The 55,194-nt window shown below is 68.4% G+C and carries 56 protein-coding genes and 2 pseudogenes (1 of these 58 only partly in view); 29 read left to right on the top strand and 29 right to left on the bottom strand.

Features of this window, described 5'->3' with window-relative positions; translation table 11 throughout:
- The 3 genes from ACWEQQ_RS31360 to ACWEQQ_RS31350 form a co-directional block, all read left to right on the top strand.
- On the top strand, positions 1–1,228 hold the 3' portion of the coding sequence (locus tag ACWEQQ_RS31360) for a GMC family oxidoreductase N-terminal domain-containing protein (RefSeq protein ID WP_452350775.1). The gene continues 1,139 nt to the left of window position 1, outside the view; the window shows 1,228 of its 2,367 coding nt (coding positions 1,140–2,367); the start codon falls outside the window, past its left edge; the stop codon is at positions 1,226–1,228.
- Positions 1,229–1,335: 107 nt separating this feature from the next.
- The gene (locus tag ACWEQQ_RS31355) at positions 1,336–1,557 is read left to right on the top strand and encodes a hypothetical protein (RefSeq protein WP_357005732.1); all 222 of its coding nucleotides are present in this window, start codon (positions 1,336–1,338) and stop codon (positions 1,555–1,557) included.
- A 5-nt stretch (positions 1,558–1,562) separates the two neighbouring features.
- A complete protein-coding gene (locus ACWEQQ_RS31350; protein WP_452350774.1) occupies positions 1,563–2,786 on the top strand; it encodes a hypothetical protein in 1,224 nt (407 codons plus the stop codon).
- An 86-nt stretch (positions 2,787–2,872) separates the two neighbouring features.
- Here the strand turns inward: ACWEQQ_RS31350 and ACWEQQ_RS31345 are convergent, their stop codons facing one another.
- The 4 genes from ACWEQQ_RS31345 to ACWEQQ_RS31330 all read right to left on the bottom strand — a co-directional run bounded on the left by ACWEQQ_RS31345 (position 2,873) and on the right by ACWEQQ_RS31330 (position 8,297).
- Positions 2,873–3,751 (bottom strand): NAD(P)-dependent oxidoreductase, encoded by an 879-nt coding sequence (locus tag ACWEQQ_RS31345; protein ID WP_452350773.1) that lies wholly within the window; start codon positions 3,749–3,751, stop codon positions 2,873–2,875.
- Between the two features lie 254 nt (positions 3,752–4,005).
- Complete coding sequence (locus ACWEQQ_RS31340) at positions 4,006–5,457, bottom strand: FAD-dependent oxidoreductase (RefSeq protein ID WP_452350772.1); 1,452 nt, start codon at positions 5,455–5,457, stop codon at positions 4,006–4,008.
- Positions 5,458–5,614: 157 nt separating this feature from the next.
- On the bottom strand, positions 5,615–7,132 hold the full coding sequence (locus ACWEQQ_RS31335; protein ID WP_452350771.1) for an FAD-dependent monooxygenase: 1,518 nt from the start codon (positions 7,130–7,132) through the stop codon (positions 5,615–5,617).
- Positions 7,133–7,196: 64 nt separating this feature from the next.
- Positions 7,197–8,297, bottom strand: a complete 1,101-nt coding sequence (locus ACWEQQ_RS31330) for a phospholipid scramblase-related protein (protein WP_452350770.1) — start codon at positions 8,295–8,297, stop codon at positions 7,197–7,199.
- 179 nt (positions 8,298–8,476) lie between these two features.
- Here ACWEQQ_RS31330 and ACWEQQ_RS31325 point away from each other — a divergent pair, with 179 nt between their 5' ends.
- The 3 genes from ACWEQQ_RS31325 (at position 8,477) to ACWEQQ_RS31315 (ending at position 11,769) form a co-directional block, all read left to right on the top strand.
- Positions 8,477–9,694, top strand: a complete 1,218-nt coding sequence (locus tag ACWEQQ_RS31325; protein ID WP_452350769.1) for a hypothetical protein — start codon at positions 8,477–8,479, stop codon at positions 9,692–9,694.
- Between the two features lie 169 nt (positions 9,695–9,863).
- The gene (locus ACWEQQ_RS31320) at positions 9,864–11,213 is read left to right on the top strand and encodes a M20/M25/M40 family metallo-hydrolase (protein ID WP_452350768.1); all 1,350 of its coding nucleotides are present in this window, start codon (positions 9,864–9,866) and stop codon (positions 11,211–11,213) included.
- A gap of 19 nt (positions 11,214–11,232) precedes the next feature.
- On the top strand, positions 11,233–11,769 hold the full coding sequence (locus ACWEQQ_RS31315) for a YbhB/YbcL family Raf kinase inhibitor-like protein (RefSeq protein ID WP_452350767.1): 537 nt from the start codon (positions 11,233–11,235) through the stop codon (positions 11,767–11,769).
- A gap of 274 nt (positions 11,770–12,043) precedes the next feature.
- On the opposite strand, the gene ACWEQQ_RS31310 is transcribed toward ACWEQQ_RS31315, so the two are convergent.
- The 4 genes from ACWEQQ_RS31310 to ACWEQQ_RS31295 form a co-directional block, all read right to left on the bottom strand.
- Positions 12,044–12,268 (bottom strand): hypothetical protein, encoded by a 225-nt coding sequence (locus ACWEQQ_RS31310; RefSeq protein WP_452350766.1) that lies wholly within the window; start codon positions 12,266–12,268, stop codon positions 12,044–12,046.
- 97 nt (positions 12,269–12,365) lie between these two features.
- A complete protein-coding gene (locus ACWEQQ_RS31305; protein ID WP_452350765.1) occupies positions 12,366–13,286 on the bottom strand; it encodes an aminoglycoside phosphotransferase family protein in 921 nt (306 codons plus the stop codon).
- Between the two features lie 304 nt (positions 13,287–13,590).
- Positions 13,591–14,556, bottom strand: a complete 966-nt coding sequence (locus ACWEQQ_RS31300) for a formylglycine-generating enzyme family protein (RefSeq protein WP_452350764.1) — start codon at positions 14,554–14,556, stop codon at positions 13,591–13,593.
- 71 nt (positions 14,557–14,627) lie between these two features.
- On the bottom strand, positions 14,628–16,613 hold the full coding sequence (locus ACWEQQ_RS31295) for a sulfatase-like hydrolase/transferase (RefSeq protein WP_452350763.1): 1,986 nt from the start codon (positions 16,611–16,613) through the stop codon (positions 14,628–14,630).
- Between the two features lie 103 nt (positions 16,614–16,716).
- Between ACWEQQ_RS31295 and ACWEQQ_RS31290 the strand changes: the two genes are divergently transcribed.
- Entirely contained in the window at positions 16,717–17,736 is a 1,020-nt protein-coding gene (locus ACWEQQ_RS31290) for a LacI family DNA-binding transcriptional regulator (RefSeq protein ID WP_452350762.1), read from the top strand.
- Positions 17,737–18,240: 504 nt separating this feature from the next.
- Positions 18,241–18,654 carry a hypothetical protein gene (locus tag ACWEQQ_RS31285; protein ID WP_452350761.1) on the top strand — a complete coding sequence of 138 codons (414 nt, stop codon included), beginning with the start codon at positions 18,241–18,243 and terminating at the stop codon, positions 18,652–18,654.
- A gap of 949 nt (positions 18,655–19,603) precedes the next feature.
- Here the strand turns inward: ACWEQQ_RS31285 and ACWEQQ_RS31280 are convergent.
- Positions 19,604–20,602, bottom strand: coding sequence for a hypothetical protein (locus ACWEQQ_RS31280; RefSeq protein ID WP_452350760.1), 999 nt, complete (start codon positions 20,600–20,602; stop codon positions 19,604–19,606).
- A 125-nt stretch (positions 20,603–20,727) separates the two neighbouring features.
- Here ACWEQQ_RS31280 and ACWEQQ_RS31275 point away from each other — a divergent pair, with 125 nt between their 5' ends.
- Entirely contained in the window at positions 20,728–21,027 is a 300-nt protein-coding gene (locus ACWEQQ_RS31275; RefSeq protein WP_354959690.1) for a PadR family transcriptional regulator, read from the top strand.
- A complete protein-coding gene (locus ACWEQQ_RS31270) occupies positions 21,024–21,797 on the top strand; it encodes a hypothetical protein (protein WP_452350759.1) in 774 nt (257 codons plus the stop codon). Before ACWEQQ_RS31275 ends, ACWEQQ_RS31270 begins: the two co-directional genes overlap by 4 nt.
- 83 nt (positions 21,798–21,880) lie before the next feature.
- On the opposite strand, the gene ACWEQQ_RS31265 is transcribed toward ACWEQQ_RS31270, so the two are convergent.
- From ACWEQQ_RS31265 to ACWEQQ_RS31240, 6 genes are all read right to left on the bottom strand, one after another.
- Positions 21,881–22,021, bottom strand: coding sequence for a hypothetical protein (locus ACWEQQ_RS31265; protein ID WP_452343527.1), 141 nt, complete (start codon positions 22,019–22,021; stop codon positions 21,881–21,883).
- Positions 22,022–22,150: 129 nt separating this feature from the next.
- On the bottom strand, positions 22,151–22,681 hold the full coding sequence (locus tag ACWEQQ_RS31260; protein WP_452346514.1) for a hypothetical protein: 531 nt from the start codon (positions 22,679–22,681) through the stop codon (positions 22,151–22,153).
- 641 nt (positions 22,682–23,322) lie between these two features.
- On the bottom strand, positions 23,323–23,703 hold the full coding sequence (gene gcvH, locus ACWEQQ_RS31255) for a glycine cleavage system protein GcvH (protein WP_452350758.1): 381 nt from the start codon (positions 23,701–23,703) through the stop codon (positions 23,323–23,325).
- Positions 23,704–23,771: 68 nt separating this feature from the next.
- Positions 23,772–23,963 carry a hypothetical protein gene (locus ACWEQQ_RS31250; RefSeq protein ID WP_452350757.1) on the bottom strand — a complete coding sequence of 64 codons (192 nt, stop codon included), beginning with the start codon at positions 23,961–23,963 and terminating at the stop codon, positions 23,772–23,774.
- A 167-nt stretch (positions 23,964–24,130) separates the two neighbouring features.
- Positions 24,131–24,451 carry a hypothetical protein gene (locus ACWEQQ_RS31245; protein ID WP_452350756.1) on the bottom strand — a complete coding sequence of 107 codons (321 nt, stop codon included), beginning with the start codon at positions 24,449–24,451 and terminating at the stop codon, positions 24,131–24,133.
- 133 nt (positions 24,452–24,584) lie between these two features.
- Entirely contained in the window at positions 24,585–24,779 is a 195-nt protein-coding gene (locus tag ACWEQQ_RS31240; RefSeq protein ID WP_452346510.1) for a hypothetical protein, read from the bottom strand.
- A gap of 453 nt (positions 24,780–25,232) precedes the next feature.
- On the opposite strand from ACWEQQ_RS31240, the gene ACWEQQ_RS31235 reads away from it, so the two are divergent.
- From ACWEQQ_RS31235 to ACWEQQ_RS31225, 3 genes are read left to right on the top strand one after another with little or no spacing between them, the layout of a single operon-like run.
- Positions 25,233–25,568 (top strand): ArsR/SmtB family transcription factor, encoded by a 336-nt coding sequence (locus ACWEQQ_RS31235; RefSeq protein ID WP_364611996.1) that lies wholly within the window; start codon positions 25,233–25,235, stop codon positions 25,566–25,568.
- Positions 25,565–26,068, top strand: coding sequence for a pyridoxamine 5'-phosphate oxidase family protein (locus ACWEQQ_RS31230; protein ID WP_452350755.1), 504 nt, complete (start codon positions 25,565–25,567; stop codon positions 26,066–26,068). Before ACWEQQ_RS31235 ends, ACWEQQ_RS31230 begins: the two co-directional genes overlap by 4 nt.
- A 34-nt stretch (positions 26,069–26,102) precedes the next feature.
- Positions 26,103–26,546 (top strand): SRPBCC family protein, encoded by a 444-nt coding sequence (locus ACWEQQ_RS31225; RefSeq protein WP_452350754.1) that lies wholly within the window; start codon positions 26,103–26,105, stop codon positions 26,544–26,546.
- A gap of 326 nt (positions 26,547–26,872) precedes the next feature.
- Here ACWEQQ_RS31225 and ACWEQQ_RS31220 read toward each other — a convergent pair.
- Positions 26,873–27,229, bottom strand: a pseudogene (locus ACWEQQ_RS31220) (transposase family protein); the annotation flags it as partial.
- 234 nt (positions 27,230–27,463) lie between these two features.
- On the opposite strand from ACWEQQ_RS31220, the gene ACWEQQ_RS31215 reads away from it, so the two are divergent.
- On the top strand, positions 27,464–28,069 hold the full coding sequence (locus ACWEQQ_RS31215; protein WP_452339988.1) for a hypothetical protein: 606 nt from the start codon (positions 27,464–27,466) through the stop codon (positions 28,067–28,069).
- 584 nt (positions 28,070–28,653) lie between these two features.
- The gene (locus ACWEQQ_RS31210; RefSeq protein WP_452350854.1) at positions 28,654–29,643 is read left to right on the top strand and encodes an IS110 family transposase; all 990 of its coding nucleotides are present in this window, start codon (positions 28,654–28,656) and stop codon (positions 29,641–29,643) included.
- Between the two features lie 875 nt (positions 29,644–30,518).
- Here the strand turns inward: ACWEQQ_RS31210 and ACWEQQ_RS31205 are convergent.
- Positions 30,519–30,644, bottom strand: coding sequence for a hypothetical protein (locus ACWEQQ_RS31205; RefSeq protein WP_452350859.1), 126 nt, complete (start codon positions 30,642–30,644; stop codon positions 30,519–30,521).
- On the opposite strand from ACWEQQ_RS31205, the pseudogene ACWEQQ_RS31200 reads away from it, so the two are divergent.
- Positions 30,594–30,807: pseudogene (locus ACWEQQ_RS31200) on the top strand (hypothetical protein); the annotation flags it as partial. The gene ACWEQQ_RS31205 and the pseudogene ACWEQQ_RS31200 overlap by 51 nt on opposite strands.
- Positions 30,808–30,881: 74 nt before the next feature.
- On the opposite strand, the gene ACWEQQ_RS31195 reads toward ACWEQQ_RS31200, so the two are convergent.
- Positions 30,882–31,433, bottom strand: coding sequence for a TetR/AcrR family transcriptional regulator (locus ACWEQQ_RS31195; RefSeq protein ID WP_452350753.1), 552 nt, complete (start codon positions 31,431–31,433; stop codon positions 30,882–30,884).
- Positions 31,434–31,566: 133 nt separating this feature from the next.
- On the opposite strand from ACWEQQ_RS31195, the gene ACWEQQ_RS31190 reads away from it, so the two are divergent.
- Entirely contained in the window at positions 31,567–32,874 is a 1,308-nt protein-coding gene (locus ACWEQQ_RS31190) for a phthiocerol/phthiodiolone dimycocerosyl transferase family protein (protein ID WP_452350752.1), read from the top strand.
- Positions 32,875–32,975: 101 nt separating this feature from the next.
- On the opposite strand, the gene ACWEQQ_RS31185 is transcribed toward ACWEQQ_RS31190, so the two are convergent.
- The 4 genes from ACWEQQ_RS31185 to ACWEQQ_RS31170 form a co-directional block, all read right to left on the bottom strand.
- Positions 32,976–34,805, bottom strand: a complete 1,830-nt coding sequence (locus ACWEQQ_RS31185; protein ID WP_452350751.1) for an AMP-dependent synthetase/ligase — start codon at positions 34,803–34,805, stop codon at positions 32,976–32,978.
- Positions 34,806–34,992: 187 nt separating this feature from the next.
- Positions 34,993–35,661 carry a GTP cyclohydrolase gene (locus ACWEQQ_RS31180; protein WP_452350750.1) on the bottom strand — a complete coding sequence of 223 codons (669 nt, stop codon included), beginning with the start codon at positions 35,659–35,661 and terminating at the stop codon, positions 34,993–34,995.
- Positions 35,662–35,738: 77 nt separating this feature from the next.
- On the bottom strand, positions 35,739–36,584 hold the full coding sequence (locus ACWEQQ_RS31175) for a GTP cyclohydrolase II (protein WP_452350749.1): 846 nt from the start codon (positions 36,582–36,584) through the stop codon (positions 35,739–35,741).
- Positions 36,585–36,703: 119 nt separating this feature from the next.
- Positions 36,704–38,233 (bottom strand): carbohydrate kinase family protein, encoded by a 1,530-nt coding sequence (locus tag ACWEQQ_RS31170; protein WP_452350748.1) that lies wholly within the window; start codon positions 38,231–38,233, stop codon positions 36,704–36,706.
- Between the two features lie 442 nt (positions 38,234–38,675).
- Here ACWEQQ_RS31170 and ACWEQQ_RS31165 point away from each other — a divergent pair, with 442 nt between their 5' ends.
- The 3 genes from ACWEQQ_RS31165 (at position 38,676) to ACWEQQ_RS31155 (ending at position 39,914) form a co-directional block, all read left to right on the top strand.
- Complete coding sequence (locus ACWEQQ_RS31165; protein WP_452350747.1) at positions 38,676–38,969, top strand: hypothetical protein; 294 nt, start codon at positions 38,676–38,678, stop codon at positions 38,967–38,969.
- Positions 38,966–39,250, top strand: a complete 285-nt coding sequence (locus tag ACWEQQ_RS31160) for a hypothetical protein (protein WP_379380806.1) — start codon at positions 38,966–38,968, stop codon at positions 39,248–39,250. Before ACWEQQ_RS31165 ends, ACWEQQ_RS31160 begins: the two co-directional genes overlap by 4 nt.
- A 250-nt stretch (positions 39,251–39,500) precedes the next feature.
- The gene (locus tag ACWEQQ_RS31155) at positions 39,501–39,914 is read left to right on the top strand and encodes a hypothetical protein (RefSeq protein WP_452350746.1); all 414 of its coding nucleotides are present in this window, start codon (positions 39,501–39,503) and stop codon (positions 39,912–39,914) included.
- Between the two features lie 94 nt (positions 39,915–40,008).
- On the opposite strand, the gene ACWEQQ_RS31150 is transcribed toward ACWEQQ_RS31155, so the two are convergent.
- From ACWEQQ_RS31150 to ACWEQQ_RS31140, 3 genes are read right to left on the bottom strand one after another with little or no spacing between them, the layout of a single operon-like run.
- Entirely contained in the window at positions 40,009–41,088 is a 1,080-nt protein-coding gene (locus tag ACWEQQ_RS31150; protein ID WP_452350853.1) for a quinone-dependent dihydroorotate dehydrogenase, read from the bottom strand.
- Positions 41,089–41,106: 18 nt separating this feature from the next.
- Positions 41,107–41,373 carry a DUF5703 family protein gene (locus ACWEQQ_RS31145; RefSeq protein WP_040857817.1) on the bottom strand — a complete coding sequence of 89 codons (267 nt, stop codon included), beginning with the start codon at positions 41,371–41,373 and terminating at the stop codon, positions 41,107–41,109.
- Positions 41,373–42,398, bottom strand: coding sequence for a hypothetical protein (locus ACWEQQ_RS31140; RefSeq protein WP_452350745.1), 1,026 nt, complete (start codon positions 42,396–42,398; stop codon positions 41,373–41,375). The genes ACWEQQ_RS31145 and ACWEQQ_RS31140 overlap by 1 nt, the downstream gene beginning before the upstream one ends.
- 196 nt (positions 42,399–42,594) lie before the next feature.
- On the opposite strand from ACWEQQ_RS31140, the gene ACWEQQ_RS31135 reads away from it, so the two are divergent.
- From ACWEQQ_RS31135 to ACWEQQ_RS31120, 4 genes are all read left to right on the top strand, one after another.
- On the top strand, positions 42,595–42,972 hold the full coding sequence (locus tag ACWEQQ_RS31135) for a hypothetical protein (protein WP_452339977.1): 378 nt from the start codon (positions 42,595–42,597) through the stop codon (positions 42,970–42,972).
- A gap of 105 nt (positions 42,973–43,077) precedes the next feature.
- On the top strand, positions 43,078–43,614 hold the full coding sequence (locus ACWEQQ_RS31130; protein WP_452350744.1) for a hypothetical protein: 537 nt from the start codon (positions 43,078–43,080) through the stop codon (positions 43,612–43,614).
- The gene (locus tag ACWEQQ_RS31125) at positions 43,614–45,716 is read left to right on the top strand and encodes an MMPL family transporter (protein WP_452350743.1); all 2,103 of its coding nucleotides are present in this window, start codon (positions 43,614–43,616) and stop codon (positions 45,714–45,716) included. Before ACWEQQ_RS31130 ends, ACWEQQ_RS31125 begins: the two co-directional genes overlap by 1 nt.
- Positions 45,713–46,063 carry a YrdB family protein gene (locus ACWEQQ_RS31120; RefSeq protein WP_452350742.1) on the top strand — a complete coding sequence of 117 codons (351 nt, stop codon included), beginning with the start codon at positions 45,713–45,715 and terminating at the stop codon, positions 46,061–46,063. Before ACWEQQ_RS31125 ends, ACWEQQ_RS31120 begins: the two co-directional genes overlap by 4 nt.
- Positions 46,064–46,123: 60 nt before the next feature.
- Here the strand turns inward: ACWEQQ_RS31120 and ACWEQQ_RS31115 are convergent, their stop codons facing one another.
- The 4 genes from ACWEQQ_RS31115 to ACWEQQ_RS31100 all read right to left on the bottom strand — a co-directional run bounded on the left by ACWEQQ_RS31115 (position 46,124) and on the right by ACWEQQ_RS31100 (position 50,326).
- Positions 46,124–46,966 (bottom strand): heme ABC transporter ATP-binding protein, encoded by an 843-nt coding sequence (locus ACWEQQ_RS31115; protein WP_452350741.1) that lies wholly within the window; start codon positions 46,964–46,966, stop codon positions 46,124–46,126.
- The gene (locus tag ACWEQQ_RS31110; protein WP_379446321.1) at positions 46,963–47,982 is read right to left on the bottom strand and encodes a FecCD family ABC transporter permease; all 1,020 of its coding nucleotides are present in this window, start codon (positions 47,980–47,982) and stop codon (positions 46,963–46,965) included. The genes ACWEQQ_RS31115 and ACWEQQ_RS31110 overlap by 4 nt, the downstream gene beginning before the upstream one ends.
- Positions 47,983–48,308: 326 nt before the next feature.
- The gene (locus ACWEQQ_RS31105) at positions 48,309–49,346 is read right to left on the bottom strand and encodes a heme/hemin ABC transporter substrate-binding protein (RefSeq protein WP_452350740.1); all 1,038 of its coding nucleotides are present in this window, start codon (positions 49,344–49,346) and stop codon (positions 48,309–48,311) included.
- 20 nt (positions 49,347–49,366) lie between these two features.
- Positions 49,367–50,326 (bottom strand): aldo/keto reductase, encoded by a 960-nt coding sequence (locus ACWEQQ_RS31100; RefSeq protein WP_354832450.1) that lies wholly within the window; start codon positions 50,324–50,326, stop codon positions 49,367–49,369.
- Between the two features lie 127 nt (positions 50,327–50,453).
- Here ACWEQQ_RS31100 and ACWEQQ_RS31095 point away from each other — a divergent pair, with 127 nt between their 5' ends.
- The 5 genes from ACWEQQ_RS31095 to mshC all read left to right on the top strand — a co-directional run bounded on the left by ACWEQQ_RS31095 (position 50,454) and on the right by mshC (position 55,091).
- Positions 50,454–51,551 (top strand): undecaprenyl-diphosphate phosphatase, encoded by a 1,098-nt coding sequence (locus ACWEQQ_RS31095; RefSeq protein WP_452350739.1) that lies wholly within the window; start codon positions 50,454–50,456, stop codon positions 51,549–51,551.
- A gap of 16 nt (positions 51,552–51,567) precedes the next feature.
- Entirely contained in the window at positions 51,568–52,302 is a 735-nt protein-coding gene (locus tag ACWEQQ_RS31090) for a histidine phosphatase family protein (RefSeq protein WP_364610307.1), read from the top strand.
- A gap of 26 nt (positions 52,303–52,328) precedes the next feature.
- Entirely contained in the window at positions 52,329–52,913 is a 585-nt protein-coding gene (locus ACWEQQ_RS31085; RefSeq protein ID WP_452339970.1) for a DUF3090 domain-containing protein, read from the top strand.
- A complete protein-coding gene (locus ACWEQQ_RS31080; protein ID WP_452350738.1) occupies positions 52,897–53,694 on the top strand; it encodes an SCO1664 family protein in 798 nt (265 codons plus the stop codon). Before ACWEQQ_RS31085 ends, ACWEQQ_RS31080 begins: the two co-directional genes overlap by 17 nt.
- Positions 53,695–53,852: 158 nt before the next feature.
- Entirely contained in the window at positions 53,853–55,091 is a 1,239-nt protein-coding gene (mshC, locus tag ACWEQQ_RS31075; RefSeq protein ID WP_452350737.1) for a cysteine--1-D-myo-inosityl 2-amino-2-deoxy-alpha-D-glucopyranoside ligase, read from the top strand.
- Positions 55,092–55,194: the final 103 nt, after the last annotated feature.

Here is a 55,194-nt window from a genome sequence, read left to right as displayed (position 1 = left end):
CGGGACGACCGCCATCAATTCCGGCACCGCCTTCCGCACCCCGGACGCGGTGCTGCGGGAATGGCTGGACCTGGGCTTCCCCGGCGACTTCACCCCCGAGGCGTTCGCGCCCTACCTGGACGAGGTCGCCGCCGAACTGGGTATCGGCCCCGCCGATCCCCGCTATCTGGGCCGGGTCGCGCAGATCATCGGCGCGGGCGCGGACGCCCTGGGCGCGGCGCACGGGCCGCTGCCGCGCAATGCGGTGGGCTGCGACGGGCAGGGCCAGTGCGTGCACGGCTGCCCGACCGAGGCCAAACGCTCGAGCAATGTCAGCTGGGTGCCGCGGGCGTTGAAGGGCGGTGCGCAGCTGTTCACGAATCTGACCGTCACCCGAATCCTGTTGTCGGGCAGCCGCGCCACCGGTGTGCTCGCCGAGGGCCAGGACGCGCACGGCGCGCCGCGGACGGTGGAGATCCGCGCTCGCGCGGTGGTGATCGCGGCCGGCACCCTCATGACGCCGCTGCTGCTGCGGCGCAACGGCCTGACCCTGCCCGCGCTGGGACGCCACCTGTCGGTGCATCCGTCCCTGGGTGCGGTGGCCATGATGCCGACGCCCGGAACGCCGTGGTCGGGGATCCCGCAGGGCTATCAGGTGGAAGCACTGGGCGATCCGCTGGTCACCTTCGAAGGCGTGGCCATCCCACCGCAGTTCGCGGCCGGCACACTGCCGTTCCACGGTGCGCGGCTCACCGAATGGATGAACCGCTGGACCCACACCGAGCAGTTCGGCGCGATGGTGCGTGATACCGGCACCGGCAGCGTGCATCACGGTCCGGGCGGGCGGACCCTGATCCGCTATCACCTGACCCCGCGCGTCCAGGCCGCGTTGCAGCACGCCTGCGCGAGCCTGGCCGAGCTGTTCCTGCGCGGCGGGGCGGAGGCGGTGGCGTTGCCGATCGCGGGGACCCCGCCGATCCGCACCCTCGATCAGGCCCGCACGGTCGCCGAGATCCGGTTGAGTCCGCGGCAATTCCGCATGATGGGCCCGCACCCGCTGGGCACCGCCCGGATGGGCCCCGATGCCCGGACAGCGGTGGTGGATTTCGGCCATCGGGTATTCGGCACGAATGGTCTGTATGTCGCCGACGGTTCGGTCGTCCCGACGTCGCTGGGGGTCAATCCGCAGGTCACCATCATGGCCTTCGCGCTCCGCGCCGCCGATCTGATTGCAGCCGACCTCAATTGACCGGATTCGCCCCGTCACCCCTCTGGCGCACCACCTGTGATCTTGGTAGAGATTGGTGTAAGCACAAAGGGGTGATCCGGATCATTCCGGAGGATGGGGACGAATCAATGGGTGCCAGAGCCGAACTGGAACGGGAACTGGGTGGGTCGCTGGCCGCGCTGGATCTGCTGACCGAGGCCGAGACCGCCGATCTGCTGGCGATCTTCCAGCAGGCACAGCGCACCGAGAACATCGCCATGGTCGAGGCCGTCGACAAGACCGTCGGCGCGCTGCCGTGGCCGTTGCGCACGGCCGCCAAGAAGATCATGTTCGGCAACAAGCTCGGGTAGGGGCGATGAGCGACCTGGTCACCCGCGCGCAGATCACCCTGCTGTCGCGGACGCTGCACGTCTCCGAGGACAAGCTCGCCCATCTCGAGAAGCTCGGCGCCGCCAACCTGCACGAACTGCAGGAACGCATGGCGCAGGTGATGTTCGCCGAGCACAATGCGATCTTCTCGCGGTTGTCGCTGCTGGTGCCGATCATCCCGCTGAGCATCTCGCTGCCGCTGGTGCAGAAGCTGGTGCCGCCGGTGATGGCCGGTCGCGCCGCCGGTGCGATCGGGGTGGATCACCCCCGGAAGGCCGCGGAGGCGGTCGGCATGCTCGATCCGGGCTATGCGGCCGAGGCCGCGCCCTACATGGATCCGCACAGCGTCGGGCAGCTGGCCGATATCGCGCCGGCCGGGCCGGTCATGCGGATCATCAACGAGCTGCTGCGGCGCGGGGACTACATCACGGCGGGGCCGTTCCTGGCCTATGCGACACCGGATCTGGTGCACGCGGTCGAGCGCGACGTGCACGACGACGAGGGCCTGATCCGGTCGGCGTCGTACTCGTTCTCCGGTGAGAACATCAGCGTGATCATCCGGCACCTGCTGACCGGCGAGGCGCGGCGGGTTCCGAAGCTGGCCCGCACCATCCTGCAGGGCGCCAAGGAGTTGCGGCTGGCGGCGCTGTCGGTGTTCGCGCGCTGCGACACCGATGTGATCGTGGCGATCGGCGACATCCTCTTCGATGTGGGGTCAGCCGACGAGATCGCCGATCTGATCGAGGCCTTCATTTCCGCCGGGGCGGTCCCGGAGACGCTGCGCTTCGCCGGACAGCTGAGCCCCGCGGCGCTGGACCTGCTCGCGGCCAATCCGATTCTGGCCGAACCGGAGTCCATCGACGCCGTCGCGGGCGCGGCCGACGGCAGCAGCGAGGCCGCGGTCTGGCGGGGTCTGCTGGAGCTGGCCGAGCGCACCGAGCCGGGCATCGCGCGCCGGATCGGCGGGGCCATCTCGCATTTCGACACGGCGACGCTGACCGGGCTCCCGGGGCTGGCGGCGACCGCGCACCTGTGGCCGCCGCTGCTGAAGGTCCTCGCCACCGCCGAGCCGGATGCACAGTCACGGATCGGGGAACTGTGGTCGCCGCTGCCGGCCTTGGAGCGCAACGAGATCGAGCAGCGCATCGCCGATCTCGGCCTGGGCGAGCAGTTGACGACACTGATCGCAACATTGCAGCTCACGCAATAGTGTCGCCGACGCTGCGGCCCCGGCGACATTCGAGTCGGTTGGGCCGCAGCGGCTTTCGTACTCACGGATGGCGCGGTCACGGTCCGTCAGTGCCCGCGCAGGGCCTCGATGCTGCGTTCGAACGCGGCCGCACCATGTCCATCGGTGACCTGACGGTCCACCAGCGAGGCGATCCCGTCGAGCGGTTCGGCGGTGATTCCGGCATCGAATGCGGCTTGACGCAACGTGTCCAGGGCGGTTTTGGTGAAGACCAGGTCCTGGAAGACGTCGCTGGTGTAGTCGCCGGTGTCGATGATGCGGCCGTAGGCGGGCAGCGTCTGGGACATGGCCGTCACCCACGCCGCCGCGCGAGTCGCGAACTCCGAGGCCGCGACTCCGGCCGAGCCGACCAGGGCCGCGCCCTGGAAGAACCCGCCGAACATGGCGTACATGGTCGACAGCAGCGCGAAATCCCACAGCGCGGCCAGGCCGGCATCGGTGCCGAAATATTCGGCCGAGCCCAGTAATTCGAGGGTGGGGCGGTGAGCGTCGAAGATCGTCTGCGACCCGCTGTAGAGAATGCTCGAACCCTCCGCCCCGATCATGCCCGGGACCGCCATGATCCCGCCGTCGAGGAAATCGATGCCGTGCCCGGCCGCCCAGGCCGCCAGTTCCCGCGACTGTTCCGGTGAGGTGCTGGTCAGATTGAGCCACTGTTTGCCGCGGAGCTCGGCCGCGATCGGATCGAAGGTCTCGTGCACGGACGCGTGATCGAGCAGCACGGTGACGACCAGCCCACCGCCGCCCACCGCCTCCCCGGCAGTCCGAGCGGAAACCGCGCCCGCGGCAACCAGTTCGGCATCCTTCCCGGACGTCCGATTCCACACCGTCGTCGCCACGCCGGCCTTCAGGAACGCTGCCGCCAGCGCTCGCCCCATCGCACCGAGGCCGAGTACGGTCACCGGGCTGTGCTGGATGTTCGTCATTACAGGACAACTCCTTGTCGCTCGTTGGCGAGTGGTTCCGGCGCGCGCTGAATTCGAGGCTGCCGGTTACGGAGTCGTCTCACAAGTACGCACAAATAGCTCAGCTACTTACGAAAAGGTTTGTCTCCAGGAGAGTCGGCCACCAGCACGAGTTTTCCGCGCAGGTGCCCGTTCTCGCCGAGGCGATGTGCGTCCGCCGCCTCGCCGAGAGGGAGGTTCGAGCAACCTGCCAGTCCTGCCTCCCGGAGCTCGGCCTACGCGCTCCCGCCTCGCTCGGCTGCGCGCCGCCCGGCGACGCGGCCGAAAGCGAGGGCGTCGGCGATGTGGAAACCGCCGTCCTTGCACCAGGAATAGGTGGAGCTGACATTGCCCGCCGCGTAGAGGCCGGGGATGACCGCGCCGAAAGGATCCAGGACTTCGGCGTTCTCGTTGCGGCGGGGGCCGCCGTTGCTCCAGGCCAGGATGGGGGCGGCGGTGAAGGCGTAGTAGGGCGGCTCGGACAGGGGTGCGAGAGTCTTTGCGGGGCGGCCGAACTGGTCGTCCTTCCCGGCGGCGCAGGCGGCGTTGTAGCGGTCGACGGTCTGCTGCAGGACGTCGGCGTCCACGCGCAGGATGGCGGCGAGTTCGATGAGGGTATCGGCGCGGTGGATCCAGCCCTTGCCGATCTCGGCGCTGTTGTCGGCGCTCCAGTCGTAGCCTTCGATCAGACTGGCCCAGCCGACGGCGAGCCGCTCGCGCCCGGGCACGATCGGGCCTGCGCGGCGGGCGGATTCGTCGAAGACGATGTGCATCGGGGTGGTGGGGAACAGCTGGTAGCTGCCGTTGATGCGGGCATGGCCGTGGCCCAGGGCCACCCGTTCGTTGCAGTAGCGGCGACCGTCGAGGCCGAGGTAGACGAAGCTGTTGGTGTTGGGGAACGCGGTGTAGAACCCGGCTTCGTAACCGGGAGCACGCAATCCGGGCAGGGTCATCATGTTGGACATGTGCCACAGGTCGGCTCCGGCCTTGACCGCCATGCGCAGGCCGTCGCCGGTGGCGGCGGGCGTACCCCAGACCACCGGGTCGGTCAGGCGCAGGTGATCGCGCACCATCTCCGGGTTCGCCTCGAATCCGCCGGTGGCCAGCACGACTCCGCGGTCGGCGCGGATCCGCAGGGCGGTCCCGTCCGGTGCGGTGGCCAGGACGCCGAGCACCGTGCCGTCGCCGGTGATCAATTCGCGTGCGGGCGTCTGCAACCGGACCTCGATACCGCGGGCGCGGACCGCCCCCGACAGGGCCGCCCACAGCAGTCCGTCACCCATGCGGCCCTCGACGCCGATCCAGCCGCACATGACATCGCTGCCGTCGAGGTCGGGGAATTCGGGCGGCGCGGGCACCGCCAAACCGACCGGGATGCCGAGGCTTTCCATCCACTCGCTGTTGCGGGCGGTCTCCTGCGCCCACACCCGCACCACCGGTTCCGGGATCGGCCGCCCGGCGCTGAGGCTGCGCAGGTAGACCGCCGCGCGCTCGGGATCCCGGTTGTCGAACCACACCGCGCCCGACACCCGGGTGCTGCCACCGGCCCGGTCACCGGATTCCTTGTCCAGCACCAGCACTCGCGCCCCGGCATCGTGGGCCGCGACGGCGGCCGCGCAGCCCGCCCCGCCGAATCCCACGACCACCACATCGGCCTCGACATCCCACGCCACTCCCGAGTCGGCCACGACCGCACCGTCCTTCCATCTCGTCCACCGCGAACGGTCCCAGCCCGCCGCGCCGACCGAAAACGCTTGTCTCACTCACCGGATACCACCGGAACTGCCGGCCTCGGCCGCGGTGGCGGGGTGAGCTGCTCACCGCGGGCCGGTGCCGCCGGGCCGGTCACGCCGGATTGCCGAACCAGGTGGTCAATGCCTGTTCGAGCCCATGTGGCTCGGTGGAGGTCCAGGCGACGATGCCGTCGGGGCGGATCAGCAGCGACAGCGGCTCGCGCGGCTGAGCGGGCTTGGCGGTGAGGATCCGGATGCGATCCGCCCACGGCTCGACCCGGGCGCGCAAGGCGGGGGAGTCGCTCGGATCCAGCAGCAGGCCACGGCCGTCGGCGAAGTGACCGGACACGCTCGTACCGTCGGACAGCTCGAAATCGGGTGTGGCCGCACCGATCAGCGGGTCGCCACTGCCCAGGTCGTAGCGGTGCAGCACGCCGGAGAGCTTCTTCACCACCTGCGTGGTGGCCGCCGGGGTGTCGAGCAGGTCGGTGGTGACCGCCCGCAGCGCGCGACTGCGCGGATCGGTGCGCATGAGCGCGATCTGCGCGCGCGTCCAGTCCAGCACCCAGGCGCCGATCGGGTGGCGTTCGCGAGTGTAGGTGTCCAGCAATGCCTCCGGGGATCGGCCGCGGATCACGGCGGCCAGCTTCCAGCCCAGGTTGACCGCATCGCCGATACCCAGGTTCAGGCCCTGGCCGCCGAACGGGGAGTGCACGTGGGCGGCGTCGCCGGCCAGCAGGATCCGGCCGCTGCGGTAGTCGGGGACCTGACGGGTGTTGTCGGTGAAGCGGGTGGCCGAAACCACCGTGGAGATCTGCACTTTCACGCCGGTGACGCGTTCGAAGCTGTCCTCGAGCTCCCGGGCGGTGACCGGGTTGGTGCGGTCGGCGGGCGGGCCGTCGAGTTCCACGGTGAGGATGCGGCCTGGTTGGGGGCCGTTGACGAAGATGCCGGTGGGGGTGGTGTGCCAGCCCAGGGGCAGGTTTTCCGCGCCGGTCATCTCGACCAGGGCCTGGCGGCCGGTGATTTCGGGGTCCAGGCCGGGGAATTCGAATCCGGCCAGTTTGCGCACGGTGCTGCGGCCGCCGTCGCAGCCGACCAGCCAGCCGGCGCGCACGGTGTGCCCGCCGCAGTCGACGGTGACACCGACGCCGTCGTCGTCGAATCCGGTCAGCTCGACCCCACGCCGCACCGGTACTCCGAGGTCGGCGGCGCGGCGGGCCAGGACGGCCTCGATGGTCTGCTGATCGAGATAGCGATATCCGGCCGCCGGGCCCAGATCGGCGAAGGCCGGATCCGCGCCGTCGACATTGTCGGCCCACAGCATGATCCCGGCGAAGTGCCCACCGGCCGGTGTACGCCGCGGCGCGGTGGGAACCGCTGCGCCCGCGAACATCTGACCCATGCGGGCCAGCGTCGCCTCGTGGGCCGCCCGCAGCTCCGGCACCAGCCCGCGCCGACCCAGCGCCTGGGCGGTGGGCACATTGATCACGCCCGCCTTGATCGTCGTATCCGGTTCGGCGAGGCGCTCGACGACCAGCACGTCCACTCCCGCCAGCCGCAGCTCGCAGGCCAGCATCAGCCCGGCCGGTCCGGCCCCGGCCACCACCACATCTCGTGTCTCGTTCATGAGAATCACTGTGGTGGTGGCCGATCACCGGGCGCTTGCGTCGGCTTGCGCGCCGCTTGCGCGGTCAGTTCCAGCCGCGCGAATCCTGTTTCAGGGCGGTGTCGATGGCCAGGCCGGAGGCCACCACCATGGACAGCAGCGGCTGGGGGAGCTGGCGGTGGATCTGCACGACATAGTTGTCGGCGGTGGTGAACATGGTCTTGAGCAGGCCCTCCCACGTCTTGGTGATACGGGCGACCTCCTGACCGGTGTGGTCGTGGATGGCGAAGTTCCAGGCCCGCCAGTTCTCGGCGCGGATACCGCCGATCTGCTGACCGTTGACCAGGAAGGCGAAGTTGATCTTGCCGATCATGTTCTCCTGGATGATCTCACCGATCGGCGCGCCATTGCCGTGCTCGAGCAGGAACTTCGACTTGAAGACCTTGGCCGGGCGGGTGATTCGCATGAGGCACTGGCCGTGCGCGTCGCGGATCTCCAGTTTGTGGGTCATGAACTGGTCGTAGCTGGACAGGAAGCGCACGGCCTTCTTCAGCGCGCTCTGCCCGACCTCGGCGACCGCGCCGATCTGGCGGCCGTGCTGGTCGAAGACGCTGTACTCGTTGACCATTTCGATCAACTTGACCTTCTGGTTCACCACCAGCACGGGTTCGGTGAACACGGTGCCGCCACCGGCCTGGGCGGGGGCGATCCCGGCCTGCTGCTGCACCTGGCGCTGGATGTCGGCGGGGTTGTCGGCGCTGCCGACCTCGAGCTCCCAGGGGCTGGCCTCACTGCGACCACCGAACTGCGGTTGCGCGCCATGGGGCCGGCCCGGCTGCTGCGGGTGTGGCGGGCGCTGACCGTATTGCTGTTGCGGCTGTTGGGCGTACTGCTGCTGGGGCTGCTGGCCGTATTGCTGTTGGGGCTGCTGGCCGTACTGCTGCTGAGGTTGCGGCGCGTACTGCTGCTGGACCTGGTGCGGCTGCGACTGCTGCGCGTGCGGCTGGTTCGGGTGCTGCGGGCGGGGCTGCTGCGCGAACTGGTCGGACCGGGGCCGATCCGATTGCTGCGGCGCCGGCGCCGGTTGCTGCTGGGGCTGAGTGTGATTCGTCCATTGGCTGCCGTCCCACCAGCGGAGCACTGGAGATCCGGGACGCTCGGGGTACCACCCCGCGGGTTGACTCATGGCCGCATCCTAACGGTGTACAGGGACTCTGCACTTTTTGCACTTTTCGCCCCGCGGTCACCTCTATGATGGGCGGTCGACATCCGGAGGCCCAGCTCGGGTCACCGGGGAAACGGGGAAAGTATGTCCGCCACAGTCGAATTCGCGGGTTGCCACGCGTACACGGTGCGGCCGGGCTTATGACCGAACTGGTGACGCGAGCCCAGCTCGTCCTCCTGGCCCGGACCCTGCACGTGCCGGTGGAACGGCTCGCCCACCTCGAACGGCTCGGCCCGCATCGCCTGCACGAGCTGCAACAACGCATGGCGGGCAACCTCTTCGACCGGCATGCGCCGGTGTTCGAGCGCATCGCCAGGCTGGTCCCCGTCATCCCGCTGAGCATCTCGCTGCCGATCGTGCAGCGGCTGGTGCCGCCCACCATGACCGGGCGCGCGGCCGGCGCGATCGGAGTGAAATATCCGGCCAAGGCGATCGAGGCGCTGCTACGGCTGGATGTCGGATACGCCGCGGACTGTGCGCCGTATCTGGATCCGCGCACGGTCGGCCAGCTCGCCGACGACGCACCGCCCGCGCCGGTGGTGGCGATCGTGAACGAGCTGCTGGCCCGGCGCGACTACATCACCGCGGGGCCGTTCCTGGCCTATGCGACACCGGAATTGATCCAGGCGGTCGAGGAGGGGGTGCCCGATGACGAGGGCCTCATCCGCTCGGCCGCCTACGCGTATTCGGGGAAATCGCTCAGCGCGGTGATGCGGCAGCTGCTCGCGGGCAGCGGTCAGCGGGTGCCCCGGCTGCTGGACACGGTCATCAATGGTTCCAAGGAGTTGCGGCTCGCGGCGCTGTCGGTGTTCGCACGCTGCGCCCCCGATGTGATCGCTGCGGTGGGCGACATCCTCTTCGAGGTGGCCCCGCCCTCGGCGGTGGCGGACCTGATCGCCACCTATATCGCCGCCGACGCCACCGATGACATGCTGCGCTTCTTCGGGCGGCTGAGCCCGAACGCGTTGACCCGGCTGGCCCTCAATCCGGTGCTGCCGGAGATCGCCGAGACCCTCGTCGACGCCGTGGACGGCAGCAGCGACCTGGCGGTGTGGCGCGGGGTTCTCGAACCCCTGGCGCGCACTCCCGCCGAGGTGCGCCGCCTGGCGGGCCTGCGCCTGGCCACCCTCGATGCCCCCACGCTGCTCATGCTGCCCGCGCTGGCCCAGGCCGCCCGGTTGTGGCCGCCGCTGCTGTGGGTGCTGTCCGCGACCGATGTCGAGGTCCAGGCCCGCGTGGGCGAGCTGTGGGCCACCGCCACCCGCCTGGACCTCGAGGTCCTCGAACGCCGCATCGCCGACCAGCACCTGGATGCGCTGCTGGCCACGCTGACCAACACGATCCGTTTCCTGCGCTGAGCGCGCCGCCGTCGCCGATCGGGTGCGTGCGGGGTGCTTTCCCGCCGGGTACGGGAACCCTTGTGCCACGGATGATTCCAACTCCCGGTCGTCGTTCGACCTGCGGCGGGCCGGGTCGTACGGGCGGCGGTGGGCGACGGGGTGCCGGGGAGGTGGTAGGAAAGGTGACGTGTCCGAAACCGCCGAAACCCGCACCCCTCGCGCCGTGTCGGAAGTGGTGGACCTGGTCAGCACGCTGATCCGGTTCGACACCTCCAATACCGGCGAACTGGAAACCACCAAGGGCGAGCGCGAATGCGCGCAGTGGGTGGCCGCACAGCTCGAGGAGGCCGGGTACACCACCGAATACGTCGAATCGGGTGCGCCGGGGCGCGGCAATGTGTTCGCGCGGCTGCAGGGCGCGGACTCCTCGCGCGGGGCCCTGATGATCCACGGGCATCTCGACGTGGTGCCCGCCGAAGCCGCCGACTGGAGTGTGCACCCGTTCTCCGGCGCGGTGCGCGACGGCTACGTGTGGGGCCGCGGGGCCATCGACATGAAGGACATGGTCGGCATGATGCTGGCGGTGGCCCGCCAGTTCAAGATCGAGGGCACGGTGCCGCCGCGCGACATCGTGTGGGCGTTCGTGGCCGACGAGGAGAACGGCGGGCGCTGGGGCTGCCAGTGGCTGGTCGAGCACCGGCCCGACCTGTTCGAGGGCGTCACCGAGGCGGTCGGCGAGGTCGGCGGATTCTCGCTGACCGTGCCGCGGCCCGACGGCAGCGAGCGGCGGCTGTATCTGGTCGAGACCGCGGAGAAGGGCCTGGGCTGGATGCGGTTGCGCGCCAAGGCCCGTGCCGGGCACGGCTCGTTCCTGCACGAGGACAACGCGGTGACGATCCTGTCGCAGGCGGTGGCGCGGCTGGGCACCCACACCTTCCCGCTGGTGGTCTCCGATTCGGTCGCGGAGTTCCTGGCCGCCGTCGCCGAGGAGTCCGGGCTCGAATTCGATCCCGGCTCACCGGATATCGAGGGTCAGCTGGCCAAACTGGGCACCATCTCCCGCATCATCGGCGCGACCCTGCGCGACACCGCCAACCCGACCATGCTGCGGGCGGGCTACAAGGCCAATGTGATTCCGCAGACCGCCGAGGCCGTCGTCGACTGCCGGGTGGTGCCGGGACGGCAGGCCGAATTCGAGCGGGAGATCGACGCGCTCATCGGACCGGATGTGGAACGGGAGTGGATCACCAAGCTCGACTCCTACGAGACCACCTTCGACGGGCACCTCGTGGACGCCATGAACGACGCCATCCTGGCCCACGATCCGAACGGGCGCACCGTGCCCTACATGCTCTCCGGCGGCACCGACGCGAAAGCCTTCGCCAAGTTGGGGATTCGCTGCTTCGGCTTCGCGCCGCTGCGGCTGCCGCCCGAACTGGACTTCTCCGCCCTGTTCCATGGGGTCGACGAGCGGGTTCCGGTGGAATCGCTCGAATTCGGCACCCGCGTACTGGAACACTTCCTGTTGCACAGCTGACGATTCGAAAGGACTGCTCGTGCCCGACTACTCCTACAATCCCTACGCGCCGCTGCCGCAGCTGCCCGAGTTCACCCTGACCTCCATCGATATCAGCGACGGCAAGCCCCTGCACCTGGATCAGGTCAGCGCGCTGGGCGGCGCGGGCGGACAGGACATCTCGCCGCAGCTGAGCTGGTCGGGCTTCCCGGCCGAGACCAAGAGTTTCGCCGTCACCATGTACGACCCGGACGCGCCGACCGCCTCGGGTTTCTGGCACTGGGTCCTCGCCAATGTCCCCGTCACCACCACCAGCCTCACCAGCGGGCAGGCCAGCAAGGGCGGCACCCTGCCCGCCGGCGCCATCCACCTGCGCAATGACGCGGGCCTGCACGAGTACACCGGCGCGTTCCCGCCGGCCGGGCACGGCGCGCACCGCTACTTCGTGGTCGTGCACGCCGTCGGCGTCGAGCGCCTCGAGGTCGACGAGAACGCCTCGCCCGCCTACCTGGGCTTCAACCTGTTCATGAACGCCATCGGCCGCGCCACCATCATCGGCACGCACGAGCAGAAGTAGGCGTCCACGCCGAAACGACTGTGGCCCCGGGCGAATTCTCGCTCGGGGCCACAGTCATGTCCGGGCAACACTACCCGTGGGAGTCCCGGTAGTAATCGCCGAAAATCCAACGAAGTTGGAGATAATCCCTGGCAGAAGGTGATTCGGCGATTCCAGTTGAGCGTGATGTCAGTTCAGGCGATGGCGGCTCAATGACGGCGGTCGGCTCGCGCATGGCTTGTGGTGAGGGTTGAAGTAGCGCCGCAGGTTGCCGGGATTGCAGTGACCGCGACGACTACGACAGCGAGTGGGCCGCGATCAAGACGGTCTCGGCCCAGCTGGGTATGACCGCCGAGACGCTGCGGAAATAGATCAGGCAGGCCGCGGTCGACGCGGGTGAGACCGAAGAAACGACGACCGAGTCGGCACGGGTGATCCGCGCGCAGAACGCAAGATCGCCGAGCTGGAAAGGACCATCGAAATCCCCAAGGCTGCAACGAGTTTCTTCGCACGGGGTCAAGATCGCCCCGAGAACCTTCCACGCCTGGGCGGTTTCGGTCAGCGCGGCATACGGCGATAGCGGATGGTTCGGCTGCTGCGATGTGCTGGCATCCCGGTCAGTTCACAGCCAGAACACGCTCCAAAGTTGAGTAACCTGCGGGTTCCCAGGTTGGTTTGCCTCCAGGAAGCCCACGTCTCCCGTTCTGTCCGATTTGAATCAGACCCAGGGCGCGCAGGATTGCCCAGCCGCGGGCTCGGGTGATTGTTGCCTCGTCGACCTGCCCGTAGGCGTCGAAGAACTGATTTGCCATCCCGGCGGGCAACAGGATCCAGGCGGCCGAAAGATCAGTCGCTGGATCCCCTGCGCATATCTCGCCGAAGTCGATCACTCCGGCGAGCGTCTCGTCCTGGACAACCACGTTCGCCGGATGCAAGTCGCCGTGGAGCCAGAGGGGCGCTCCCCGCCAGACGGGCGCAGCCACGGACTTCTCCCAGACTGCCCGCGCCCTGTCGGCGCCGGCGCGGTCGTCAATGACGTCGAATCCGCTTGCTACTCCAGCGTGAAACGACGCCAGGGGGATGCTCCGTGTTGGGTTGATCGGTGCGTCGGTGGGCGCTGGGTGATGCAGCGCCGCAAGGAACTTCGCAAGGGTCTCGGCCGCATCGATGCGCATGATCGGTGCACGATCGGCGGGCTCGCCCTCGACCCAACGCGTGATCGTCCAGGTGTGCTCAAACATGCTCGATGGTTCGCCGCTGCGCACAGGGACGGGAATCGGCAGCGGTAATCCGTTCGCCAGCAATGGAAGCCACCTCTGTTCGGTGCGAAGCAGGGCAGGCGCACGCTCGGTGCGTGGCAAGCGCACCGCCAGTTCCTCCCCGAGCCGCCACATCTGGTTATCCCAGCCTCCGTCTATGTCTCGGAGCTCAAGATTTGCGAAATCCGGGTGCTGATCTCGTAACAGCGCCCGAACCAGACTCTGCTCGAACCTGATCTCATCCATTAACAAACCCCCGATCGCTGCCTGCGCACGCACGCTAGCACCGCGGGGTTCCCGGGATATCCGAGCGATCGATCCAAACGCCATGTAATCGGCAGTAGCGGACGTTCTGCGCCGCACCAGGTTCGGGCCGCCGGCGCCCCGCGATGTCCGGTTCGGTCAGCGCGATATGCGGCAATTGAGTGCGTTCAGCGGACCTCTTCCTGGCTGAAGCGGCGTGCCGATAGCCCGTCGGACCAGGCTGTTACGTTGCGACCATGCTCGCGCTCGAAATCTTCAACCAGTATGTCTCCTGGCCACAGGTCAACGTGCCTCACGCCATCAGGCGAGCGGATCTCACTCAGCACGCGACGCGGAAACCGGTATTGCCGCTGCTGGATTCGGGAGAGTTGTGGATTCGGGCCGCGACCCGATAGCGGTTGCAATAGCTGTCGTGGCACAGATACGAGCCGCCGCGCAGTACCCGGCCGTCGCCAGTCGCCGGCCCGCGCGGGTCGGTGACGAGGTCGCGAGAGTGGTCGGTGTGCCAGTGGTCGGCGCACCACTCCCACACGTTGCCGACGGTGTTGTACAGCCCGAATGCGTTGGGCACGAAGGCATCCACCGGAGCAGTGCCGCGATATCCGTCGGCGGCGGTGTTGCGGGCGGGAAACGAGCCTCGGAAGATGTTGGCGCGGTAGCAGGTCTCGGATTCGGGTTCGTCGCCCCACGGGTACCGGGCGCGTTCGAGGCCGCCTCGGGCGGCGAATTCCCATTCGGCCTCGGTGGGCAGCCGCACCCCCGCCCAGGCGCAATACGCCTGCGCGTCATGCCAAGACACGTGCACCACGGGATGGTCGCCCCGGCCGTCGAGATCGCTGCCCGGGCCTTCCGGCGCAGACCAGGTCGCCTCGGGGACCGCACACCACCACGGGGTGCCGTCGGGGCGGCGCGCGTTGCGCCGTAGTGCGGCGGGCAGAAACCCGGCGAACACATAGGACCAGCCGTAGCGTTCGGCGTCGGTGGGATATCCGGTCGCGGTAATGAATTGCGCGAACTGGTCATTGGTGACGGTGTGCGCGGCGATCGCGAATTCCGATACCCGCACCGGTCGCACCGGGCCTTCACCGTCGGCCGGATGGCTGTCGGGTGCCTCACTGCCCATCCGGAACTCACCACCTGGAACAGGGATCAAGACTGGGGACGGACCGCCGACCGCGTGGGCGGGTATGCGCGGCGTGCGGTTGGTCCCCGAACGAGCGGGTGCGCAGCAACTCCGCGAATCCGGTGCCGGTCCGTCCGCAGGATGCGGGATGGATGAGGGCATTCGCAGTTCTTCCTTCCTGAAGTTCACTCAGCGTTACCGAAGGCGACGAGCAGCGCACCGACACGGACCCCTCACGGAATGCCGGCGGCGGTGTTGTCCAGGACGCGCACGGTATGGGAAGCGGCAGTGCGGACATGGGAGGCAGCGTCGGAGTTGCCGGGTGCGGAGGAGGCGGTGAAGAGTTGGGTTCGGGCCGCGCGGGCGCGTTCGCCGAGGTGGTCGAGCGCGTTGGCGGCCTGCAGCCGAACCCAGCCATCGGGGTGGTTCACGAGGGTGTCCCCGAGGTAGCCGACGGCTTGCTGATCTTCGCTCGCTCGGGCGAGGGCTTCGGCGAGGGCGATTCTCACGTGTGGTGAGGGTTCGGCGTCGAATACGCGGTGCAGGTCGTCGGTGGCCGGTGCGGCAGCGGTGTCGAGCATGCAGCAGCCGGTCGCCGCCCAGTAGCGGACGATGTCGTTGCCAGAGGTCAGGTTTCGCACCAGGTCCAGGAGGGCGGCGGGGTCGCGTTGGATGGCCGTGGCTGCGAGATCCATGATCGCGCGCAGCGGGTAGGCGTCCCGGTCGCGGCCAGCGGTGTAGCCTTCGGCGGCTTCGCTCTCGGGGATGAAGCCGTCGTCGACCACCGCCAGCATGTGCTCGTCCAGGGCTGCGCTCATCCGCCGTAGGTCGGTCGCGTAGTCGGGATCGGTTGCGAGATTATGGATTTCATCGGGGTCGGAGTGGGTGTCGTAGAGCTCCTCTGCCGGGCGCGGTTGCCAGAACCGATCGGTGAGCTCGTCGAGGCGGCCGTCGTGGTGGAGTTGATCCCATTCGCGGTATCCGGCCTGGAGCCACATGAACTGCACGTGTAGCCCATTCGGCAGATGGGGCAGATAGTTCCGGATGTAGCGGAAGCGTTCGTCCCGCGCGGTGCGGACCATGTCGTAGCGTTCATCCATCCGATTGCGCATGCCGAACGCATAGCGCGCCGCGGCACGGCGGGGCCCGGCGAACGGGGTGCCGTCCATCCAGGTCGGCGCCCCGACGCCGGCCAGGTCGAGAATGGTCGCCGGGAGCGCGGTTCCGCTGCATACGGGTTCGTCCAGGGTGCTGCCCGCCGGCGCGGGGGCCAGGTCGGCGACATTACGGCCGAATCGGGCGATCAGCGGGATGTGCAGTCCGCTGTCGTAGCAGAACCGCTTCGAGCGGGGCAGCACACCGGCGTGATCGCTGTAATACAGGACGATGGTGTCCTCAGCGAGGCCCGCCTCATCCAATTCCCGCAGCCGTGCGGCCATCTCCTGATCCATCTGATTGATCTGATTCATGTACAACGCCGCATCCGAACGGGTGGTCGGAGTGTCGGGATAGTACGGCGGGATACGCACCTGATCGGGGGTGGTAGGACCGCCGAGGATCGGGGTCGACGTGACGGTGTGCACGCCCTGGAGTTCTTCCAGATACGGGGTGGAGAGTCTGCCGTCGAGCTGGTCGAGGCCTGGCGCGTTGAGGAAAACCGACGATTCGTGTGTGATCGTGGGATTGAAGATCGCGAAGAACGGCGCCCCGCCCGGGCGATTGCGCCAGTGCGCGTGCAGCGAGGATTCGTCCCAGGTCGCGCCGATGTCGAGATCGGCGGTGTTGTAATCCTCTTTGGCGTTGTTCGTGCAGTAGTAGCCCGCCTGTCGTAGCAGCCTCGGCCATCCGGCGTGATCGAGAAAAGGCGGCAATGCTCCGGCCGCGCGCATGTGATTGGCCGGTGCGCAGCTTTCGGGCACGACGCCGGAGATCATCGCGAACCGGGACGGCGCGCACACGGGCGCCGCCGAGAAGCAGTTACGCCACCTGATCCCCTCCGCGGCAAGCCGATCCAGGGTCGGGGTGTGGGCGACGCCCCCGTAGCAGCCCAGGTGCTGCGCACCGCAATCCTCACTCACCAGGCACAGGATGTTCGGGCGCGAGCCGTCCTCTGCCCGGGCGAGGCCCGGCACGAGCGCGGCGGCCGCCGCTGCGGCCGCGCCACCCAGGAAGGTTCGGCGTGCGATTCCGGCGTCGGTCCGCCGATTCGATGCAGTCATGGCCCGAACGATTCCTCTCGACTTACACGTGTAAACAGATCGGGAGGTTACACGAGTAAGCTACGATCGTCATGACTGTCGCACCGAGAGGAGAATTCGATCCGTGACCGCGGAGGCACCGATCACCAGGCCGAACAGCGCCGACGTCGCGCGCCGGGCGGGAGTATCGCGAGCCACGGTGTCCTACATCCTCAACGGCCGCACCGACGTGCGCATCAGCGAACAGACCCGCGATCGGGTGCTCGCAGCGGTCCATGATCTGGGCTACGCGCCCAATGCCACCGCCCGCACCCTGCGAGCCGGACGCGGCAATACCGTTCTCATCCCGATGCTCGAATTGCCCGCCAGCCCCGCCAGTGACGCGTTCACCGCACACTTCGCCCGCGAACTGGCCGAACGGGATCTGTGCCTGCTCGTCCACGGCGGCCGCGAGCGCGCGGGCCTGGAGGCCGCGCGAGCCTGGGCCGAACTCCGCCCGGCCGCCGTGATCGCGCACGCCCAGCAGTGTCCACCCGAGAGTGTCGATTTCCTGCGGCGCGCCGGAGTCGAGGTGGTGGCGCTACTGGGTGCGCACCCCGACCCCGCGACCGCTGCGATCCCGATCCCAATGGATCCCAATGCCGTCGCCCGCGCGGCGGCCGACCATCTCATCCGGAGAGGCTGCCGGCGACTGGCCTGCCTGGTGCCCGGCGATCCATTGACCATCCTGAGCGTTCCCCGCTTCGAGACCGTGAAGGAGGTGGCCGCAGCCTCCAGCCTTCTGGTCGAACGGGTGGACTGCGACCTGACCGAACAAAGCCTCACCCCCACGATCACGAGGTGGCGTGCCGAACCCGAAACCCGCCCCGACGGCATCTACGCCTACAACGACGAACACGCTCTACTGCTGATCGAGGTACTCAGGGAAGCGGGACTGCGGGTGCCCAGCGACATCGCGGTGGTCGGGTCGGGCAACTTCCCCATGGGCCGCATCCTAAGGCCGCACCTCACCACCACCTACGTTCCCGCCGAGCACATGGCCGCACTGGCCGCGGCGGCGATCCGAGCGGCTCTGGACGCCGATGACACGCCGCTGCCCGCGGAGCCACCACATCCCGAGCTCATAGTGCGGGAATCCGCTTAGCCCGCAACAACATTGGCAGCGGGCGCTCCTAAGCAACCAGCACGAAACACCATGCTACCCAGCAACATCACAAAGTGATGGTCGAGTAGTCACGGCGTCCATCAAGTCCAGGTGGCCGATTGTTGGGGCTGCGCCACTGCGCTGCATTCGGCAGTCAGACGTTCTGCGGCGCACCAGGGTTCCGGCCGGCGTCGCCCCGTGCTGGCCGGTTCGGTCAGCGCGGTATGCGGCATGTGCGTGCATTGGCTGACTGACGTCTGGGCGGTCCGAACGGCCTTGCAAGACGCGGTGGCATGCCTGAAAAAGTCTCGCCATCAGTCCTTTTGCCCAAGGGATTCGGGGCACACCAGATTTTCGAAACGTCTTCGATTCACAATCGAGCGGGACTACCGTGCCTCACGACCCGGAGTTGCCAGGTCGCGAGCAGGAGTTCGAAGAATGAAGTTGAACAGTCGTAGGGTGCGCCGGATCGCTTGCGGAGCACAGGGATTGGCGGCTATAGCCGTGACGGCCATCCTCCTGGCGCCCTCGGCGGGCGCCTCGGTCACCTCGATCGCATACGAGCCCGGCACCATGGACGGCAAACCGATTACGGTCGGCCAGAACCACTGGTTCGCCGTGTACACCACCGAACTCGGCAGCGGCAGCCCCAACGTGCAGGTGTACGACAACGGGCAGTGCATCGGCTCGACGATCGTGGGGGCCAACCAACAGAATCCGCTGCAGAACTACAGCTACATCAACTGGCAGCCCACCACCCTCGGCTCCCACACGCTCGTGGCGAAAGAGGGCGGCAGCTCACAGTCCATCACCGTGACCGTGGTCGCCGCACCCGCCGGCACCACACCCGACCCGCAACCGACCAATCCGAGCTGCACCACAGCGGGCGGCACGTCCACCGGCAGCTCCGGCTCCTGAGCTTCGCCCTTCGGGCAGGAGACGTATCGCCGATCGGCCGGGGTGTCGCGCAGCGGTGATCACCGAGGATCGCGGCGCGCCACCGTCCGCTCGTGCGGTCCGGCTCGTCGAAGATCCGAAGCCGTCGTCCGATGCGTCCAGATGATCCGGCCAATGCCCTCAACTCGGCAGTAGCGGACGTTCCGCCTGCCCCGGATCGACACGGCCAGTTGATATCCCGATGCCCCGCGCTGGCCGGTTCGGTCAGCGCGGGTCCAGCGCTTACTTCGAGCGGTCATCGACCGCTCTGGTGTAGGGGATCATGGCTTGGGTGGCGTGGGCGAACATGGCGTAGTGGCCCCCGTCGACGAAGTGGGTCGTTACGTGAGGCAGCCGAGAGGTGATCTCTCGCCCGGATCGAGGACCGACTCCGGCATCCGGCTGTCGTCACGGCTCATGAGAGATTCCTGTCTCTAGCTTGCTGAAGAGTTCTTGCCATTCCGCGAGTAGCTGCGACAGACGCTCGGCCACGAAGTCGGCAAGCGAAGCCATGTCCTCCAAGTGCCGACGCCGCTGCGGGCTCTGATCCCGCACCGCGGGTGACTCCGGCGGCAGGGACGATCTGATCGACGGACACGGCGGCGAAGCCGTGCTCGGCGATCTGACCCGTGCCGATCCCACATGCTGTCCGACGGTGCTGCACCGCGCTGTCAGCCAATTGCCAGCCAATTGCCAGCGCTCGAGTAGATGCGCCGTGAGGGCCGCCGCATCGACGACGTGCTGGCACATATCAGCCCGGCGCACAGTGAGAACGTCAACTTCTTCGGCGCCATCGAGTTCGACATCGACGCCGAACTCGCCCGGCTCGGCCCGACCGGGTACCACCGCCGCTGCGCGTGCGTGACACGTTGTTCTGAACGTCCTTGGGCCGTCATGGGCACACTGTCATTGGTGGCCGGGTCTGAAGCAGTTATGGGTGGATGCGCGTCGCGGCTACGGTGAAGGTCACGCTTCCGACGATCACTGCGCCGCCGGTCGCCAGGAGGAGCAGCCCCAGGGGCGAGTGTTCGGTGACCTCGCCGAGCAGGGACCAGATCGCGCCGCGCAGGGCCACCGTGGCCGGTACTGCTAGCGCGGCGGCCGTGGAGGCGGCACGGACTGCGCGATGTATCCGGTTCGGCCGCGGGGCCGGGGCTATGAAGACGAGGACGTGGTTGCCGAGCATTGCCATCCCGAAGAACCCGCTGGTGGCGGTGACTATTGCGAAAACGATCAGCAGCGGGTCGGTCCACCTCTCGCCGATGGCTTGCGCGGCTGTGACTGCTGCCCCTGCGGACACGGCCGCCGCCGCGAGGACGGCGATGTCGTGACGGCGGGTGAACGCCGCGACCGAGCTGTAGTGGGAGGGGCGGACAATGGCCCGGCCGCCGGTGAGCAATGCGGCCAGCGGTTCGATGTCGTCGAGCCAATCACCGTCGTGCACTCGCTCGGATACTGGCAATCGCAGCGCTTTTCGCTGCAGCATCAGCCCGGCGGCGGTGACGGCCGTGAGGACTGTGAGTGCAGTGATCAGCACCGGCGTGGTCGTCGCGGTCCAAGCCGTGCGATCGGCGTCGACCGCGACCGCGATCCAGTCCGTCGTCGCAGTCATCGCCACGAGCCCCGTTATCGCGGCTGCGGTCCGTGCCAGCTGTGCGACGCGGAAGGCTGGTTGTGGTTGACCGTTGCGCCACAACAGCATTCGCAGTGCCATCAGCAACAGCACTGCTGGTACCACGAATTCGGTGAACGACACCACCACGTCATATGGGTCGGCGTGCCACGGGCTCGCCGCCCGCACGGTCTTGGCCTGCGTCGTGGTCCATGCGAAGGCGACGAACCCGGCCCCTGCCACGAAAGAGGCCATCAGCGCTGCACCCGTGACACTCCGGACCCGGCTGCCGACCGATACCACCTGTTCATCCGCCACCGCTACCGCTCCTTTCTGACCGGCCGAGCCGATCAATCACGCGCATAGTACGCGCTGCGTACTACGTGGCGCGAGCTACGCAATGTGTACTAGTCTGCTGGGAAGGGTCGAACGAGGAGGTCCTGATGCTCGCCAACGACGCACAGGTACTGGTGTTGTGCGCGCTTGCCGAGGGGCCGTTGCACGGCTACGCGATCAATGCCGCGATCGAGCACTTGGTCGGGGAGCGGCTGGCGGCCGGCAGCCTGTACGGCGCGCTGGCACGGCTCGAAGCCAAAGGGTTGATCGAAGCTGTCGACGGTGTCGGGCGGCAGCGCCCGGTTCGCCTGACCCCGCAGGGCGCCGCGTTGCTGGAACGGGAACTGCGTGCCATGGCCGAGGTGTCGAGGACCGGATTGCGGCGTCTGGGGGTGAGCCCGGCGTGACCAGCTGCACGCAAATCCTCGTGCGGTTGTTGTATCCGCGGCCCTACCTCGACCGGTGGGGTGAGGACCTGTGCGACGCCGCGCGTTCGGAAGGGTGGCGATCCTGGCCGAATCTGGTGGCGAGCGCGGCCGCCATCTGGCTGCAACCGGCGATCTGGCCGCCTCGTCACCGAGGGCAGCGCACCGCCCGCGCGACCGCGATGGTCCTCGCGGTCGCGGGCTGCGGATGGTTCATCGCCAATCTCCTTACCGAGGACGCCGGCCCAGTCCTCAGGCAGGTGCTGCGGGGCTGCGCGGCGGCCCTGCTGGTGGGGTGCGCGCTGGTGACACCGTTGCCACACCTGAACCGGACTGCGCTGGCTGCGACGGTTCGGCGGTCCACGCGATTTTTCGCTGTTCCGGTGGCCCTGGTCGCGACGGTGGTGATCACCGTGCATGGCAGTGTGCTGCCCCGGATTCCGCCGGTGCCGATCCGGCTGGCTGTCGTGTCGTTGTGGTGGATCGGTTGGCTGCTGGCCGTCGGCGCAGGTTCACGAGTCCTGGCCAACCTCGGCCCCGACACCGTCATCGCACCGAGTCGCTGGCGAGCCGGTGCCGGCGGCGTGGTCCTGGCCGCGGTCGCCGTGGTCACCGGTGCGGTCTTGCTGATCTTTGCTTTCTCCGGTGCCCGATTCGATCCGTTCGCAGCCATCTGCGGTGCACTCACGCTGGTGTTCGGGGTCGCGGGAACCGCAGCACTGTGCGGGCTCCCATCTCTCGCGGACGACTAGCCCACGGCCCCGACGCGGCAACCAATCCGGCCAGCAGGAATATCGCGATCGGCGCACTCGGTCGCACGAATGCGCGAAAGCAGCTAGCTGGGCGGAAGCCAACCTGCAGGCTTGTCCGGCGAGGCGAACCGCTCGGCGGCGGAAAGAGCGAACCAACTCCGTGCGCCTTCGTCTGGCAGGAAATCCTTGGTGATGTACATCTGGTCAATGGTGCGGCGGGTCATCCGCCAGATACCGTCGGCGTCCTTACGGAATCTGTCGGTCGACGCGGCGGTGCGCCGTGAAGGTGGACGCCCGCGTAGGTCGGGTCCGGACCCCGGGTCCGGACCCGACCAATGCCGAAACCCGTTCTCCTAGTGACTCGATCCTTGACTCGAGCCGCTGGTCAATGCGCCGAACAATCCGGAGAGCACGCTGCCACCCAGTGCGCTCGGCAGACCGTTGCTGGAGCCGGACGCGAAGCCGCTGGCCGACCCGGTCAGATATCCGCGACCTGGACCGGTGGTCGAGCCGGAAAAGCCGTCGGGCGCATCGTTGTTCAGTTCGTCGAGACCACAGGCGGCGAGTCCGCCACCGGACCCGCTGGTCAGAGCACTGAGAATCCCGGCCGCCAACCCGGCGGCGGATCCGGCCTGCGGTCCACCGGAGGATCCCCCGAGGAACCCGGTCGCGGACCCGGTAACCGACCCGGTCGCAGCCGATTTGGCCCAGCCGCTGAGGAAACTCTGCAGACAGGCCTGGCCCGGCGGCAGCGCCACATCGGTCGTCGCATCGACCGGTGTCGCGCTGGGATCCTCCACCGTGAGCGGTTCGGCGGTGGCGGGTCCGGCCCCGACAGCGAGGGCGAGGGCGAGGAAAGCGGTGATCAGAATGGTGTATCGCATGGAAAAGCTGCTCTCGTGTGATTCACATCGAAACGCCTACTGCTCGACAACCGTGCAGGACAGTCGATTTCGAGTACAAGCGATGATCCGTCCAGCGATCTCCTGGACGTGTGACCAATTTAGCCCCACGACCACAACTTCGCAGGGCGAATGCGAAACGGAGATGCATACCTTCAGTGACTTCTGCGGCAAGCGCCGCTCGGCGCCGAGGGCATGGAACGATTCATGCTCGGCGTACCGGACCTGACGGGAGGAGGTTCGACAGGAGCAGTCAGGCGAACGGCGCGCTGACGTACGTGCCGGCATCGAAGCGATTCTCGAGTCGTACCAGGAGATGGCACGGATCATGGACAGCGGCAATGTGGCCCGGTCGGATGAGATAAGCCATCGAATGTGGTTGCATCACAACAAACTTGCCTTCATCGCACCCCCGCAGCTGGTTGATCCACTCCAGGAATTGGCCAGAGCACTGCATGCCGCGTACTGGGATGGGTGGTCGGCCGGACAGCAAGCTTGGGCTCATTTGCGGAGCCCACTCGCCCGCTTCAATGAGGCCGCCCGGAACGAGATGACCCCTGTCCGCTGACATTCCTCCCACGCCAACGACCGGACAGATCTCGTCTGCGTTCGGAAAACTATGGTCAGCCGGCCTTTCTCGCGTATTCGGCGGCGGTGAGCAGGCGGTAGGTAGTGGCGCCCGCCGCCAGCTTGATCTTGTACAGCCATGTGCGGTACGCGTCGGCGTTCACTTCCCCGGGAGTGTCGACGGCGTCGGCGTTCATCGCGATGACCTCACCGGTCACCGGGCTGCAGATCTCGTAGGAGACCTTGACCGATTCCAGGACGCCGACGGCCTCACCGGCAGTGACCTGCTTGCCGACCGCGGGCAGCTGAAGGAACACGATGTCCCCGAGGGTGTTCTGGGCGGGGTCGGTGAGGCCGATCGTCAGCGTGCCGTCTGCTTCGGTGCGCACCCACTCGTGCTCGTCGGTATACCTGAGGTCGGCAGGAACATTCGACACGGCAAAGCCCCCTCAGATGTGCAGTGGGATCGATCGGTAACACCATGTCATGGCGGAGCATCCGAGCGTCAGGGCCAGTGGATCCGCAGCCGCGCCGGCACGTCCTCGATCCGGATGTAGTTCACCGACGCGGGCACGCTCAGTGGTGTTGCCCGGTGGCGGCTTTCCCACCAGTAGGTCGCCGCGATCGTCGCGTAGGCGGCGGCCACCGCCACCACGGGCAACAGGATCGCGATTGTCACCAACAGGGTCATCGACATGAGCTGCTCCCCCCGCGCGGAAGAGGTCCCCGCCACACTGCGGCCGATATTGCACACCGGTAAATAGTCTGTGCCTCAACACATCTCGAGCCACCAAACATGTGGTTCGTCCCACGCGGTCAGAGGTCGGGGATGTGGCCTGGACGAGTGGGTGCGTCCAGGCCGCCTCAGCCCGTCGGATGCGTGCCTGCCCGGGTGCGCCCGGGACGCGCCCGCGCGCGGGTGCCGGTCACCGGTCGGGGGGTATGCGTGTCGCCGCCGGTGACAAGGGGTGCAGCAGTTCCGCGCGGCAGCCGAGCAAGGGCATGGGAGATCTCGGGGAAGGCCGCGTTGAGGGAGTTGCCGTTGCGGCTGGTCATGTGACACACGCCGTCGGAAATCCATGCCAGGCAGCGGATTCCGTCGTAGGTCCATTCGTAGGCGTAGCGGGTGTCGCCGTCGGCGGGAGCGGGCCCGGGCGTGGCGAGCATCGGCGCCGGAGGGCGCACCAGACCCCGAACCTACCCGCAAAAGATACCGAGCGGTCGCATCATCGTGATGCTCCGGAATCCCGTATCCCCGGTGGAATTCGTCGTACTGTCCGTGCTGGGAACTACCGTCTGCCGATCGAGCCGGTTCTGGTCATGTGGGTGCGGGTGGCTCGGCGGCGGGGTGCATGACGGCGTCCCACCACGATTCGAGCCGACTCGGCTCCGGCCAGCGCACCACCGGCACATCGTCATCGGAACCGCGGGTGATGGCGGGTGTGGTCGTATGCGGCTTTCCCGGCCGGCGAGCGGGCTTGTCACCGCGTGGTTCGTGTGGGGTTGCTGTCATGGCGCACCTCCGAATCCCTGGCTCGACGCCCGGTCTCACCGGGGCGGGCTGGATTCGCAACTCGCGGCGGCGGTGTACGCCGAGGTCGACCGCGCGCGGGAAATGCCGCGAAGGCCCAGGGCAATGCCGAGGGGTCTGCGCCACCACCGGGGGGCCGACGTGCGCCAGCGTAGGCGTTCAAGGTCAACGGCAGGCTACATCCGAGCCGATTGCCGGGGTCTGCCACATCGGACGGACGAGGTCGGATGGACGAGGGTCTCTCGCCCCAGCGTCGCGGTAGTGAACGTGGGGCGACACCGCACGATCGGGAAGCTGTGAACGAGCGATCCCTCCATGCGTTCACGGGTAGCGGCGCCCGCGCCGCGGCCGCTTGATTGCAGGTATTGACAACCTGCCTCAGGCAGCGCATCATTTAACCACTTGGTTAATTAACCGAATGGTGTAATAAACGTCATGTCCGAGGATCAACTCGACTCTGTCTTCGCCGCTCTGTCCGATGCGACCCGGCGGGCGATACTCGCCCGGCTCGCGGAGGGGGAGGCGACAGTCGGCGAGCTGGCCGAACCGTTCGCGATGAGCTTGCCCGCTGTCTCCAAACACCTGAAGGTGCTCGAGCGCGCCGGGCTGATCACCCGAAGCCGCGACGCGCAGTGGCGTCCTTGTCGACTCGAGCCCGCCCCGCTAGCAGCGGCGACCGACTGGCTGGAGCGCTACCGAAACTTCTGGGGCGATCGCCTCGATCGCCTCGACGAACATCTGCAACGCATTCAACATAAGGAGCTACCGTGACCGAACACCTGGACCTGCCACAGGGGGACCTGCGGCTGCTGGATACCACTATCGCGCGCGAACTGCTGGTGGCGAATCTGCCTGCCCGGCTGGCCTTCACTGCCGCCGACGGCACCCCACGCGTTGTCCCGATCAACTTCTGGTGGAACGGCGAGGAGGTGGTGATGACCGGATTCGCGCCCTCGCACAAGAACCGTGCGTTGCGCGCTCGGCCCGATGTCGCCCTCACCATCGACACCAACGACGCTCCGCCGCAGGTGCTGCTGCTGCGTGGCCGTGCCGAGATCACCGAATCCGACGGCCTTCTACCTGAATACGCGGCGGCCATGCGCAAGGGCGGCGACCCCGCGGTGGAGGAGTATCTGCAGTTTGTGGCCGGGATGGCGCCCCGTATGGAGCGCATTGCCGTGCGACCCACCTGGGCTGCGGTGATGGACTTTCGTACCCGCTTCCCCAGCGGCGCACCCGACTGGATGACCGGTCAGCAGCAGCCCGCCTGAACCCCTCGCGAGAATCCGAGAGAACCAACGCCTCATGAGCAACCGCGAATTCACCCTTGTCCGTGTCTTCGACGCGCCCCGGGACCTGGTCTTCCGGGCCTGGATCGAACCCGACCAGATCGCCGAATGGGCCGGCCCCCACGGCTTCACCACCCGCCGCGACAGCATCGTCGCCGAACCAGTCCCCGGCGGCCGCTACGAATCGATCATGGTCTCCGACACCGACGGCACCGAATACCGCAACGTCGGAACATTCCGCGAGATCGTCGAACCCGAACGGTTGGTGTTCACCTGGGGTGACCCCACGGGCGATGGCGGCCCCGAGCGAGATTCCGTCATCACGGTCACCTTCGCCGATGCCGGAGACGGCAAGACCGCTATGAACTTCCACCTGCTGGCTCCCGGCCCGTTGTCCCCGGACGACGGCGCGGCCTACGGCTGGGGCCAAAGCTTGGACCGCCTCGCACATATCCTTTGACAGCGGCTGTGGTCCGGGGGGACGGGACCCGATATCGCAATCGGCAGAACGAAATCTGGTCGAACCTGCGAACCGCACTCACCGACATCTATCTGGCCAATGTGACTCCACAGTTGCGTAACCGACTGTTCGTCCTTCATGCCTGCCGACCTCGAGCCCGGACAATGCCACCAGTGGCTACGTGAACGCGCCAGCGTCATCGCGCAGCCGCGCGCAGTGGTCAGGCAGTTCGAGTCTGCACCATGGCGAACACTCGATCCTGCCTGCTAGACCTCTCTTTCGGACACGATCCAGAGCGACGGGCAACCTGGACCCGGCTGGGTCCCCTCACGCACCACCGACCGCACCTGATGGGTCATCCGCGTGGTGCGACGCTGATAGCGATCCAGGACGCCGGGAACCTGTTCTCGAAATGTCTTGCAGCAGTTCGATGTCAGGCACACCAGGCGGCGGACACGGACCTGCAACACCACCGCCCGACTGTCGAGCGGAACCTCGACCACGGTCCGGCGGTGGTAGGCATGCAACCGGGCTGAGTCCGTTCCGCAGCCAGGGCAAGCGGCCGGACCGCCCGGAGTCCTCGCCCGCACCAGGATCCGCTCGCCCTCATCGACAACATCCTCGACCACCAGTGGCCATATCCCTGAAAAGCCCACGGCTGCAGGCACATTCACCTCACGCACCGGAACATCGTGCCGTCACCGACGCGCAGTCACGACCGCAAGAGGGACAGAGCCGTTAATCCGACACTCCCGTGAGTTCGTCCGGACTCGGATGGCAACGGCCAGTTGATCTTCCGTCACCGTGCCCCGTCCGGCCGGTCAGCGCGGTACACAGCTGTGCGGACGTTGTGCGTTTTCGGGTGACGCGAGAGATCGGTCGAAGTAGGTGTCGGTGGTGCTGTGTTAGATGGCACTGTGAACGAACTGCTGCGCCGCCTTCCCGACATTCCGATCCTTCGTAACCGCTGTCGGGCGATGGCAATGCTCGATGCTGTTCTCAGCCCGGAGTGGGAGGCCCGCTACTACTCGTTCAACAGCCGCTGGGGCGATGCCGAAGAGATGGCTTCGATGCGTAACGGCTCCGGTGACGACTGGTTCATCGTCTTCTCCACCGTCGGTGTCTATGGCCGCGGGTTCGACCATGAAACACCCAATGCCCCAAAGGTACTCGATGCTGCGCCAGCGGTCTTCGGTCCCTACGTCACCGAGCCTGCGTTCGCCGATCACGACGGTTCGCCCCTTGCTACGGTGTGCTTCTGGCGTGAACCTCGCGACACCGGCTGGGGCGTGTCTGCCGCCGACCGTGGCGGTCGCGGATTGTTCGAGCTGCTGGTCGAAGGTACACCCGAGGGCTACCGGCAATGGGCCCAGGATTACTACGAGGCCGAGGTGAGCCTGGCGGCAGTCCAGCACGTGTACGCGCTGCTGCCACTGACGCCCACGGTGGTGACGGGGCTCAATCCTGATGCCGACCTCATCGATCTGGAGCCAGACATCATCGAAATCGGCTACCCACGTTGAGCATTCGATGCCCACCGGCCTTTGCCGCCCGCCCGATACCGTATCCGCCATCGGGCGAATAGTGACGGTAGGCGGGCCGAGGCTCCCGGTCCGGTCAGCGCGACCAGCGGCAGCTGCGGACGTTCTGCACCGCAGCGGGTTCCGGCCGCCGGCGCCTCGCGTTGGCCGGTTCGGTCAGCGCGGTATGCGGCTACTTAAGACTGGTGGTAGGACTTGATCCCGGCCAGGATCAGTCCCAGGTACCCGGTGGGAAGCTCTCTAATCGGCTGCCCGCCAGCAGTATCGGTGTGGCTCGCTAATGGCTTGCGTCCCTCCGGGTTACCGTGCGGGTGTGGCTGGAAAGGGGTCTGCTCGGGCTCGAAGTAGCGGTGCCTTCTCGCACGGATACCCCTCCGTCGATCTGGAAGGATACCGATGCCGGTCATCATCGGAATGGACCCGCACAAACGCTCGGCCACCATCGAAATCATCGATTCGAACGCGACGATCCTCGCTACCGGCCGTTACGGCACCGATACCGCCGGATACGGCGAAATGCTGACCGCCGCACAACGATTCCCGCAGCGCGTGTGGGCGATCGAGGGATGCAACGGTGTCGGTCGGCATGTGGCGCATCGGCTGATCGCCGACGGGAGACCGTCATCGACGTGCCCGCGAAACTGTCGGCGCAGGTGCGGGTGTTCGCCACCGGCAACGGACGCAAAACCGACCCGGTCGATGCGCATTCTGTCGCGCTGGCAGCGTTGCGGTCACCGAATCTGCATCAGGTACAGGCCGATCCGGAGCTGGTCGCGTTGGGTCTGCTGGTCGATCGTCGTGACGAGCTCGGTCGTGCCCGCACCGAACTGCTCAACCGGATCCACCGGCTGCTGTTGGAGTTGATACCCGGTGGCGCCAAGAGGTTCCTGTCGGCCAGGCAGGCCCGCGCCCTGGCCGAGGCTGTCGAACCCGGCGATGCTGCGGCGACAGTCCGGCTGCGGCTGGTGACAGAGTTGATCGACGACCTCGAGGTCGTCGACCGGAAAACCAAAGCCGCGGACAAAGAACTCGAACAACTGGTGGTCGCGCGCGGGTCGACCCTGATGGACCTGCACGGCATCGGCCCCTCCGGCGCGGCACGGCTTCTCGCCGATACCGACACCATCCACCGTTTCGCCTTCCGTGACCGGTTCGCGTCCTGGAACGGCACCGCGCCCTTGGACGCCTCCTCCGGCCAGCAGCAGCGGCATCGGCTCTCCCGCGCCGGCAACCGGAAAATCAATCATGTCCTGCACATCATGGCCGTGGTCCAACTACGTAACCCGACCCCGGGCCGGGTCTACTACGACGGCAAGAAAGCCGCTGGCAAGACCTCCATGGAAGCGATGCGCGCCTTGAAACGGCGCCTGTCCAACGTCGTCTACCAGCAGATGCTCACCGACCAGCGACGACGAGACGCGGCGAGCCCGGGAGGGCACTCGGGGGCGACTACTGACTCCAGCGCGACCGGCTCTACCCCGAACACCGATCCTTCGGACAAGCCACAACCCGGACTCACCACCACCCAGCCTAACCAACTGCAAACCGCCTCTTGACATAAAGGGGAGCCATTACCGGATGTTCTGCAGCGCACCAGGTTCCGGTCGCCGGCAGCCGCTGGACGGATCTGACTGGCCGCAGCATTACACAGACCAATCCAGAAGTGCGATCCTGACGTCCACGTGACGTGGATCGAGCGGTCCTACCACCGCCGGCGACGGCAGACCGCCCTCGGTCGTTTGACGCCGATCGAACCATGACCCCACCGGCCAGTCAGGCCACGTGATCACAGCTGTCGCCTGATAGTGCAGCAGTCCAGGATTCGGTGGCGGAGTAGCTGGAAGCCGGTCCTGCCGTACATCTGCCGTTTGATCAGCTTGGTCTTCGTGTTCACGCCCTCGATCGGGGCCGCTGCAGGGAAGGGTGAGGCCGGCGACGGCGTCGTCATGGTCCTGATCGAGACCGGTCAAGAAGGGTTCGAGTTCGGGCAGTCCGGCCTCGCGGACCTGTTTCATCCAGCAATCCATCCCCGGACGCCGAGCTGTGGCTGTAGCGGTCGGGGGCTTCGTCTCTGCGTGGCGTGGGGACCGGTGCACCACATACGATGATCGTCGGTCATCCGGCCACGGTTGGGTGGCTGCTGTGGAGATACGGATCCCGTCACCCCGCCTGGGCGGCCGGCCTGGTCTGGCTGGTGACCGACCGTGTCGGCTGGGCCGCCATCGCCCAGGCAGCCGACGGTCCTGGCATGTCGCCCGTCTCCGGAGGCCCGATCCCCGGAAACCAGGGTGTCAATCTCGTTGGGCGGGAACCAATTCCATGGCGCGGGCCAGGAACGGATAGCAGCCGGGTGCGTTCTTGTCGACCTTGGCGACCACGGCGCGTCTTGGGGCCATCGGCGAATCAGTCGTCGATGTCGTGCTGCGGGCATTCAGCCAGAGCGGTTCCTCGTGATCTCAGGAATGCCGGTGCCGGTGCCGGTGCCGTCGTCGAGCAGAGTGTTCGCCTGTGCGGGCTGCTCGGCCTGCGGGATGGCATGCGTCGCGGCGATGTGCACGTGCCAGGCTCACGCCGTAACGCAGACCCGGCTGCCTACCTGCTCACGCCCGAACAGTGGGTGCCGCAACGCACCGAATTCTGCCGCTTGGTCGACAACCGCCGATCCGGCCCGCGCGCTGGCGGCCGCTACCGACGAACTGCACGAAGTCCTCGCCCGACTCGGACATCCGAGGACCGTCGCGGTGTGGCAGCGGCGGCGGCTCGGCCGGCCGTGCCCACCGGCGGGTGCAGGTGGCTAGCCGGGGGTCGAGAGCTCGGCCAGGCCGCGTAGGCCCGCGGCGAGATCCTCGGGCGTGGGGGAGTGGTCGGGGTCGATGAGGTATTGGACCAGCAGGCCGCCGATGAGGGTTTGCAGGAGTGCGCCGATGGCGGGGTCGCCGGCGCCGAGGGCTTCGGTGAGGCCGGCGCGGGCTTGTTGTTGTGCGGCACCGGTTTCCGCGCGCAGGGCGGGGGAGTGCAGGGCCTGGGCCGCGGATTCGATATTGGCGGTCCAGATCACCCGGTCGGTGGTGAACGAGTCGATCAGTTTGTGCCAGAAGGTGTTCAGGCGGGCGGCCGGGTCGCCGGCCCGATCGGCGGGCAGGGAGTCGAGGATCTGCTGGACGGCGGCGGCGGTGGCCTCGAGCATGGCCTGGTTCAGTAGCTTGTCGCGGGTGCCGAAGTGGTAGTTGATGGCCGCGAGGTTGGCGCCGGAGGCGGCAACGATGTCGCGCACGGTGGTGCGGGCGTAGCCGCGGTCGGCCAGGCACTGCTTGGTCGCGGCGAGGAGATCTTCTCGGGTTCCCACGGCGGTAGAGCCTAGCACCGGGTGAAACGGTCGTTTGTAACAGTTGTTTCAAACAGATGTTTTGTACGTTCGTGTGAAACGTGTGTATGGTCGAGTTCGGCACGATCCATCACACGGAAGTACGAGCCTCGACATGACTCAGCAGAGACTGTTGTCCCCTTTCGAAACCAGCTATTTCGCCACCGACACCCGTCTCGGCAGCGTGCCGATCGGCGGGATGCCGCTGTTCATCGGCACCACCGTGCGCGGTGCGGTCGATCCCGCCGTGCTGCGGCGGGTGCTCGGCGAGCTCGCGGCCGGGCATGTGCTGCTGCGCAGCCGGGTCGTCACCGTGGCGGGGGTGTCGCGGTTCGATGTGGACGAGGGCTATGTGCCGCCGTTGGAGGTGCGCGACGGCGAGGTCGACGAGTACTGGGCACTGGTCAACACCCGCCCGGACTGGAGTGCGGGGTTGTTCCGGGCGGTGCTGCTGCGCGGGCCCGTGGACAGCCGCATCGTGCTGGTCATCCATCACGGGATCAGCGATGGGCGTTCGGCTTTCGCGCTGCTGGACGAGCTGTGGCGGCGCTACAGCGCACACTTCGCGGGAACGGCACTACCGCTCGAGGATTCGGATCGGGACCTGCTCGACGGGGTCGATCGACTGCTGGCGCGGGTCACCACCGACGCCGAGGTCGACGGATTCCTCGCGCAGGTAATGGAGATGGCGACGACCGTCGGGCCCGAGGGCGCGCCGCGGACCCTGCCGCACGACGGCGACGGGTCGGGCGATCCCGGCGGGCGATTGGCGTTGCGCCGCATCGAATTGTCGCCCCGGCACACCGGCGAGCTGGTGGAGGTGGCGCGCGCACAAGCGATCTCGGTCAACAGCTTGCTCGCCGGCGCCGCCCTGGCGGCGGTGCGCGCCGAGCTCGCCGAGGACGGGCCGCTGCCGTTGATGTGCGGGCATGCCGCAGATCTGCGGCCGGAACTGTCGCCGCGACTGCCGGTCTCGACGATGCTCAATTGCGCCTCGGGGGCGGGAACCCCGACGCTGGTGGATCGGGATGCCGATCCGCGGGCACTGGGCGCGGTGGTCGACGCGACCATGCGGCAGATGCTGGACACACGGTTCCCGGCGCTGTTCATGCGGGCCGCGCAGCGGGCGCTGGCGCCGGAGGTGGCGGCGATGCTGTCGGGTGCGCCGGCGATCGCACTGTCGAATATGGGCCGGCTGCCCGCGCATCCGATGCCGCCGGGCCTGGAGTTCGTGCGGGACGAGGTTTTCGCGATGGCTGCCGGTATGCCGCCGAAGATGACGATCTTCACGGTCGGAGATCGGCTGACGATTCAGGTGGAATACGACACCGCCGAGCACAGTCACCGCCAGATGGGGCGGATCGCCGAGTCGATGAGCGATCTGCTGGCCCGGGTGACCTGGACGGCCGCCGCGCGCGGGTGACACCACCGGCGAGGCGGCGCCCATCGCAGTGGACGCGAAAACGGCTGTGGGCCTGGACGACTCGTCCAGGCCCACCTCTGTTCCGGTGGCGTGCCCCCGGATCAGCTCATATTGATCACGCCGTCCGGCGGCGGGGTCAGATACAGCGCGGCGATCTCGGTGGCGTACTTGGCCGCGATCGGGTTGCGCTTGAGCTTGAGGGTCGGGGTGAGTTCGTCACCGCCGGGCTCCCAGCCCAGATCCAGGATGGTGAAGCGCTTGATCTGCTCCACCCGCGAGAGCTTGGCATTGGCCGCGGCGACCGCGGCCTTGATCTCGGCGACGATCTCCGGGTGCGCGGCCAGGGTCTTCAACTCGGCGTCGGGGGTGCCCAGGGCCTTGGCCCGCACCACCGCGGTGTCGGGGTCGAGCACGATGAGCGCGGCGATGAACGGCTTGGCGTCACCGATCGCCACCACCTGGCCGACCAGCGAGGACACCGCCTTGACGGTGTTCTCGATATTGGTGGGAGACAGGTTCTTTCCCGCCTCGTTGATGATGAGTTCCTTCTTGCGGTCCACGATGGTGATGTAGCCGTCGCCGTCGATGGTGGCGACGTCACCGGTGTGCAGCCAGCCGTCGCCGTCGATGGCCTCGGCGGTCTTGTCGGACATCTTGCGGTAGCCGTGGGTGACGATGCCGCCGCGGACGAGCAGTTCCCCGTCCTCGCCCAGGCGAATCTCCAGCCCGCGCAACGGAACACCGACGGTGCCCGGCTTCGGCTTGGCCAGCGGGGTGTAGGTGCCGACGCCGGAGGTCTCCGACATGCCCCACACCTCGGTCACCGTGAAGCCCAGGCCCAGCAGGTATTCCAGGGTCTCCGGCGGGATCGCGGCCGCACCCGAGGCGGCGACGCGCAACTCGTCGAAGCCCAGGGCGTGACGCAGCTTCGACAGCACCAGCGCGTCGGCCAGCTTGTGCTGCACATCCAGCAGCGGGCCGCGGCCGGTGCCGGCCAGATCCGCGCGGGCGGCCTGCGCGCCGACCCCGAGTGCCCAGTTGGCGAGGGCCTTCTTCACCGGGCTGGGCTCGGTGGCGAGCTTGGCGTCGATCCCGGCCTTGATCTTCTGCCACACGCGCGGCACGCCGAAGAACGCGGTCGGGCGGGCGTCGGGCAGGGCGGCGGCGATCTCGCGGGGGTCGGGCACGCAGGTCATCTGCACGCCGGTGAACAGGTTGGCGCAGTGGCCCGAAATGCGGTCGGCCACATGGGCGGCCGGCAGGTAGGACACCGAGCGGTCGTCGAGGCCGACGGTCAGCGGGCCCTCGACCAGGCCCACGATCTGGGCCACCACATTCGCGTGGGTGAGCTCCACGCCCTTGGAGGGGCCGGTGGTGCCCGAGGTGTAGATCAGCGTCGCGACATCGTCGGGCTGCACCGCCTGCCAGGCGGCATCGAAGTCGAAGTCCGCCTTGGGCGCGGCCTCCACCTCGGCCAGGGTCAGCGTGCCCGCCGCCGAACCCTCCACCAGCACAATGTGTTCCAGCTCTACGCCCGCCCCGCGCACCACGTCCAGGAACGCGGGCTCGGTGATCACGAGCTTGTTCTCGGCATTGGTGAACAGGTGCGCGATCTGCTCGGCGGAGCTGGTGTTGTAGATCGAGAACGGCGTCGCCCCAACGTGCAACGCCGCCGTGTCGACCAGATTGAATTCCGGCCGGTTGGTCAGCATGATCCCCACGGTGTCCCCGCGCCCCACCCCCAATCCGGCCAGTCCCGCCGCGATGGCGCGCACCCGTTCCCCGTACTCGCGCCAGGTGATCTGCTGTGTCCCCCCGACGGTCCGCAATGCCACCTGCCCCGGCCGCAGCGTCAATGTCTCCTGGAATGCCTGCGGAATCGTGTGAACGGTTTTCCCAGATGCGTGCGCATACCCGATGTCAGTCGTCATAACCCTTTTCCCGATTGCCTCTCGCTTCGCCCGCCACATGCGCACCCACCTGCGCGAACCCCGACGTCCGAGAGAACGACCAACCCGATCACGCGATGGCCACGCGCCGTCTGTGGCGCGGCTCACTCATCGTAACCAGATCATCACCGTTGTGTCGTGGGCTACACGGCCACGTCGGTGGCCGAAATTACCGATCCTGGTGGCGGGCGGCGGAATCGAAGCTGCGCCCCCGCTGTCCGGCCACCGGGTCCCGCCCGATGCCGGCATGCCGCCCCGGATAAGCGCTGCGCCGTTCGGCTTTCGCCGCCATGTACAGCGCCGCCTGCGGACTGCGCGGCTCGGTCTCGAGCGGCACCGCCGTCACGATCAGCCCCGCATCGCGCACCGCGCCAACCTTGTCCGGGTTGTTGGTCATCAGGCGCACCGACCGCAGGCCCAGCGCGGCCAGCGCGTACGCGGCATGGTCGTAGGTGCGGGAATCGTCGGGATGCCCCAGGCGGCGATAGGCATCGAAGGTATCGGCCCCGGTCTCCTCGCCGAGATGCAATCCCATCGCCTTGACCTCGAGGCCCGCGCCGCGGCCCTCCTGCTCGAGATAGATGAGCACACCCTGCCCGCCCTCGCCCTGGATGAGGTCCATGGCCAGCTCGAGCTCGGGTCCGCAGTCACAGTCCTGGGAGCCGAGCACATCGCCGTAGAGACACCGGGAATGGATGCGTACCAGGCAGTCATCCGCCGGCTCCCCGAAGATCAGCATGTGCCCGACACCGGTTTCGTCGTGCACTTCCTTCACCCGCACCCGCAACTCACGCCCCTTCCGGAGCAACGAATGTGCGGTTGCCTGAAGCTCTTTCACGCCTGGTCCACCTGCCGCCCTGCCTCTGGCAATTATGGCCGAGCGGTCGATTTCAGGACATGAGTTGTCCGAAGAGCTCAGAACCCGGAGAGGCGACTCCGCATCAGGCGGGCCCGGGCACGCAGCAGCCGGGTGCGCTGGGGAGCCCAGCAGCCCACCGCCAGTCCGGCGATGGCCGCCGCGGCCGCCACCACCGGGACGATCCACTCGACGCCGGTGCCGTGCCCGACAACACCGGCCACGGCCGCGCAGGTGGCGCCGAACGCCGTGGCGAACGCCGCGTTCGACAATGCGCGCAGAGTACGGAGGACGCCCCAGCCCTGGGGCAGCTTGTGCCCGCGGTATTCGCGCTTGGCCTGAAGGTACTGATACACCCACGGATTGCGGGGCAGGATGAGCAGCGGCACCGGCTGCACCTTCACGCCGACGGCACGCAATTGCTCGACCTTGTCGGGATTGTTGGTCAGCAAGCGCACCGAGGCCAGTCCCAGATTCAGCAGCATCTTCGCGGCGGCGGTGTAGGTGCGCGAGTCCGGGGACAGCCCGAGCCGCGCATAGCTGGCGAACGTGTTCAGCTGCTCGCGCTGACTCAGCGAATATCCGCGAGCCTTGCCGACCAGGCCCGCTCCGCGGCCCTCCTGTTCGAGGTAGAGCAGCACCCCTCGGCCCTCGGCCTGGATCATGTCCATGGCCAGGTCGAGCTCGGGGCCGCAATCGCAGTCGTCGGAATGCAGAGCGTCGCCGTATAGGCAACGCGAGTGAATACGAACCAGACAGTCCGGTTCGATTCGACCGAAAACCAGCGCGTGACCGAGACTTTCGTCGGAATCGAGCGGAATCACCCGCACGGTGATGCTGCGGCCGTAGCGGGTGAAGACATGCTCGGTCTCATCATGCAGCGACTGCACGTTCGCTGTCGTCAAGCGATCCTCCGGTCGGGGATGGGATGCACAGTGGTGAGGCGATCACGAATCACGGGCACACGACGAGCCGCGAGCGATCGTATATCGGGCGCGGGAACCGCGCCCTGTTTCACGCGGGATCATTCCGGTGTCGACGCGTCGGCGTCCGGTCTACCTGCGACGATGGCGTCGATGGCGTCCGCGGACGGCATGGCGGCCGGGGCGGGACGACCGGCCGGCACTTGCGCGGCGCGCCGGATGAGGTCCGCCATTGCCGCTGTTGCCCAGACGAAATCGGCGGTTTCCGCGCAGCGGTCATGAGTGACCAGCCGATAGGTCAAAGCGGCGGAGAAGGCCGAGGCCGCACCGGTGACACCCGGCATGGGGTTGTCGAAGCGCGACACCTCCACGGTCCGTGCGCCCGGGTGGTGGATGGTGCATCGCGATCGCTCGATGACGACGACCGCACCCACACCACGCTTCAGCAACCAGGCCGCGACGGTCTCCGGCGGCTCGTCGGGCCGCAGTGCCGCGAGTTCCTCGGGTGAACCCACCAGATAGTCGATCGCGGACAGATTGACACTCATCGCGTGCGTGAGTGGGCGCTTGGGAGTCGCGTTCACGATCAGCCAGGGCGAGCTCGCCGCATCGACAGCGTTGTTCTGCGCGCTGACCGCCTCCAGGGCCCGCTCGATGACCGCCACCGACTGCTCGAAGGTCAGGACGACCGCGGTGACGTCGGTGATCGCCTGCAGATTGGACGCGACCTCGAGGTCCGCGGAGGCGAGCTGGGTACGACCGGCCTTGGCCGCGATGTTCGTGTAGTCCGCGCCGTCCTGCGGTGTGATCACGACCGTCACCGGGGTGCTGGCGCCCGGCACGACCTTGATCAGACTCGTATCGACGCCCTCCTGGGCGAGGTATTCCAGAATCTCGGCGCCTTCGCTGTCCTGACCGATCGCGGTGAGCAGGCGGGTGTCGAGCCCGAGGCGGGAGAGCGCGACCGCTCGCGTGAGCCCCTTCCCGCCCGGGCGCCGCCGGAAGTCTCCCCACATATCGATGCCCGGCGCGGGGAAGTGGTCCGTTTCGACGGCCATGTCCATGACCGCGTCACCGATGATCGTCACCGTTTGCCGTTCCGCCGCTTCGGGATCGGATTCCGAGGTCAGCAGCGTCGCCAGCGCGGTGAACGCCTTCTCCTCCGGGGCATCGCGGATGGTGCGGACGCTCGGCGCGGCGGGAATGGCTGTCGCACCTACCGCCTCGTGCAGCCGGCGCCAGTGCAGGGTGAGATAGCGGCGGCGGTCCATGAGTTTCTCGCCGTACAACTTGGCGAGATCGATGCCCTGCGGCCGATTGGCATCACCGAACAACCCCAGGCACAGCTCGGCGTCGACGATCAATCGGTCGGTGCTGTCCAGTTTGCATGCCGCGTGCCGAAGCGCCTCGGTCAGCGCACCCTCGGAGGTGGTTCCACCCAGGTGAGCGTAGCGACGAACCACGCTGAGCCGCAGCAGACTCCGGGTGTCGACCTGAGTCTTCTGGATCCGCCCGGAGCGCAGGCCCGCCCGCGTGCGCAGGCTCTTCAGTACCGCGACGACCGCGAAGACAGCGTTGTCCGGCGCCACGATGGCGGCTCCGGGGCCGTGAGGAATGTTGTCGGTGGCCATCAGACCCCAAGAATACCGCCGAACATGTTTAGTGAACAGCCAAAACGTCAATTCGGTTGTCGCAGCGGCAAATGCCGGGTACGAGCGGCAAAAACCACAGAGCCCGGGCAAATGCCATACTGATGGTGGCGAAGTACCGTGCCCACCAGGCAGGTTCGGGAGGTCCGGTGTCCGGAGTGCTTCTACTGATTCGACACATCCGCCGGCACAGACGCGGGGCGACCAGCGAGTGCGATGCGGAGCAGGACATCGATGTCGCGGTGGGCTAGGACGGAATCCGTCCGCGCCGCGACCGACACCATCCATCCCTGTCGCCAATCGCGCTGGCCGACACCATCATTCGCAGGCGACGGCCCACCGGCCGGTCGCCTTTCGAGGGTCGGCCGGTACCGGCATCCAGCGGCCGCGCGAGGGCGACACCCTTTCCGCCCCGGGGGCCACCGTGATCTATCCCAGTGTCAACTCGATCACCAGCAGCATCGCAGTCTTCGAATGGGCGCAGCGACGCCCGGACTGCCCGGAACCGGCATGGGAGCTCAGCTGGCGGTCTCGGCCGTTGCTGACTCGCGAACAAGCGCTGGCGGCAATGGAACTCACCGAAATCCTGTGCACCCCGCTCGTCGGCTCCGGCACGGTGTGGCAGCGCGTGCAGAGCATCGCCGCCGAACTCGACATCGATATCGAAGCAGCCTGCGACATCCTGCGCAGGCGCCGGCAGGAACGGGGGGACTCGTGACCATCTACGCTACCGACGACTGGACGATGACCAGCGACGTCACCGGAGAGAACGCCGTGCGGGTCGCCGACAGGTGGACCTTGGCGTGGCGGTGCAGCTGGCTGCCGGATCGGCTGCTGACCCGCGCCCAGGCGCTGGCGGCCATGGTCCTGGCCGAAATCGTCGCCGTCGATCCGTATCCGCGGGACGAAATCGTCCAGGGCCGCCTGATCGCCAGCGCGGGCGAACTGGGGATTCCGGTGGAGCAGGCGATGTTTCTGCTGCGCCGGCGGTCGGCATGAGCAGAGGCGACGCCGGAAACGGGGTCGTGACGATCTTCGACCGCGGTACCGCCCGTGGGTCGACAACGGGGAAAGGAGTTGGCACAGCCGACATTCAGGGCGGGAGCAGGAGACTCGATGACGTTGCGACCGACCAGCATTCGATGAGGGAGCAGACAGCCCGGCGCGGGACGTCGACCGCGACCGAGCGCACCACAGCGCGAACGGGCAGCGATCCTGCCGCGGGCGTGCACGGCCGAGGGAGGGCCCCATGATCGACATCACCACGACCGCCATGACCAGCACCATCAGCCCCGAGTATGCGATCCGCGAGCACCGGGGCAGCGAAGCGGTCTGGCGCCTGAGCTGGCTTCCGACCCACCGGCTCACCCACGAACAGGCCCGCGCCGGAATGGAATTGGACGAAATCCTGTCCGATCCGGCCGTCGTCTACGACGAAGCCGCCCACCTGTGCGCCGCCGACCTGGCCACCCGAGTCGGCATCGGCGTCGAACGCGCGGTACTCCTGCTCGCGCAACGCCTGGCCGCACGGATGTACCGCCAGGACACTCCCCGAGAGACCGACGAGGAGGACGAACGACCCGAATCGATCGTCGCAGGATGGGCAGCCACCGCCCACCGTCCTTCGACGACAGGCGCCCGCTCCCGCCACCTGTGGGCCTGACCGACCTGGCCCGCACGACGATTCGCCGCACCCGATCGGTCCCTATGAGGCGTAGGGCCGCCGCCCCTGCGAGGTCAGTGGCCGGGATCGGTTGTCAGGCGCGGGTTTTGTGTTCGGCGCCGACCGCGTCGGCCAGGGTGGTGTAGCCGTGGGCGCGGAGTTTGGCGGCGAGGCCGCGGTGGATGTGCTTGGCCCACAACGGGCCGCCGTAGATGAAGCCGGTGTAGCCCTGGAGGAGGGAGGCGCCGGCGAGGATGCGTTCCCAGGCCTGGTCGGCGGTTTCGATGCCGCCGACGGAGATGAGGGTGAGTTCGCCGCCCACTCGGCTGTAGAGGCGGCGCAGCACTTCGAGGGAGCGGTCGGCGACGGGGGCGCCCGAGAGGCCGCCTGCGCCGATCGGTTCCACGTCGGCGGCGGGGGTGGCCAGGCCGTCGCGGCGGATGGTGGTGTTGGTGGCGACGATGCCGGCCAGGCCGAGTTCGACGGCGAGGTCGGCGACGGCGTCGATGTCCTCGTCGGACAGGTCGGGGGCGATCTTGACCAGGACGGGGACCGAGACGGTGTCGAGGACCGCCTGCAGGATCGGGCGCAGCGAGGTCACCGCCTGCAGGTCGCGCAGGCCGGGGGTGTTGGGGGAGCTGACGTTGACGACCATGAAGTCGGCCAGCGGGCCCAGCAGTCCGGCGGAGATGGCGTAATCGCCCGCGGCGTCCTCGGGTTCGACGATCTTGGTCTTGCCGATGTTGGCGCCGATGGGGACGCCGCCGGGCAGGCGGTGGGCCAGGTGTTCGGCGGCGGCGGCCGCGCCGAAGTTGTTGAAGCCCATGCGGTTGATGAGCGCCCGGTCCGCGGGCAGGCGGAACAGCCGGGGGGCCGGGTTGCCTGGTTGTGCCTGGGCGGTGACGGTGCCGATCTCGGCGTAGCCGAAACCGAGCGGGCCCCACGCGTCGACGCCGTCGGCGTTCTTGTCGAAGCCGGCGGCCAGACCCAGCGGCGCGGGGAAGTCCACGCCGAACACGCGGGTGCGCAGGATCGGATCGTCGGCCACCAGCAGCCTGCCGGTCAGCGCGCGGCCCGGGGCGAAGCGGGTCGCGAGCCGCATGGCGGCGAAGGCCAGATGGTGGATGCGTTCCGGCGGCAGCAGGAACATCACCTTCAGCAACAGGCTGTACAGGCGCTCGTACATGGGGGGTTACATCACCGCCTCGGGTGTCGGGGATAGCAGGGGGGTCGTCTTGCGGCGGCGCAGCAACACGCGACGGCTGCCGTCGGTGTAGGCCCGCACCCGCGACAACTCCCAGCCACCGTATTCGGCGTGGATGGACAGTCGCATGGAGGCGGTGACCCTGCTGATGCCGGGCGGCAGCCGCAGGGGCACGTATTCCCATTCGTCGCTGGATTCCTCCCAGCCCTCCGGCAATGTGCGCGATTGATGCGCCGATCGTGAGGCCCGAGCCATCACTGCCCTCTCTTCCGCTGGTCCGCGCCGATCCGTTGCAGACCGTCACCGGTCGCGGATCCCACGAACATGTCACCGGTGCGGCCGTCGATGGTCACCGCGTTGGGCTGGCGCACCGTCGGGTAGCGCCCCACCTCTACCGGTATACCCGTCGACAGGTCGTAGCCGACGACTTCGTTGCTGCCTGTCAGCGTCACCCACACGGTCTCGGACCGCTGATCGTAGGCGAGTGCGTAGGGCGAAGAGCCTACCGGGAAACGCTGGTGCAGGACCAAGGGATCGGCGGTGTAGACCAGCAGTTCCTGCCCGGCGGTGTCGGTGACGAGGCGGCGGCCGAAGTGGTCGCCGATCATGTTCGACGCCCCGTCGCCCGCGCGCAGCGACAGCCCGAGCTTGCTGGAGCCGTCGAGTTGGACGATGGCGGTCTGGCGGCGATCGAGCACGACCACCGCGCCGTCGCCGGCCTCGACGGCATCGGCGGAGGACAGGCCCGAAATGGTGTGGCGCACAGTGCCGTCCGCGTCCAGCAGCAGCACCTTGCCGTTGGCCAGGCCCGCCACCAGCGAGCCGTCGGGGCGCAGCGCCACCGCGTGCACGTCGCCGTCTATCGCGATCTCGGTGACCTTGGCCGAGGCGGCGTCGATGCGGAGGATCCTGCCGGGCACCGCGACGAGGATCTCGCCGGGCTTGCCGAGGGCCAGCGTGGCGGCCTTGCCGGGCAGCGGGACATCGGTGGTCCGGTGGTTGCCGGGCGTGGCGGTGTCGGTGAGCCGCAGCACGGGTTTGTCGCCGGCGGTGGTCGCGGCGGCCAGGATTCCGGTGGCCGGTTCGGAGACCAGCAGCGAGATCGGGGTGCTGGGGGTCACCTCCCCGGCGGGGGCCGCGGTGGCCGCGGGCGCGGCGGCGGGGGTGGCCGGGTCGCGAGTGGCGTTGTCGGCGTTGTTCTCCTGGGAGGAACAGCCCGCCAGCAGGGTCACCACGGTCACACCCGCGAGGGCTGAACCGATCCAGCCGCGACGGCGCATGCAGCGAACTCCTTACTGACCGAACTGACCGACGAAATCATGCGTGCTCTCTTATCTGACCATGATCCGTCACCACACCCGACAAGCGGGGGTCTTCGCGGCGGTGTGCCGCGCGCCTCCCGGGCCGATTTGCATGATGTGACATGGGCTTTCGGTGGCGCTGTCGGCCGGTGCGGTTACCGTGGAAGGCAAAAGCGTGCTGTATCAGGGAGATCTGTTGGTAGCCGACCGCACTCCGGGCTTCACCGTCGAAGACGTGACGGTGGGTCGTTACGCGCACGGGTTCGGGGTCACCGCGGACGGGCGGTCGTTCGCCTTCCGCACCCACCGTGCGACCCTCACCCTCGAGATCTACCGGCTCGGGCTGGCCACCGCCGTGCCCGGCCCCGAGGACGTCGAAGCGGTGGCGCTGGCGCCGGTGACCGATATCGATCTCGACGACGAGCGCAGCGTGGTGGCGCTGGTGCGCGATCTGATTCCGCAGGCCACGCCGGTACCGGCCGCGCAGCTGCGGGAGGCCGTCACGGTGCGGGCACTGCTGGGCCGGCTCAGCGCGGTCATCGACGGCATGTGAGCCGCTCGCACGGAACCGGGTGTCTGTGACACAGGAATCACCCTCGGACGCGGCGCGTGACAAACTAACGGCACACAACCGCAGTTCGAGCTGACGAGGATGTTGATGCGACTTCGACGACCGGCCGCCGCCGCGCTCCTGTTGACCGTGCTCGGCGCGTCGATCGCCGCGTGCGGCGGGGGCGACGACGAGTCCAAGGTGGCCCAGGCACGGTCCTCGGCGTACGCGGCACTGAGTTCGTCCTCGGCGGCCGCGGCCGCGCAGAGCAGCGCCAACAAGCCGGCCATCCCGACCGCGCAGGAGCTGGACGCGCAGATCAAGAGCGCGCTGGATCCGAATCTGCCCGACAGTGACCGGACCGCGCTGATCGAGGACGGGCAGGCGTTCAAGGACGCGATCCCGGACATGTACAAGGCGCTGGCCGATCATCCGCGCGCGGTGTACGGGGTCAAGGATCCGGTGTTCGACAACCACGACGGCACCCTGACCGCGACGCTGAGCCTGGACAAGGACGGCACCGGCACCGATGTGCGCACCACGGTGGTGCATTTCGTGTACAGGGACGGGCACTGGAAGATCTCGCGCACCGACCTGTGCGGCATCTTGCGTTCGGCCGACTACAAGACCGCGGCCTGCGGCTGATGCTCGAGGCCGGATCCCTGCGGTGGGGGCGGCTGATCCACCGTTTCCGGTTCGTGGTGTTCGCCGTGTTCGGTCTGGTCGTGCTGGCGTCGGGGTGCTATGGGCGGGACCTGGGTGATCACCTCACCCAGGAGGGCTGGTTCGACGAGTCCAGTCAGTCGGTGGCGGCGTCGAAGCTGGCCGATGCCACCTTCGGGCGCGACACGGACGCGGATCTGATCGCCATCTACACCGCCCCGCCCGGGCTGACCGTCGACGACGAGCCGGTGCGGTCGGCGGTGGCGGCGGAGTTGACCCGGCTGCGCACCGAGCATCCCGATCGGATCCTGAAGATCGACTCGTATTGGGACGGCGCGCTGATGGGGCAGTTCGCCGACGCCTCGCGCACGCACGCCTTCGCCAGCATCGGGCTGCGCGGGGCCGGCGGCACCGACACGGTGAACAACTATCTGGCCATCAAGAGCGAATTCCACGCGGGCGCAACCGGTTCCGGGCCCGGCGGGACGACGGTGCAGCTGGCCGGACTGCAGCCGGTGGTGGAGGGCATCAATACCGGCATGCAGGACGACATCCACCGGGCGGAGCTGATCGCGCTGCCGCTGGTGGCGATCCTGCTGTATTTCGTGTTCGGCGGGGTGGTGGGGGCGCTGCTGCCGGTGCTGATCGGCGGCATGACGATCCTGGGCAGCCAGGGCATCATGCGGCTGCTGACGAATCATCTGCAGGTCAACGTGTTCGCCTCGGCGGTGGTCACGCTGGTGAGCCTGGGGCTGGCGATCGACTACGGGCTGTTCGCGGTGACCCGGTTCCGGGAGGAGCTGGCGGCGGGCCGCAGTGTCGAGGAGGCGGCCGCGCGGACGGTGGCGACGGCCGGGCGGACGGTGTTGTTCTCGGCGGCGATCATCGCGGTGAGCCTGGGCGCGTTGTTCATCTACCCCAATGGTGTGCTGCGGTCGGTGCCGCTGGGCGGTATCTCCTCGGTGCTGCTGGCGGCGGTGCTGTCGGTGACGGCGCTGCCGGCGGTGTTGTCGATCGTGGGGCGGCGCATCGATCTGTGGGGATGGCACGGACTGGCCAGTGTGCGCACCGCCGAGCAGATCGATGCCGGATTCTTCTCGCGGCTGGCGCTTTTCGCGATGCGCAAGCCGTGGCGGGTGATCGTGCCGGTGGTGCTGATGCTGCTGGTGCTGATCCTGCCGTTCCGCAGTATCGAGTTCGGGGGGCTGAGCGAGCGGTATCTGGCCTCGGACAATCCGGCGCGGGTGGCGCAGCAGGACTTCGACCGCATGTTCCCGCAGTTCCGCACCGAGCCGTTGAAGCTGGTGGTGGTGGGCGCGAATCCGCAGCAGCTCTCGGATATCCGCTACGCCGCCAATCAGATGGTCGGCCCGGAGATGACGGGGCCGTTCGATCCGGCCGCGCCGACCAAGGATCAGGTGACGGTGCTGGCCAGCGGGCTGCGCGACAAACGCGACGCCGACAGCGTGATCGCGGCGCTGCGCTCGATCCCGCAACCGGACGGGGTGCACGTGATGGTCGCGGGTGTGCCCGCGCTGGAACGGGATTCGATCCAGGGATTGATCAAGGGGCTGCCGCTGCTGGCGGCGATCCTGGTCGTGGCGGCGATCGCGTTGATGTACGCGGCGTTCCGGTCGCTGGTGCTGGCGATCAAGGCGGTGGTGATGAGCGCGCTGAGCCTCGGCGCCACCCTGGGCGTGCTGACCTGGATCTTCGTGCAGGGCCACGGCGCGAGCCTGTTCGACTTCACGCCGGGCCCGCTCATGTTCGCGGTGCTGGTGCTGATCGTGACGGTGCTGTTCGGCCTGTCGACCGACTACGAGGTGTTCCTGCAGTCGCGGATGGCCGAGGCGCGCGCGGCGGGCGCCGAGGCGCCCGAGGCGATCCGCTACGGCATCGCCCACACCGGCGGTGTGATCACCTCGGCCGCGGCGATCCTGATCGTGGTGACCGGGGCGTTCGGGTTCTCGGATCTGGTGCTGATGAAATACATTGCCTACGGCATGATCGCGGCACTGGTGTTGGACGCCACCGTGATCCGCATGCTGTTGACTCCTGCGGTATTGAAGTTGGTCTGGCGATGAGCGTGCTCAAAGGCGCGAACCTGTTGGTGATGTTCCTGCTGGAACTGTTGGTGCTGGGTGCGGCCGCGTGGTGGGGGTTCACCGTGTCGGCCCCGATCGCGGTGCGGGTGCTGCTGGGGCTGGCGGCCCCGGCGGTGTTCATCGTGGTGTGGGCGCTGTTCGGTGCGGCCAAGGATCCCCGGTTCCCGCAAACCGGTTGGCGGCGTGTCGTTTTGGAGGTCGTGTGGTTCGGCGCGGCGGCGGTGCTGCTGGGCCTGGCCTGGACTCCGGTCGCGGGTGTGGTGATGTTCGCGGTGTGGCTGGGCAACGGCGCGCTGCGGCTGCTGTGGGGTCAGCAGCAGCTCTGATCAGTGCTGCCGCCGTGCGAGCCGGGGCGAATGCGCCTGGCCCGCACGGGTTGCGGCGAATCAGCCGCGGACGGGCAGCACCAGTTGCGCGCCGGTCACCGGGTGGTCGAAGACGTCGACCGGGTGCTGGTAGACGCGGGAGAGCAGTTCCGGGGTGAGGATCTGGCGGGGCGGGCCGTCGGCGGCGATGCGCCCGGCTTCCAGGACCGCGACCCGGTCGGCGTAGGCGGCGGCGACACCGAGATCGTGCAGCACGACCACGACGGCCGCGCCCGCGGCGGCACGCTCGCGCGCCAGGTGCAGCACCTGCTCCTGGTGGCCGAGATCGAGTGCGGCGGTGGGCTCGTCGAGCAGCAGGGTCGCGGTGTCCTGGGCCAGTACCCGGGCCAGGGCGACGCGGGCGCGTTCGCCGCCGGACAGGGCCGGGAAGGGGCGCTCGGCGAAGCGTTCGACGTCGGTGGCGGCCATAGCGGCGGCGATCGCCTCGTCGTCGTGGTCCTGGCGGCCGGTACGTGCCCACGGGGAGCGTCCCATGGCCACCACTTCGCGTGCGCGGAACGGGAATCCGACGGTGTGCGATTGCGGCAGCACCGCGCGGCGGCGCGCCATGTCCAGATGGGTCCAGTGGGTCAGGGCGTGCCCGTCGAGTTCGACACTGCCGCCGGAGAGTTCGAGTTCCCCGGCAAGGGCGGCCAGCAGTGTGGACTTCCCGGCGCCGTTGGGTCCGACCAGCGCCACGATCTGCCCGGCGATCACCGGGAAGTCGATGCCCTCGAGGACCGTGCGGTCGCCGCGCTTGGCACTGACGTTGCGGGCGCGCAAGGTGACCGCGCCCGGTTCGGGTGTCTCCGGCAGTGCGGGGGCACGTCCGAGAATCGTTGCCAGCTCGCGCAGGCCGCTCATGCCCAGCCTCCCGATCGTGCGCGGGTGCGGCGCAGCAGCCAGAAGAAGAACGGCCCGCCGACCAGCGAGGTGATCATGCCCAGCGGCAGGTCCGCGTTGTGGACCAGGGCACGGGCGCCGATGTCGGCGGCGACGAGCACCGCCGCGCCGAGGATCGCCGACAGCGGAATCAGCACCCGGTGTCCGGGCCCGACGAGCATGCGCACCAGGTGCGGCACGATCAATCCGACGAACAGGATGATGCCGGTGAACGCGACGCCGGCGGTGGCGAGCACCGCGACAACGACGATGATGTTGCGCCGCAACCGTTCCACGTCGACCCCGAGGTGGCGGGCCGCGGATTCACCGAGGGCGAGCAGGTCCAGACGCGGGGCCATCCAGATCGCGGCCGCGATGCCCAGCAGGGTCAGCGGCCACACCACGTTGACCGCCTGCCAGCTGGCGCCGTTGAGACTGCCCATCTGCCAGAACACCAGCTGATCGCGGGCCGCCGGGGATGCCTTGAACAGCAGGAACGAGATGACACCACCGGCGAAGGCGTTGATGGCGACGCCGGTGAGAATCAAGGTCACCACCTCGGTGCGCCCGCCCGAGCGCGAGAGCAGATACACCAGCAGGGTGGTGCCCAGCCCGGCGACGAACGCGCCCGCCGCCACCGACCAGGCTGCGGTGAACGCGCCGCCGACCACGATGACCGCACCCGCCCCGACGGCCGCGCCTGCGGACACGCCGATGACGCCGGGTTCGGCGAGCGGGTTGGCGAACACGCCCTGCAGCAGCGCGCCCGCGGTGGCCAAGGCGGCGCCCACGAGCACCGCGAGCACGACGCGCGGGAACCGTACCTCCCACAACGTCACGTAGCCGGCGGGATGGTGGGGCAGCGGCCCCCAGTCGAGCCCGATGCGGTGGAACACGCTGCCCGCGACCTCGGCGGGGCTGGTCGGCACCTGCCCAATGGCCGCGGAGATCAGGGCCAGCACCACCAGCCCGGCCAGGCCCGCGGCGAAGATCAGCATGGTGCGCGGCCGGCGGCGCCGACCGGCCGGAGCCGGGTCCACGCTCGCCGGCAAACGGTGTGCGGCAACCGATTCCCTCTCCGAATCGGCGACCTCGACTGCCCCGCGACCGGTGGCCGGGCTGCCGGACTCCACGGCGGCAGCCGGGTTCGCCCGCTCGGCCATCGCCCGCTCGGCCTCGTCGCGCTCGCCCGGGGGCGAGATCGGCTCCTGTGCACTGGGCCGGTTCGCCGCGCGGTCGGCGGCCGGGTCGGTCCCGTCGCCGTCCGGTGTGGCGGCAGCGCCGGGCGGGCCGGCCGAATCGGGTTGCGGGGTCCGGGGGTCGGTCATGCGTTGCTCGTGCCGTAGACGGCCTTGACGAGGGCGGCCAGGACGCGGCCGGTGTCGGGGCCGAAGGACAGCAGGACGGCGTCGGACATGTCGACGACGCGGCGGTCACGTCCGGCGGGGGTCTGGGCGACGCCGGGGATCTTCTCCAGACCGTCGATGCCGCCGACGGAGGCCAGGCCGTCGCTCATGAGCAGGAAGACGTCCGGGGCGGCGGCGATCATGGCTTCGCTGGTGATGGGCAGGAAGTCCTGGGTGATGCCAGAGGCGGTGCCGGCGTCGATGCCGCCGAGGGCGGTGATCAGCGAGTCGGCGCCCGAGCCGGGTCCGGCGATCATGGTGATGGCGGTGCTGCGCAGGTACAGGAACGCGATCTTGGGCTTCGAATTCTGGTGTGGCACCGAGGCGGTGGCCGCGGAGATCTCGTCGCGGGTGCGCTGGGCCAGGGCCTTGCCGGCGTCGGGGACGCCGAGGGCGGCGGCGACGGCCTGGATCTGGGGGACGACGCCGTCCATGGTGCGCTGCGGGTCGAAGTAGACCACGGTGATGCCGAGGGCCTTGAGCTGCTCGCGCAGGGCTGGGGTGACGGCGGTGGTGTCGGTGAGGAATACCGTGGGCCGCAGTGCCGCAACCGATTCCACGCTCAGGGTGCCCGAGCCGCTGGAGACGGTGGGCAGGTCCTCGACGGCAGGGAACGCCGCAGAGTTGGAGCGGCCGACCAGTTTTGACCGGAGGCCGAGCGCGACGACGGTCTGGGCGAGGGTGCCGTAGCGGTCGGCGGCGATGATGCGGCTGGTGTCGGTGACGGTGACGTCGCTGCCGTCGAAGGACTTCACGGTCGCGGGCAGCACCGGGGTGGGTTCGGGTCCGATCGCCACCGGGTTCAGGTCGCCGACGCTGGCGGTCACCGGGCCGTGGGTGCCGCCGCTGCCGGAGGTGCCGCCGCTGCAGGCGGTGACGCCCGCGACCAGGCCGATGCCGAGCAGCATGATCAGCAGCGGGCGTGCGGCCGAGCGGGCATTCACGAGACACCTCATGCAGGTAAGGTTAGCCTTGCTCATTCTGTGCGTGCGCTCACGTCTCCGAGTGCCGCGGTGATGGCACGCGGCAGCTCGAGGGTTTCGGCGGCCAGAATCCCGGTGAGCTGCCCGATATCCCGCGCCCCGACCAGCATCGTCGCCACCGCGGGCTGATCGCGGATCCAGGCCAGCGCCACCGCCAGCGGTGAGGTGCCCAGCCCGTCGGCGGCGGTGACCACCGCGTCCACCACCCGCACCGCGCGATCGTCGAGGTGCGCGGTGATCTCGGCGGCGGTGGCCTCGTCGGCGCCGCGCGAGTCGGCGGGCACGCCGTCGCGGTATTTGCCGGTGAGGATGCCCCCGGCCAGTGGCGCGGTGGCGATCAGGCCGATGCCGTGATGCTGTGCGGCGGGCACGAATTCGTGCTCCACCCCGCGCGCGAGCAGCGAGTACTGGGTGGTCGCGGCGGTGATGGGCGCCGCGGCCGCCAGGGTGGCCAGCTGCCAGCCGTCGTAGCCGCGCGCGCCCGCGTAGCGCACCCGCCCCGAGCGCACCGCCCACGACAGGGTGTCGGCGATCTCCTCGAGGGGGGTGTGCGGGTCCCAGGCGGCGACGGTCCACAGGTCGAGGTGGTCGGTGCCGAGCTGGCGCAGGGTGTGGTCGAGCTGGCGCCGCATGGTGCGCCGGGAGGCGTCGACGGTCCAGCGCACGGCGGCGGGCGCTTCGGCGGCGGCATCGCTGAGTATCGGTGTGTATCCGGCACTTCCGGACAGCACGAGGTCCTCGCGGCCGATCTCGGAGAGCAGTTCGCCGAGAATGTGTTGCGCGGCGCCGTCCCCGTAGGCGGGGGAGGTGTCGACCAGGGTGCCGCCGGCTTCGACGAACGCCATCAGCTGGGCGGCCGCGTCCTCGGCGTCGGTTTCCCTGCCCCAGGTGTGGGTGGCCAGCCCGAGCCTCGAGACCCGCAGTCCGCTGCGGCCGACCGTCCGTTGTTCCATCACCGCGCTTGCACTTTCGTCACACGCGTCAGCCTAGGCCCACCTGTCGCATCTGCCGGGCTACGGCCCGCGGCGAGCGCGGCGGGTCGATGTCCGTACCGGGCAACTCCGCCCATTTCGCGCATGCATGTCCGAATTCGGACACCCGCCCGGTAGGGTCGCTGCGGTGTTGCGGCGCGGATGCGCCGGGGCGGTGGCGGTTCGGGCGCGCTGTGGCGCCGAAATCCGCACCGGGAGCCGACGATTCGGGACTGGAGGGTGTGTGGGCGAGTCGATGACGTGGGTGCAGGCGCTGGTGCTGGGCCTGGTGCAGGGGCTGACGGAGTTTCTGCCGATCTCCTCCTCGGCGCATCTGCGGATCACCTCGGCGGTGTTCTTCGGTGACGATGCGGGCGCCTCGTTCACCGCGGTCACCCAGCTGGGCACCGAGGCGGCGGTGCTGGTGTACTTCACCAAGGACATCTGGCGCATCCTGGTCGCCTGGTGCACCACGATGTGGTCGAAGGTGGCCGCGCCGCAACGGGTTTCGGTGCCGGTGTCCGAGCGTGCGACCACCCGGCTGCCGGTGCTGACCGAGGACGGGCGCTTCTCCTTCGGCCCCGATCCCGACGTGCAGCGCGAACTGGACTATCGGATCGGCTGGTATGTGATCATCGCCACCGTCCCGATCGGGGTGCTGGGTCTGCTGCTGAAGGACCAGATCCGTACCGGCGCACGGAATCTGTGGCTGGTGTCGATCATGCTGATCGTGTTCGCCCTGGTGATCGCGGCCGCGGAGTACTACTCGGGCAAGGCCTACGGTCGCCGGCGCCGCCCGATCGAGCTGCTGACCACCCGCGACGGCCTGATCATGGGGCTGGCGCAGTGCCTGGCCCTCATTCCGGGCGTGTCGCGTTCGGGCGCGACCTCGTCGGCGGGCCTGTTCTGTGGGCTGACCCGGGAGGCGTCGGTGCGGTTCTCGTTCCTGCTGGCGATCCCGGCGGTGCTGGCCTCGGGCCTGTTCAGTCTCCCCGACGCGTTCGAACCCGCTGGTGAGGGCCTCAATGCGTCGGGCCCGCAGCTGCTGGTGGCGACCATCGTGTCCTTCGCGGTCGGGTATGCCTCGGTGGCGTGGCTGCTGAAGTTCGTGGCGCGGCACTCGCTGGACTGGTTCGTCGGTTACCGCATCCTGCTGGGGTTGACGGTGCTGGTGCTGCTGACGACCGGCGTCGTGCCGGCGACGTAGCCAGTAGGCTGTCCCGGTGACGGTGATCCTGTTGCGGCACGGCGTGTCCACGTCGAATACCGCTCGCACCCTGGCCGGCCGCAGTGCGGGCGTCGATCTGACCGACCGCGGACGCGAACAGGCGCAGAGCCTGATGGAGCGGCTGGGATCACTGCCCATCGAACACATCGTGTGCTCACCGCTGCTGCGCTGCCAGCGCACCGTCGCCCCCCTGGCCGACAAACTCGGACTCGAACCCGAACCCGACGAACGCCTGCTCGAGGTCGACTACGGCGACTGGACCGGCAAGGCCCTGGCGGACCTGATGAGCGAGCCATTGTGGAAGGTGGTGCAGCGCCACGCCTCGGCGGCGACCTTCCCCTCCGGAGAGTCCTTGGCACAGGTGCAGTTTCGGGCCGTGTCCGCTGTCCGCGAACGGGATCGGCAGTTCGCGGCCCGGCATGGTAGCGATGTGTTGTGGATTGCGTGCACGCACGGCGACGTCATCAAATCGGTGCTGGCCGACGCGTTCGGCATTCACCTCGACGGGTTCCAGCGCATCGTGGTGGAGCCGGCGTCGATCAGCGTCATCCGCTACACCCCGACCGCCCCGTACGTGTGGCGGGTCAACGACACCGGGACGGACCTGTCCGCGTTGGCGGCGATTTCACCGCGAACCGGCGGCGAATCGCACTCGGGGCCGGTTCCCGGCGGGGAAACGGGTACCACCATCAGTACGGATAATGGGGTAGCGGAACGCCCCGATTCATAAGTGTGAGTGAACCGAATGGAGGTGCAATGGGCCGAGCAATCCATATCTTCCGCACCCCCGATCGTTTCGTCGCCGGCACCGTCGGCGAGCCGGGCGACCGCGCGTTCTACCTGCAAGCCGTGCAGGACCCGCGGGTGATCAGCGTGCTGCTGGAGAAGCAGCAGGTGAAGGTGCTGGCCGATCGGATGGGTCTGCTGCTGGACGAGGTACAACGACGCTTCGGCACCGCCGTGCCGCCGCAGGCCGCCGATGTGGCCGACACCGCGCCGTTGATCACCCCGATCGATGCCGAATTCCGGGTCGGCACCATGGGTTTGGGCTGGGACGCCGACGCGGGCGCGGTGGTGGTGGAGCTGCTGGCGATCACCGAGACCGAGGTGGACGAATCGGTGGTGCTCGACGACACCGAGGAGGGTCCCGACGCGGTGCGGGTGTTCCTGACCCCGGTGCAGGCGCGCGAGTTCGCGCTGCGCACGGCGCGCGTGATCGCCGCCGGACGCCCGCCGTGCCCGCTGTGCGGGGAACCGCTGTCGTCCAAGGGGCACATGTGCGTGCGCACCAACGGCTACAAGCGCGGCGACATCTTCGGCGCCAATGAACTCGAGGAATGACGGCGTGAGCGAGGACGGGCTGCGCACCGCCGAGCTGACGGTGATCGGGCAGGTCACCACCGCCAGCAATGTCACGCTGGTCTGCGAGACCGACGGCGCGGGGCTGCGGGTGGTGTACAAGCCGGTGCGCGGGGAGCGGCCGCTGTGGGATTTCCCCGACGGCACGCTGGCCGGGCGGGAGGTGGCCTCGTATCTGGTGTCGGAGGCGATCGGCTGGGGCATGATCCCGGAGACCGTGTTGCGGGAGGGTCCTTTCGGGCCGGGCATGGTGCAGCGCTGGATCGAGACCGCCGAGGATGCCCCGGGCCCGGATCTGGTGGATCTGTGCCCGGTGGATGCGGTGCCCGAGGGGTATCGGGAGGTGTTGCGGGCGCTGGATCCGGGCGGGCATCCGGTGTCGCTGGTGCACGCCGATGATCCGCGGCTGCATCGGATGGCGGTGCTGGATGTGCTGCTCAACAATGCCGACCGCAAGGGCGGGCATGCCCTGGTCGGGCTCGACGGGCGGGTCTACGGTGTCGATCACGGCATCTGCCTGCACCGCGACCCGAAGTTGCGCACGGTGCTGTGGGGCTGGGCCGGTGAGCCGATCGGTGACGAATTGCTCACCGACATTACGGTTTTCGTCAAGGCGCTGCCCGGTGAGCTGGGTGAGCGGCTGGCGGAGTTCCTCACCGACGCCGAGATCGAGGCGCTCGAGGCGCGCGGGCGGGCCCTGCTGGAGGAGCCGGTGATGCCGATGCCGGTGAGTCAGCGCCCGATTCCCTGGCCCGCGTTCTGACCCGGTCGGCGGCGACGTTCGCCTCCTCGTGATTGCAACTCTTGACACCCTCGCGCCCGCGACTAGGGTGCTGGTCGGCCAGGGCGGGTGGGTGTCGCGCGGCACACCGGTGCGGGGGCGGCGGGAATGGGGCGCGATCACACCGTTAACCTCGATTCATGCAGTCCTGGTCCGATATCGCTGTCCCGACCGTTCCCGGATCCGGACCGGCGTTGCGGTTGTTCGACACCGCCGACAAGCAGGTGCGCCCGGTGACCCCCGGCGCCACCGCGACGATGTACGTGTGCGGCATCACCCCCTATGACGCGACCCATCTCGGGCACGCGGCCACCTATCTGACCTTCGACCTGGTCAACCGGTTGTGGCGCGACGGCGGGCACGAGGTGCACTACGTGCAGAACACCACCGATGTCGACGATCCGCTGTTCGAGCGCGCGCAGCGCGACGGCATCGACTGGCGCGAGCTCGGCACCCGGGAGATCAACCTGTTCCGTGAGGACATGGCCGCTTTGCGGGTGATCCCGCCGCGCGACTACATCGGCGCGATCGAGTCGGTGCAGGAGGTGGTGGAGCTGGTCGACAAACTGCTCGCCTCGGGTGCGGCGTATGTGGTCGACGATCCGGAGTACGCCGACATCTACTTCCGCCACGACGCGACCGAGCAGTTCGGGTACGAGTCCGGCTACGACCGGGCGACGATGGATCGACTGTTCGCCGAGCGCGGCGGGGATCCGCAGCGGCCGGGCAAAAGGGATCCGATCGACGCGCTGCTGTGGCGCGCGGAGCGGCCGGGTGAGCCGTCGTGGCCGGCGCCGTTCGGGGCGGGCCGTCCCGGCTGGCACATCGAGTGTGCGGCGATCGCGCTCAACCGCATCGGCACCGAGTTCGATGTGCAGGGCGGCGGCAGCGATCTGATCTATCCGCACCACGAGTATTCGGCCGCGCACGCCGAGGCGCTGGTGAAGGGACGCCGTTTCGCCCGCCACTACGTGCATGCGGGCCTGATCGGGCTCGACGGCGAGAAGATGTCGAAGTCGCGCGGCAATCTGGTGTTCGTGTCGAAGCTGCGCCGCGCGGGCACCGACCCGGCCGCGATCCGGCTGGGGCTGTTCGCGGGCCACTATCGCGCCGACCGGGAGTGGTCGGATGCGGTACTGGCCGAGGCGCTTTCGCGGCTGGAGCGGTGGCGCGCGGCGGTGGCGCTGCAGTCGGGTCCCGAGGCCGGTGACACGGTGGCGCGGGTGCGGCGGCATCTGGCCGACGATCTGGACACGCCGAAGGCGATCGCGGCGATCGACGCATGGGCGCAGCAGGCGCTGGCCTACGGCGGACCCGATACCGCGGCGCCGGGCCTGATCAAGGACACCGTCGACGCCCTGCTGGGTGTCGCGCTCTGAGCCGCCCGAGAGCGTGAGTCGAACGCGCGAGCCCGGATCAACGGAACCACGATCCTGGTGATCGCGATCGGTGCCTTCCTGCTCGCCGCGCGCCTTGCCACGC

This window comes from Nocardia sp. NPDC004123 (genome assembly GCF_053603795.1).
This window is presented reverse-complemented; position numbering and strand designations above follow the sequence as displayed.

Excerpts from the sequence above, each read along its gene's own strand:
- ACWEQQ_RS31355 (WP_357005732.1), top strand. The coding sequence starts at position 1,336 with ATGGGTGCCAGAGCCGAACTGGAACGGGAACTGGGTGGGTCGCTGGCC.
- ACWEQQ_RS31350 (WP_452350774.1), top strand. The coding sequence starts at position 1,563 with ATGAGCGACCTGGTCACCCGCGCGCAGATCACCCTGCTGTCGCGGACG.
- ACWEQQ_RS31345 (WP_452350773.1), bottom strand. The coding sequence starts at position 3,751 with ATGACGAACATCCAGCACAGCCCGGTGACCGTACTCGGCCTCGGTGCG.
- ACWEQQ_RS31335 (WP_452350771.1), bottom strand. The coding sequence starts at position 7,132 with ATGAACGAGACACGAGATGTGGTGGTGGCCGGGGCCGGACCGGCCGGG.
- ACWEQQ_RS31330 (WP_452350770.1), bottom strand. The coding sequence starts at position 8,297 with ATGAGTCAACCCGCGGGGTGGTACCCCGAGCGTCCCGGATCTCCAGTG.
- ACWEQQ_RS31325 (WP_452350769.1), top strand. The coding sequence starts at position 8,477 with ATGACCGAACTGGTGACGCGAGCCCAGCTCGTCCTCCTGGCCCGGACC.
- ACWEQQ_RS31300 (WP_452350764.1), bottom strand. The coding sequence starts at position 14,556 with ATGCCCTCATCCATCCCGCATCCTGCGGACGGACCGGCACCGGATTCG.
- ACWEQQ_RS31295 (WP_452350763.1), bottom strand. The coding sequence starts at position 16,613 with ATGACTGCATCGAATCGGCGGACCGACGCCGGAATCGCACGCCGAACC.
- ACWEQQ_RS31275 (WP_354959690.1), top strand. The coding sequence starts at position 20,728 with ATGCTCGCCAACGACGCACAGGTACTGGTGTTGTGCGCGCTTGCCGAG.
- ACWEQQ_RS31265 (WP_452343527.1), bottom strand. The coding sequence starts at position 22,021 with ATGACCCGCCGCACCATTGACCAGATGTACATCACCAAGGATTTCCTG.
- ACWEQQ_RS31260 (WP_452346514.1), bottom strand. The coding sequence starts at position 22,681 with ATGCGATACACCATTCTGATCACCGCTTTCCTCGCCCTCGCCCTCGCT.
- ACWEQQ_RS31250 (WP_452350757.1), bottom strand. The coding sequence starts at position 23,963 with ATGTCGATGACCCTGTTGGTGACAATCGCGATCCTGTTGCCCGTGGTG.
- ACWEQQ_RS31240 (WP_452346510.1), bottom strand. The coding sequence starts at position 24,779 with ATGACAGCAACCCCACACGAACCACGCGGTGACAAGCCCGCTCGCCGG.
- ACWEQQ_RS31235 (WP_364611996.1), top strand. The coding sequence starts at position 25,233 with ATGTCCGAGGATCAACTCGACTCTGTCTTCGCCGCTCTGTCCGATGCG.
- ACWEQQ_RS31225 (WP_452350754.1), top strand. The coding sequence starts at position 26,103 with ATGAGCAACCGCGAATTCACCCTTGTCCGTGTCTTCGACGCGCCCCGG.
- ACWEQQ_RS31210 (WP_452350854.1), top strand. The coding sequence starts at position 28,654 with ATGCAACGGTGTCGGTCGGCATGTGGCGCATCGGCTGATCGCCGACGG.
- ACWEQQ_RS31190 (WP_452350752.1), top strand. The coding sequence starts at position 31,567 with ATGACTCAGCAGAGACTGTTGTCCCCTTTCGAAACCAGCTATTTCGCC.
- ACWEQQ_RS31185 (WP_452350751.1), bottom strand. The coding sequence starts at position 34,805 with ATGACGACTGACATCGGGTATGCGCACGCATCTGGGAAAACCGTTCAC.
- ACWEQQ_RS31170 (WP_452350748.1), bottom strand. The coding sequence starts at position 38,233 with ATGGCCACCGACAACATTCCTCACGGCCCCGGAGCCGCCATCGTGGCG.
- ACWEQQ_RS31155 (WP_452350746.1), top strand. The coding sequence starts at position 39,501 with ATGATCGACATCACCACGACCGCCATGACCAGCACCATCAGCCCCGAG.
- ACWEQQ_RS31145 (WP_040857817.1), bottom strand. The coding sequence starts at position 41,373 with ATGGCTCGGGCCTCACGATCGGCGCATCAATCGCGCACATTGCCGGAG.
- ACWEQQ_RS31140 (WP_452350745.1), bottom strand. The coding sequence starts at position 42,398 with ATGCGCCGTCGCGGCTGGATCGGTTCAGCCCTCGCGGGTGTGACCGTG.
- ACWEQQ_RS31130 (WP_452350744.1), top strand. The coding sequence starts at position 43,078 with ATGCGACTTCGACGACCGGCCGCCGCCGCGCTCCTGTTGACCGTGCTC.
- ACWEQQ_RS31125 (WP_452350743.1), top strand. The coding sequence starts at position 43,614 with ATGCTCGAGGCCGGATCCCTGCGGTGGGGGCGGCTGATCCACCGTTTC.
- ACWEQQ_RS31120 (WP_452350742.1), top strand. The coding sequence starts at position 45,713 with ATGAGCGTGCTCAAAGGCGCGAACCTGTTGGTGATGTTCCTGCTGGAA.
- ACWEQQ_RS31115 (WP_452350741.1), bottom strand. The coding sequence starts at position 46,966 with ATGAGCGGCCTGCGCGAGCTGGCAACGATTCTCGGACGTGCCCCCGCA.
- ACWEQQ_RS31110 (WP_379446321.1), bottom strand. The coding sequence starts at position 47,982 with ATGCTGATCTTCGCCGCGGGCCTGGCCGGGCTGGTGGTGCTGGCCCTG.
- ACWEQQ_RS31105 (WP_452350740.1), bottom strand. The coding sequence starts at position 49,346 with ATGAGGTGTCTCGTGAATGCCCGCTCGGCCGCACGCCCGCTGCTGATC.
- ACWEQQ_RS31100 (WP_354832450.1), bottom strand. The coding sequence starts at position 50,326 with ATGGAACAACGGACGGTCGGCCGCAGCGGACTGCGGGTCTCGAGGCTC.
- ACWEQQ_RS31095 (WP_452350739.1), top strand. The coding sequence starts at position 50,454 with ATGTCCGAATTCGGACACCCGCCCGGTAGGGTCGCTGCGGTGTTGCGG.
- ACWEQQ_RS31085 (WP_452339970.1), top strand. The coding sequence starts at position 52,329 with ATGGGCCGAGCAATCCATATCTTCCGCACCCCCGATCGTTTCGTCGCC.
- ACWEQQ_RS31080 (WP_452350738.1), top strand. The coding sequence starts at position 52,897 with ATGAACTCGAGGAATGACGGCGTGAGCGAGGACGGGCTGCGCACCGCC.
- mshC (WP_452350737.1), top strand. The coding sequence starts at position 53,853 with ATGCAGTCCTGGTCCGATATCGCTGTCCCGACCGTTCCCGGATCCGGA.